We start from the raw sequence: 57,671 nt of genomic DNA on the forward strand, positions 1-57,671 counted from the left end.
ATTTTATTGGCACATTGGGTATTCATTTTTTCGGCCATCCAAATAATCATCACTTTATGGCCGCCTTCATAGGCTTTCAATGACAGCTTTTTCATTATATCGGCTGCTTCATCAACCTTAATAGTCCCTTGTTTCTTTTCAATTCCTAATTTTTGAAGCCATTGAAACAGTGATCCGTAAGGATTTTCTTTCATAAACTCCCGCCATTCTTCACTAAAATTATCGGAAACTGGATGTTTTTTTACCTTGTCATTGGTGTTAACCGGATACACAAAATGCAGGTCTGGATGTGCTAGCTTTGCTATCTGTTGGGAACATTTGTTATAAGCAGCTGAATCTTGTTCATAATTGGTGCATAAAATTGCGCCAGCATACGCTATTGCTGCAGGTAAGACACCCGTTCCAGCCTTGCCTATAAAGAGCTGAGCGTGTGGAATACGCCCATTTTCAATCGTGGTAAGCAAGTGGGATTGCAGGTGTTTTTGACCAATAAGTTCTGAAAAATCCATACGCAAAGCTACATATTTTTTCTTCGGAAATTTTAAACAAAATAACCACAGAAGTATGCCCTGTTAATCGTTTCAGCATTGCCGTTTAAAAAACTATATTTGCAACTGTAAAATTTCAAGTATGAAAACAGTAAAAGATGTAAACTTTAAAGGAAAAAGGGTATTAATTCGTGTAGATTTTAATGTACCGTTAAATGATGACCACGAAGTAACAGATATTACCCGGATTGAAGCTGCAAAACCAACTATAATTAACGTTTTGGAAGATGAAGGAAGTTGTATTTTAATGTCGCATTTAGGTCGCCCGAAAAACAAAGAAGCAGAATTTTCTTTACAGCACGTGGTAGATGCCGCGACTAATACTCTAGGAGTAACCGTAAAGTTTGTAAATGACTGTATTGGAGAAACAGTAGAACAAGCTGTTGAGAATTTAAAATCTGGTGAAATTTTATTGCTTGAAAACCTTCGGTATCACGATGAAGAAAAACAAGGGGATCGTACTTTTGCTGAAAAATTAGCCAAATTAGGCGACTATTACGTAAATGATGCCTTTGGAACTGCGCACCGAGCTCATGCTTCAACTGCTGTGATAGCTGAGTTTTTTCCGGAAAATAAATGTTTTGGATTACTGTTAGCTTCAGAAATCGAAAATGTAAATAAAGTATTGACTGACGGAAAACCTCCTGTGACTGCCATAATCGGTGGGGCTAAAGTTTCTTCAAAGATTACTGTAATTGAAAACATTTTAGATAAAATTGATCATCTAATTATAGGTGGTGGCATGGCATTTACTTTTGTAAAAGCCCAAGGCGGAAAGGTGGGTGCTTCCTTAGTGGAAGAAGACAAACAAGAATTGGCACTTGAAATCCTGAAAAAAGCAAAAGATAAAGGTGTAGCTATACATTTACCGTCCGATGCTATTATTGCCGATAGTTTTTCTGAAATGGCAACGACCGATGTTAGTGACATCGATACGATTCCTGAAGGATGGATGGGCTTAGATGCTGGTCCTAAATCGAATGAATTATTTGCTTCCGTTATTTCAGAGTCTAAAACCATACTTTGGAACGGTCCCGCCGGTGTTTTTGAAATGGAACCTTTTGCTAAAGGAACCATTAATCTAGGTAACGCTATTGCCGAAGCTACCAAAAATGGTGCATTTTCACTTGTAGGTGGAGGTGATTCGGTAGCTGCAGTAAAAAAGTTTAACTTCTCTGATAAGGTAAGCTATGTATCTACCGGAGGTGGTGCTATGCTTGAAATGCTAGAAGGAAAAACCCTTCCCGGAATTAAAGCCATTAGAGAATAAAACTCTATCAAAATCGTTAAAACAAAGGAATAAATATTAAAATTAGTTGTCCATTTTTTCCTTTTGTGTATTTTTAATAATATTTTAAGCTTAACCCCAGGCTATTAAGACTATGAAAAAACTCCTTTTTGTTTCAAGCATATTAGTATTCGGATTATGTACTTCGTATGCTCAAGATAAACCAATCGATTCTCTCAAGAAAAAAAATCTACAAGTAATAGATTCTATAACCGTACAAAAAATAACTGGAGATTTACCTAAAACTGTCGTTGCCACTCAAGTGAAAGATACGATGGTTTTTTCATTAGAAGATATGGCAAATGCCAGAAAAGTGGATAGTCTTTGGTTGCAAGAGTTATTTTCCACTGGTCGTTTTGAAGAAATGTATGGTACGGTCCAAAACCAAACCTACGATCCGCTTCCTTATAAGGAGGTTCCTACCGAAGTTTTAAAACAACGTTTGGCCGAATTAAATGCCCGTACTCCTTTTAATGTAGAATATAATACATCCTTAGAAAGGGTGATAAACGGCTACTTAAAAAATCGCCGAAACAGCCTATCCAGACTGATGTCGTTAAGTGATTATTACTTTCCTATGTTTGAGGAACAGTTGGACCGGTATGGTTTGCCTTTAGAAATGAAATACCTCGCTATAGTAGAATCTGCTTTAGATCCTCGAGCGGTTTCTCGGGTAGGAGCAACAGGTCTTTGGCAATTTATGTTTAGCACGGGTAAAATGTTCGGTTTAGACGTAAACTCTTATGTGGATGAGCGTTCAGACCCTACTATGGCTACTGAAGCAGCTAGCAAATATCTTTTCAGTTTATATAATAGTTTAGAAGATTGGGATCTTGCATTAGCGGCTTATAATTCAGGTCCCGGAAATGTAGCAAAAGCGATTCGTCGTTCTGGAGGCAAGAGAAACTACTGGAATATTCGCAGTTATCTTCCACGTGAAACGGCGGGGTATGTACCAGCTTTCTTAGCAACCATGTATATTTTTGAATATGCTGATGAACTTGGTTTAAAAAGTTCTGGTCCACAGGTTCCCTTTATTGCTACTGATACTGTTAAGGTAAAGAAGATGATAACTTTTGATCAAATTGCTGAAATTACATCTATTCCAAAGGAAGAAATTGAGTATTTAAATCCATCGTATAAATTAGGAATTATCCCTGTTATTAAAGATGAAAACTATGTGCTACGCCTTCCTATTGATCAAATAGGAAAATTTGTAACTCATGAAGAGGCGATTTATGCGTACGCTGAAAAAAAATTAAACGAACGTGAAAAGCCTTTAGACGATGTAAAGGACCACCCAGAACGTATTCGATATCGAGTACGAAGCGGTGATTATCTAGGTAAAATTGCTGAACGATACGGTGTGGGCGTGAGTCAAATAAAACGATGGAACGGCCTTAGAAGCAACAGGTTGCGAGTGGGGCAACGTTTAACAATTCACCCCCGAAAACCAGTAGGCGGATCTTCAAAAACAACTGCTTCAACTAATAATGTGAAGCTATATACGGTTAGAAATGGAGACTCATTATGGAGCATATCTCAAAAATTTCCTGGAGTTACCGTTGAAAAAATTAAAAATTGGAACGATATTAGTGGTACTAACTTAAAGCCAGGAATGAAATTAAAAATTCAAAAAGGCTAAAGAACCAACAAAAACACTATTATGAAAACAATGTACATCGCTTTTCTAGCGGTTTTTATACTATTCTCTTGCAACGACTCAGGGAAAAAGGACACTTCGTATCGCCCTAATTCCGTTGGAAACATTAATAACTTACAAGTTGTTATCGACAACGATTTATGGAATGGTCCTGTTGGGGAAGAAATAAGAACGTATTTTGCAGCTCCAACCGACGGTTTACCTCAAGACGAGCCTTTGTTTACGATGAACCAAATGCCGGTTTCAACTTTTACCGATTTTGCTCGAACCAATCGTATTTTTCTTCACGTGAGTTTAGGAAAGGAAAGCAAAGTGAAAATTGCCAAAAATGAATATGCTAGACCACAAGTAGGTGCTATTATCACTGCTACTTCAGAAGAAGAATTAATCAAATTAATTGAGCAAAAACACGAACAAATAATTGAAGCCTTTCACGCTTCAGAAATAAAAGAACGCCAACGCCGTACCAAGGTATCAATGATGGACACTGATTCACTTAAAGAGCGATTCGGAGTTAGTTTAAAAGTTCCTTCTGCCTATCGCCTTGCCAATTCAAGCGATGATTTTTATTGGTTGCGGAAAAACTTAAAATCTGGAACAACAAATATTTTAATCTACACAGTGCCATTGAATACTATAACTAATGATAGTATGGCAGTAAGCCAGATTATTAAAATGCGCGACTCGATTGGCGGTGGCTATTTACCTGTCGAAGATGAAGGCCGTTTTATAACTGAAGATGCCTACGCTCCCTATCTTTTTAAATCTGAAATAGATGGCCATTTTGCTTACGAGACGAAAGGTACTTGGGAAGTGAAAGGTGCCTTTATGGGAGGTCCTTTTGTAAATTTTGCTATAAAAGATGAAGAACGCGACCGGTATTTAATACTGGAAGGATTTACATACGCACCGTCCGTAGAAAAAAGGGATTTACAGTTTGAGTTGGAGTCTATTTTACGATCTGCGAAGCTTACTAACTAAGTTAAAAGAGACATTAACTAAAAACCCGCTACTTTCATAAAAAGCAGCGGGTTTTTAATTTTTTAATACTAGAGAAGGATTAATTTTTGTCCTCTACGTGTTTAGTTTCTTCATTTTCGTCTTTAGAAGCGTCCTTAAATTCTTTAATTCCGCTACCCAGACCTCGCATTAATTCTGGTATTTTACGTCCGCCAAACAATAGCAAAACGACCAATACTATTAAAACAATTTGCCAAGGGCCTATAGCAAGGGGTAAAAAGAGTGCAATCATCATATAAAATTTTATAAGGCAAAGGTAACAAGAATTCCTTACATAAAACGTTTTCAGTATAAGTTTAGTGCAGGAGGGCGCAAGATTGTTTTATATTTGTACTAGCAAGTTGATACCATGGCTAAAAAAGAAAAAAGAACAAAAAAGATAAAAAAGAAGCTGTTGCACAAATACCGGTTGGTTGTGCTTAATGAGGACACATTTGAAGAACGCTTCTCCTTTAAGTTAAACCGGTTAAATGTATTTGTATTTAGTGTTATTTCTGCTTTACTTTTAATTGCCGGAACCACCGTATTAATTGCTTTTACACCCCTTCGGGAATACATTCCAGGCTATTCTTCAACCAAATTGAAGCAACGTGCCACTCGTTTAACCTACAAAACAGACTCTATACAGCGCGAACTAGACATAAATAACCAATACCTTGCTTCGATACGAAAAGTCCTCACAGGTGACGTTAAAACGGTTCATTTTAATAAAGATTCTATTCTCAATGCCGCTAGTGTGGATGCTTCGGAAGTAGATTTATCTGCCTCAAAAGAAGATTCATTATTACGAGAAAAAGTGTCGCAAGAAGATAAATACAATCCATTGTTGAGTGATTCGGGGATAAACTACGTACTGTTTGCCCCTGTGAAAGGGAGAATTTCTCAAGTTTACAATCCAGCTGAAAAACATTATGCCGTTGATATTGTTACGGTTAAAAACGCTCCAGTAAAGGCCATTGCAGATGGAACGGTAATTTTTGCCGAATGGACTGCCGAAACGGGCTATGTTATGCTCATTAAACACCGCAACGATTTGCTCTCCGTTTACAAACACAATGCCTCTTTGACCAAAGAACAAGGAGAATTTGTAAAAGCGGGGGAGGTAATATCTACAGTAGGCAGCACAGGAGAACTCACTACAGGTCCGCACCTCCATTTCGAGCTATGGCGTGACGGTTACCCTATCAACCCAACAAATTTTATAGATTTTGAATAGCAAATTATGTTTATAAAATCCTTAGCAGCTAAAATTTTCGCAAAAATTGTTGTTTCCAAAATTAGAAAATGGTCACAAAATCCGGTAAAGACCCAGCAAAAAGTATTTAAAACCCTTATTTCTGAAGCAAAAAACACCGCCTTTGGAAAAGATCATAATTTTGATGCTATTCAATCCCCTGCCGATTATGCACAAAAAGTTCCCATTCGGGATTACGAAGAACTAAAACCGTATGTAGATCGGGTTGTGTTAGGTGAAGAAAATATTTTATGGCCCGGCAAACCACTCTATTTCGCTAAAACCTCCGGAACTACTAGCGGAGCGAAATACATCCCTATAACCAAAGAATCAATGCCACATCACGTGGAAGCCGCCCGGAACGCTATCCTTAGCTACATACACGAAACCGGAAACGCCGATTTTGTAGATGGAAAAATGATTTTTTTACAAGGAAGCCCCGAAATGACAGAAAAAAATGGGATTAAACTAGGAAGGCTTTCTGGTATTGTGGCGCATTATGTTCCTGCATACCTTCAAAAAAACCGCATGCCAAGCTGGGAGACCAATTGTATAGACGATTGGGAAACTAAAGTCGATGCCATTGTAGAAGAAACCAAAGCAGAGAATATGACTGTGATAAGTGGTATTCCGTCTTGGGTACAGATGTATTTTGAGCGATTACGAGCAAATACCGGAAAAGACGTGGGCGATCTTTTTAAAAACTTTCAATTGTTTATTTACGGCGGTGTAAATTACGAGCCGTACCGAGCCAAATTTGAATCATTGATAGGGCGAAAAGTAGATAGTATTGAACTTTTTCCTGCTTCGGAAGGGTTTTTTGCCTTTCAAGATAAGCAAGATGCCAATGGGATGTTGTTACTACTCGATTCAGGTATTTTTTATGAATTTATTGAAGCCGAACACTTTTTCGATGAAAACCCCGATCGGCTTACTATTGGTGATGTGAAAATAGGTGTTAATTATGTAATGGTTGTTTCAACCAACGCAGGGTTATGGGCCTATAACGTGGGTGATACTATTCAGTTTACTTCCACAAAACCGTATCGGGTAATTGTTTCAGGAAGGATTAAACATTTTATTTCGGCATTTGGAGAACATGTGATTGGGAAAGAAGTAGAACAAGCTATGCAAGAAGCGATAAAGCAACATGGGTTTTCCATTTCAGAATTTACAGTCGCTCCGCAAACCAATCCAGAAGAAGGGTTACCGTATCACGAATGGTTTATCGAGTTTGAAAGCGAGCCTGAATCACTTCAGAAAATAGAAAATACCATAAATAAAGCGATGCAACAACAAAATTCGTATTATCTTGATTTAATTGAAGGGAAAATATTGCAACCTCTTCAAATTCGTCAACTTAAAAAAGATAGTTTCACTCAGTATATGAAATCGCAAGGAAAATTAGGAGGCCAAAATAAATTGCCGAGGCTTGCTAACGACCGAAAAATCGCTGAACAACTCATTTCTTTACAAGATTGAAATTAATGTATATTTGCAGCAATGAGAAAATTGAAGCCACATAATAGAACTCGCGCCCAAGAAAGCACTAGCGCTATAGAACGATTGTATATAACGATGCGCCACTTATTTAATCGAGGGTTCTATAAACCTATGGGAGTTTCTGGTGAAACTTTGCGAGAATCATTGTTAACGCTCCGTCCAGAAATTTACGGTTCTATTTCCGAAGATAAAATAGAATTACAAGGTCTGTTATACGTAATAGATAGGCTTCCCACAGGAATTGAAGAATGTCGATTCATTAATTTGACCAGTGATGAAGGCTATAAAAACTCGCATTTTAAAACCATTATCCCTTCAAAAAGACGCAGAAACTGTTATCGTATTGATGAAGAGCAAATGAATATAGAAGTAACGCGGGGACGATCAGAAATCTATGATGTACTCACACACCTTACTTTTCTATATGTTGAATCTCACAAGATTATGAAACATATCATGATCGATGAAAAAGGGAAAGTAATTCGTGATTGGACAAAACTTGAGCAAGCTATTCAGAAAAAAGATGAATTAACTAAAGAAGAAAAGGAAATAGCGTTAACACATACCGCAAACTTTTTGGGTAGAACTTTTGAAGAAGTAAATGATGTATATCCACAGTTTGCGACAAAAGAAGATCCACATCGATTTTTAAACATCATCTATTATTTAGGAAAATTAGCCCTTGATGAGGTGGTTAATAACAATAAACGTATTATTACCTTCAGTCCTGTATTGCGGGAACGGTTGGGGCATCATATTCATGGAGAAAAATGGGCCTTAAAAATTAAGCAAGCTCTTGAGGGTAAAGATCTATTGAAAAGACCACTACACGTTATAAGTGCGAATATGCACAGTGTTATGAATACGTTGTATGCAAACTCCGCTTTAACTTCAGAAGCAAAAAAGAAGCAACCTTTACAACTTTTTGAATCTTTAAGTAACCCAGCCAACGGGAAATTACGTGATAAAGTGACCAAAATGGCCTTAAAAAACGGAATGACGTTTATTGATGATGATAGTGGGGCCAACATTGATGTACAGGTGTTTGATTCGGATAAATTTCCGGATTCATTATATAATGCTAAAGAAGTTGAAACAAAGGATAAACCTGTTATTATCGTAATGGACTATGCCTTTGGTGAACAAGCTTATGAAACAATGGATGAGTTGCTGAAACCTTACCAAGACAGTACAGGTAATTCACATTTTTTAAATGTAGCTTCGGTTTCGATTATGGGGAAAGCAGGTATTTTAGAAGGAGGAAAAGGTGATATTATGATTCCTTCAGCTCACGTATTTGAAGGGACAGCAGATAATTATCCATTTGATAACCAACTGAATATATCAGATTTTAGAGAGGAAAATGTAAACGTATGTACTGGAGCGATGATAACAGTTTTAGGGACATCGCTTCAAAACAGAGATGTGTTGCGTTTTTTCCACGAATCTACCTGGAATGTAATAGGGCTAGAAATGGAAGGAGCACATTATCAAAAAGCCATCCAGGCGGCAGCTAAAATAAGGGGAAGCATTAGCTCGAAAGTACAAGTGCGATATGCGTATTACGCATCGGACAACCCTTTAGAAACAGGAAGCACATTAGCTTCCGGTGGATTAGGCACTAGTGGTGTAAAACCGACCTATTTAATTACTGAAAAAATTATAAAACAAATTTTAGACCAATAATACGCTATAGATTATGAGCAATCAAACCACCAATTCTTCCGAAGAAATAGATTTATTTTATCTCTTTAGTTTAGTAGGCAATTTTTTTAAAAAATGCTTTATTGCTGCCTATCGTTTTATCATTTTTTTACTCAAAAACTGGATTATTCTATTAGCGCTTATTATCGTAGGGGTTTTAGCGGGATACTTTTTACAGAAGGATGTTGAAAACTCTAAAGAGGCAAATGCCTTAATTCGTATTAACTTTAATACAGGGAGTTACGTGTATGACGCTATCGATTTGTTAAATGATAAGATTAAAAATAACGATTCATTGTTCCTTGAAAAATCAGGCCTATGGAAGGAAAAATCGTTACTTAAAAAAGTAGAAATTAAACCGGTTGTAAATTTTAATGACTTAACTGAGATATATGGTACTGACAACAGAACGTTAGGACTATTAATTGAGAGTTATGAATTTGAAGGAGAAAATAATTTAAGCGAGTCCTTTAATAAAGACTACTTATATCATAATTTGGAAATTGATTTATCTTCAAAAGCTACACACGAAGCTATAGATAATGTTATAAGCTACATTAATGATAATAAGCTTCTTACATCACTTAAAAAGGAAGCGGTAGCCATTATTATCAATAAAATTGAGACCAATGAAGAAACCATCTCTCAAATAAATGCTATATTAAATGCATATGGAGCTCAGCAAGTCTCTGGTGTTAGTTCAAATCAAGTAATACTTGATAAAGATTTAACAGGAGTAATTGAAAAGAAAAATCAATTATTACTTACCAATGAAGAACTTAGGGAGAATTTGGTGCTCTCTAACGATATTACAGTGTTGGTAAACAAATCAAATCTTATTGAAAAATACTCTGGAATATTAGGTAATAAAATGATTGTATATCCTATTCTGTTAATACTCCTTTTCTTATTGTTTGCATTGCTAATAAGAGCTTTTAACTATGCTAAAAAATTAGCCCAAAAAGAAGATGCTGAAAAACAAAATATATAGCGGATATAATAAAGAAAACCTTGTTAAAAATCATTTAGATTAATCTAAAAAAATATTTTGAATAACGATAATATACTGATTACCGGAGGGGCAGGTTTTATTGGGTCTATTTTTACCCAGTATTACCTTAACAACACAAGTAACGAAGTTTTTGTGCTTGACAAGCTTACCTATGCTGGTAATTTAAAAAATTTAGAGACTGTTTCGCAGCTTCCAAACTATCATTTTATCGAAGGGGATATTTGCGATAAAAAGTTTTTGAAAACACTTTTTGAAAAACACCAATTTCAAAAAGTGATTCATTTTGCGGCAGAATCGCATGTAGATAATTCCATTACCGGCCCGGCAGCTTTTATTGAAACTAATATAAATGGAACCTTTAACTTATTACACCAAGCTTATACCACCTGGATGGAAGGACCAAACCGGTTAAAAGAATCCTTTAAAAAGGCTCGCTTTCTTCACGTTTCCACCGATGAGGTATATGGAACCTTAGGAAAAACAGGGTTGTTTACCGAGCAAACACCTTATGCTCCTAATAGTCCGTATAGTGCATCAAAAGCATCCTCAGATTTTATTGTAAGAAGTTATTTCCACACCTATGGCATGCCAGTTGTAACTACAAATTGCTCTAATAACTATGGACCCAACCAACATAAAGAGAAATTAATTCCTACAATCATTAGGAAAGCCATTTCAGGCGAACCCATCCCAATTTATGGCGACGGTAAAAACGTACGTGATTGGTTATATGTAGAAGATCATTGCAAAGGCATTGAATTAGCTTTAGAAAAAGGCAAACTTGGGGAAACCTATAACATTGGCGGTCGGAATGAACGAGAAAATCTATACATCGCACATACTATTTGTGATATTTTAGATAATTTGAAACCAAATGATGTTTCCTATAAAAAACAAATCACTTTTGTGACCGATAGACCGGGACACGATTTTAGATATGCCATAGATGCTTCAAAAATTGAAAATGAATTGGGTTGGAAAGCAGAAGAAAATTTTGAAAGCGGTATAAAAAAGACCATTGAATGGTATTTAAAAAATACAGATAGATTATGAAAGGAATCATATTGGCGGGAGGTTCAGGAACACGCTTACACCCATTAACGCTTGCTGTAAGCAAACAGTTGATGCCGGTTTATGATAAACCCATGATTTACTATCCTTTGTCAACCCTTATGCACGCAGGAATACGTGAAATATTAATTATTTCGACACCTGAAGATTTGCCATTGTTTGAAAAGCTATTGGGTGATGGTTCAAAATACGGCTGTGATTTCCAATATGCAGTACAAGATGAGCCCAATGGCCTTGCCGAAGCATTTATAATAGGAAAAGAGTTTATAGGTAAAGAAAAAGTAGCTTTAATATTAGGCGATAATATTTTCTACGGAAGCGGATTAAAAGAACTATTACAATCCAATAATAACCCTGATGGTGGTATTATTTACGCCTATCACGTGCACGATCCCGAACGGTATGGCGTGGTAGAATTCGATAAAAACGGAACAGCACTTTCTATTGAAGAGAAACCAAAACAAGCAAAATCTAATTACGCGGTACCGGGTATTTATTTTTATGATAACAGCGTTGTTGAGATAGCAGCAAGCATAAAACCTAGCGATCGAGGTGAACTAGAAATCACTGATGTGAACAACGCTTACCTAAATCAAGGAAAATTAAGTGTTAGCATATTAGATAAAGGGACGGCTTGGCTAGACACTGGTACATTTGCCTCTTTAATGCAAGCCGCTCAATTTGTGGAAGTGATCGAAGAACGGCAAGGGTTAAAAATTGGCGCTATTGAAGAAGCTGCTTACGAGATGGGCTACATTGATAAAGATCAATTAATAAAACTTGCCCAACCATTACTAAAAAGCGGATACGGGAATCACTTAATGCAACTTGATTAATTTGGAACTACAACAAACAATACTAAAAGACTGTTTTATCTTAAAGCCCCATATTTTTGAAGATGAAAGGGGTTTTTTTTCTGAAACTTATAATAAACAAACCTTTAAAGAAGCAACGAGCCTGAATATCGATTTTGTTCAGGACAATCAATCTGTTTCTACGTATGGTGTTTTGAGAGGCTTACATTTTCAACGAGGGCCTATGGCACAAAGCAAATTGGTTCGTGTGGTAAAAGGGAAAGTTCTGGATATTATTGTTGATATCAGAAAAGATTCTGAAACTTTCGGAAAACACATCAGCGTAATTCTTGACGATGTAGAACAAAAACAATTATTTGTTCCTAGAGGTTTTGCACATGGTTTTATCACACTTTCTGAAACTTCTGTTTTTGCCTATAAATGTGATAATTTTTATGATAAAACTTCAGAAGGAGGAATTATCTATAATGACGCAACCTTAGCGCTAGACTGGCATCTGCCTAAAGAGGATTTAATCATTTCAGAAAAAGATAAACAACTTCCCGCATTTAAGGAAGCGATTTTATGATAAGCGTATTAGTAACAGGTGCAAACGGACAATTGGGAAGGTGTTTACAAGATGCCTCAGAGAAATATCCACAACTAAATTTTTTCTTTGCTTCGCGAAACCAACTTGATATTGAAGATCAAGCTGCGGTTACCGCTCTTTTTTCAGAAAAGAAATTTGATTACTGCATCAATACCGCAGCCTATACAAATGTTGAAAAAGCTGAAAGCGAAGAAAAAAAAGCGTTTAACAGCAATGCAGAAACTGTAAAAAATTTAGCATTGACCTGTAAAGCCTCCAAAGCCACATTAATCCACATTTCGACAGATTATGTTTTTGACGGAAAGAAAACAACCCCGTATATAGAAAGCGATGCCACGAATCCGATTAATGTATATGGTGCTTCAAAATGGAAAGGAGAACAATACATTCAAGAGACTTGCATCAAGTATTTCATATTTAGAACCTCGTGGTTATATTCTACCTACGGACATAATTTTTTAAACTCCATTCTTAAGTTCGCCAAGGAGCGGAAAGCAATTAGTATCACGACCGAGCAAACAGGAGCTCCTACCAATGCCAATGATTTGGCAAGTGTATTATTGCAAGTTATTGCTTCAGAAAACAAAAAATACGGTTTATATCATTATAGCAATACTGGGGAAGCTACTTGGTACGATTTTGCCAAAGCCATTATTGACTATTCCAATCAAAATCATGCGATAAAACTTGCCAAAACAGACCATTATCCTACTTTTGCAGCACGGCCCAAGTACAGTGTGCTGAATACTGAAAAAACAGTAAAAAATATAAACGTGCAAAAAAAGCATTGGAAAGAAAGCCTCAAAACTATTTTGAAAAACTGATTATGAAGAAAAAAAACCTAATTGTATTTGGAACACGTCCTGAAGCTATAAAAATGGCTCCTTTAGTGTTGGAGTTTTTAAGTACTTCGGAGTTTGAAACTAAAGTATGCGTAACGGCTCAGCACCGTGAAATGCTAGACCAGGTGTTAGATTTTTTCGAAATTACCCCCGATTACGATCTTGATGTGATGAAACCGAACCAAAATCTCTACAGCTTGACCGCTACCATTATTGAAGGGATGAAACCTGTTTTGGAAGATTTTCAGCCTGATTATGTATATGTGCACGGCGATACCACCACGTCTATGGCAGTCGGTATTGCAGGTTTTTACAGCGGTGCAAAAGTGTGTCACGTAGAAGCAGGTTTACGAACCTTTGATAGACAATATCCTTTCCCAGAAGAGTTTAATAGACAATTAACGGGAAAAATAGCCAACTATCACTTTGCTCCTACAAATCTTTCCAAAGAAAATTTATTGACTGAAAATACTTCAGAAAAAAATATTTTAGTCACGGGAAACACAGTTATTGACGCTTTGCTATACGGAATCGACAAAGTAAATGCAGCAAATTTCAAGGATGACGAAATTGAAATGCTGAAAGAGAAATTAAATCTTGAAAAAAAGATAATTTTAGTAACGGGGCATCGCCGGGAAAATCATGGAGAGGGCTTGTTGAATATATGCAAAGCGCTGAAAGAAATAGCTCTAGCAAATAAAGACGTTCAAATAATTTATCCAGTTCATTTAAATCCAAATGTAAAAGGTCCCGTCCATGAGTTATTAGCTGGAGTGGACAACATTATTTTGGTACAACCGTTAGCCTACCCTGCTTTTATATGGCTAATGGAAAAATCATATTTAATCATTACCGATAGCGGCGGTATACAAGAAGAAGCCCCTAGTTTAGGTAAACCGGTATTAGTAACTAGAACTACCACCGAGCGACCCGAAGCAGTAGAAGAAGGTACGGTATTTCTTGTTGGTACCGATTCAGATAAAATAACTACTGAAACACATAAATTACTAAACGATCAAGAATATTATAATGGAATGAGCTTGCGTCACAATCCTTACGGGGATGGAAAATCAACGCAACGCATAATTTCATATATAAAAGAACTATAAAACATGGAACATAAACCAAGCGTAGTGATGATGGGGTTGGGATACATAGGCCTTCCCACAGCCGCTTTGATAGCGAGTAGAGGTCTAAAAGTAACTGGCGTTGACATTCGCGAAGATGTGGTTAAAACTATAAATCAAGGAAAAATACATATTGTAGAGCCCGATTTGGATGGGCTTGTGCATCACGTGGTAAAAGAAAACCATTTAAAAGCAGCCACAAAACCAGTGGAAGCAGATGTGTATTTAATAGCTGTTCCCACGCCTTTTAAAGACAATCACGTACCTGATTTAAGCTATGTGCTCTCTGCAACTAAAAACTTAATTCCTACTTTAAAAAAAGGTGCATTGGTGATATTGGAGTCTACTAGTCCAGTTGGAACCACTGAGAAGGTACAAAAACTCATTTTTGAAGAACGTCCCGACCTAAAAGGACACATTCACATAGCGTATTGTCCGGAACGTGTATTGCCTGGTAATGTGCTGCACGAATTAAAACATAACGATCGTGCCATTGGAGGTATTAATAAAGATGCTACGGAAAAAGCCATTGCTTTTTATAAACATTTTGTAGTAGGCGAGCTTCACGCAACCAATGCCAAAACTGCCGAAATGGTAAAACTGGTGGAAAATGCTTCTCGTGACAACCAAATTGCCTTCGCCAACGAACTTTCAGTAATTTGTGACAAAGCGGGTATCAACGTTTGGGAGATGATTAATTTGGCCAATAAACACCCGCGAGTTAATATTTTAAAGCCTGGTACAGGTGTGGGGGGACATTGTATTGCGGTAGATCCTTGGTTTATTGTTTCGGAATTTCCAGAAGAAAGTGGCCTGATTAAAAAATCGCGTGAAACCAACAATTACAAAACCGAGTGGGTACTCGAAAAGATAAAGAATAAAGCATTGGCTTTTAAGATTGAAAATGATCGCGACGCCAAAATTGCCTGTATGGGCCTTGCTTTTAAACCTGATATTGACGATTTACGGGAATCTCCAGCACTATACGTAGCTGAAACTCTAAGGAAAGAAGCTTTTTCAACCTTAGATGTAGAGCCTAACCTAAAAGAAGGTGATACACGCGATTTAACGACTGTTTCTGATGCGATAAATCAAGCTGATATTATTGTGTTTTTAGTAGCGCATACAGCATTTAAAACGCTTGATATAGATGCTTCAAAAGAGGTGTTGGATTTTTGTGGGGTGAGGCAAAAACAAAATTGATTGTATAATTAAATTACGCAAGCTTGCTTTTTAACTCCATTGATTTTGCTATATTTTTTCCGCTATTCTTCTTACTCTATTGGATAGTAGCAAAAAAATTAACGTTACGGAATATCTTTCTTCTTGCCGCTAGTTATTTATTCTATGGGTGGTGGGATTGGCGTTTTTTGTTTTTAATTATCTTCAGTTCTATGGTAGATTATACCATAGGTAAGCTTATTTATAAAGCTTCAAAAAAATCGATTAAAAAAACTTTTTTATTCATCAGTCTTGGTGTAAACCTTGGCTTGTTGGCCTATTTTAAGTATACCAACTTTTTTATTGATTCGTTTGTCAACTCATTTCGCTTTTTTGGCGGAAGTTTAGAATCATTTAGCTTGAATATTATATTGCCCGTAGGGATTAGCTTTTATACATTTCAGACCTTAAGTTATACCATTGATATTTACAGGGAAAAAATAAAACCCACCAATGATGCGCTTTCCTTTTTTACGTTTGTAGCATTTTTTCCTCAATTAGTGGCAGGACCAATTGAAAGGGCATCTCATTTATTACCTCAATTTCATAAAACATATTCTTTTAATTATAAAGCTGTTAAAAGTGGATTGTTGTTGATGGCTTTAGGTTTGTTTAAAAAAATGGTTATTGCTGATAGGTTGGCTATTTTAGTTAATGAGGTTTATAATAATCCTACAGGGCACAGTGGTCAGGATTTAATTATTGCAACTATCTTTTTCGCATTTCAAATTTATTGTGATTTTTCAGGATATAGCGATATTGCCATTGGTATTTCTAGGACAATAGGATTTGATTTAATGAAAAACTTTGATACGCCCTATTTTGCAAAATCGATTACCGATTTTTGGCGACGCTGGCACATATCATTATCAACATGGTTTAGGGACTATGTGTATATTCCTTTAGGAGGAAGTAGAAATGGGGAGTACAGAACCTATCTAAACCTATTTTTAGTATTTGTTATCAGCGGCCTTTGGCATGGAGCTGCCATTACATTTATTATTTGGGGCGCGATACACGGGATTATCATTGTAATGGAGAAAGCTTTTGGATACTATAAGTTGAAAATTAAAAGAGACCATTTTATACCAGCATTCTTTTTTACAATAAGTACGTTTGTTATTGTTTGTGTTGCGTGGATATTTTTTAGGGCTAACAGTTTTGCCGATAGTGTTTATATTATAAAGAACCTTTTAAACGTTAACTTAAAACAATTTGATAGCACCAATTTGGGACTACCAAAAGACGAATTTATTTTAGCAATTGTAGTTATTGTATTACTCTTAATTTTTGATGCATTACACAGAAAATATGGAGCTTTAAAATTATTGAACAAATCCAATTTTATTCTGAGATATGCTACTTATACTGTTATTATTTTTAGCATTATAATATTTGGTGTGTATGGTAATGATAGTGTTTCAGAATTTATTTACTTTCAGTTTTAAATATGAAAAAAAGAATAGTTCAAATACTAGTTTTTGTTGTTTTCTTGGTGGTGGGATTTATTTATTTGAATAAAGTATTTAGTACGCACCATATTTATAATAATACTTTTAATGATTTTAGGAAGGTATCTAAAAAGGACGATATAGATATTCTATTTTTAGGTAGCTCACATGTCTATACTGCTTATAACCCTCTTATAATTAACAACGAGACTAAACTTGTAACATATAATTTGGGTTCCGACGGACAACGGTTGCCAATCACAAATTTGGTGTTTGAAAAAGTAATAAAACATTCGAAACCAAAATTAGCAATTGTAGAAATTTATGAACCCTCATTAAAATACCCAAAGGAGAATAAAGTTCAAGGATTTCAATTAAGAGCATTAGATCACATTTCAAATTTTTCAATTAAGAAATTGAAAAAAACGATAAAAACGTATGACAAAAAAGAATTTTTAGGAGTGTATTCTCCACTAATTAGGAATCACAGAAGTTGGAATAAACTCAATTTTTTACAATTAAATAGGGAAGACTCTTTGAACAATCCACACTATTCTTATTACAATGGGTTTTTCGGAAGAGATTATGTTTTGAGTGAGAATAATGAAAAGTTCAAAACTTTTAAAAATATCGAAATAGACACAAACTTATCAAAAAAACTAATTTCAAAAATAGACAGAAAAACCATTAAAGAGTTCGTTAATATAGCAAATGAAAATGGAATTAAGGTATTAGTTATAACCTCTCCATATTTGAGAGCAAGATATGAAGATTATCCTTTTTTTGATGCTTTAAATAGAGTGTGCTCTCAATTAAATGTACCCTATTTGAACCTTAATAACTACTACAATGAAATGAATTTGGAGTTTTATGATTTTAGTGATCCTCTTCATCTTAATTCATATGGTGCTTATAAAGCAAGTCATTTTATAGCGGACTACATAGCTAAAAATTACATTCTTCAAAACCCTAACTATAAAACGTCCGAAATTGAAAAAATAAAATTAAATGAGTTTAATTCAAAATATTCCCCCAATTCTATTAAAACTTTTTCTTTGCCTTATAAAGCCAATTTAAAAGATAACATAGTGATTAATGAACTGAAAATAAAAAAAATAAACGAAACTTATTTTGGTACAATTTTATTTAAAGATTATTATGAAATAAGAGAAGTATTAAACAAATATAAAGTTGGTGTACATATTCGGCCAAGAGTTTCCGATACAATGTTACTAAAGAGTATCAGTAAAGAAAATGGTAGAAACTTTGATCTTGCCGATTTTTATTTAAAAGATCAAGGAAAAAACAGTGTTACCTTTCGGTTTGATAGTGAGATTAATAATATAGAAGAGTTGAAGTTTTTCTTGTATGATGCAGATGGTTATAAAGGAGTGGTAGGAGACCCACTTATAATTAACGATATATCTTTTTAGTAGAGAGAAAATAATATATTGAAAGAAAAAAATGATACAACTTAAAAACCTTGCAAAAAAACACAGTTCCTTCCTTGTCATTGTTATAGGAGCTTTTGCGGTGTTTGCAGCAAATATATTGCTTAAAAATATCTTGAGTCCTAAAGCGTATGGAGAGTACTCTATTTTAATCACCTTTTTTCAAGTTATTAGCTCCTTTGGGCTATTGGGTTTTGAGCAGGTTTTTTTACGTATTTCTGAAGTTAAAAAACAAGGGGTTATTCAAACCGATAAAACCTTATGTGGATTATTATTTTTTGTTTGGCTGTTATTTGGTATTGTAGGCTCTTATTTTTTTCAAACTACATTTTCGGACATAAACCTCCCATACGCTTATTTTCTCTTTGCAACAATTAGCATCACACTTTCCATGTTTTTATTTAACGTGTATAGGTTGAATACTAACTTTACAACCTCTCAACTTTTTTTAAATAGTTGGAAAATTTTATTGTTTATACTATGTATTATCTTTTTATGGAAACACATAAACAATATAGAACTATTTGTAAAAATATTGACATACAGTTTGATAGGGGTATTTATATTTCAAATATTCTATACATTTAAAACGATTTCTTTTAACTTTTTAAATAAACAAAGTCCTCTAAAGTTATATTTATTTGGCTTTCATTTTTTCATTTCGTTATTAACAATCACTTTTATTGGCTATAGCGATCGGTTTATTGTTAAAAGTCAGTTTGGTGCCGAATTGTTGGGGGAATATTTTTTTTTAGCAACATTATTTTTATTTCCTTATTCATTGATACAAGGTTATGTAGGATTTAAAGAATTAGTGGCTTTTAAAAAAGAGGGCTCTCTAAAGCAATTAAATAAAAAATTGACACAAATTAATATTTTAGGACTTATTTTAGGAGTCTTAATCATTTTGGGTGCGATATTGGTAAATAAAATAGGCGTATTACCTTACATTAATATTAATGACAACGTATATTTAATTATAATTTTTCTAGCAACTGGAATTGTTAAATTAAACTATAGTTTGTTTTCGGCCTTGTTTGGTGCAAGGGCAGATATTAAAACCATAAAGAATGCCAATTTACAATCCCTGATTTTTATAGCAATCATAGGAGCTCTTTTTTATAGAATGTTTACATCAATAGAGCTAGTGGCGTTGGCCTTTTTACTCTTTTGGATTTCACGTACCGGAATATTCATTTATAATTTAAAAAAGCAATTTAAATAAGTGTTATATGAAACCTGAACCCAAATTGGCCGTCTATGTGTTTCTAAATATTACTTAAAAAAAACTGAATGTGTTTTAAATAATGACCTCCTTATAAAAATCGCTGCTAGCAGGTAACTCAGCTTAGGTAATCCTTAAATTATAAACCATGACAACACTTTTAAAAAAAGTAGCTACTGAAAAACACTTGCAAATCACCCTTGTATTAGTACTTTTCTTTTTATCGGAAGCCGTAACGAAGATTGTTTATCACGCTGGTTTACCGTTTCATAATTACAGTGCTTTAGTAAAAGGTGCTTTTATTGTGCTTGCCGTTGTGTTTGCCTTTCTTAATCTTACCAAGAACAGGAAACAGTTACTATTATTTTTAATAGGGATGTCTCTCTTTTTTATAGTAGGTCAATACACGTTTAACAACAACCAATTTGGAATACATTTTTTTGGCAACCTGATATTTTTTAGTAGATATGTCTTTGTTTTTATAATCAGCTTGTTTTTTATTAAAGGCTTTAAAGCCCCCCCGGACAGTCTTTTTTTTAAAGTCTATGAAAAAATAGTACTCTTAAATAGCCTACTTATTATTATGGGCATTGTATTCAACATTTCGCTTTTTCAAACCTATTCGTTTCGGTTTGGGTATAACGGGCTGTTTATGGTACCCAGTATTTCAACTTTTTTCTATGCCTTAGCGCTCACCTATTTTACCAATCAGTTTTTGAAAGACAAAACGAAATTGGCAGAACTAATACTAGTGAGTATAATATGTTTTTTAACGGGCACAAAGGCGTTGATGTTGTTTTTTGTGCTTACAGCGGCACATGTTTTTATCGTTAAAAAAATGTATAAAAATAAGTGGTTTTATATAGCATGCTCTGGTATCTTGCTAGTTATTTTTCTTATCAGAAAGTATATCTTCAACGCTCTTTCAAGTGTTTTTCAAACTATTTTTTCAGTATATAAAGAAGACGGCTTGATTACTGCTTTAACGTCGTACAGAAACGAGAAATTGCGAGACAACTTTGTGCCGCTTATTGAAGAGAAATGGAGTTGGGCCAATTACCTATTTGGTGGAACCGATTTTGTACCCTATCGTGTAGAATTTGAATTGTTTGATGTATTTCTTTTTTTTGGAATTATAGGAACTATAATTTATCTGTTCTTTTATTTTAAACATATTATAAATTTTAAATACTTGATACCCTTTGGAAGGCTACAAATAGTATTTTTACTGATTATTGCCATGCTTTCAGGAACTTTTTTTAACAATGCACCCATAGCATTATATTTATTGATAGTTTTGGGGAGTCTTAGGTTAAAACCAACGCATGGAAACTAAAATTTACATTGTTTTATCGGCACTTTACTTTGTATTAGGTATAATTTCGGTATGCAACTTTACATTTAAGGATTTTGGTTTAAAATCCTTTATTCTTCTTACTGTATTATTGCCTATAACAAAGTTTACAACAAATTTTCATATTATATTTCAAGTATCTATCTATTACTATTTTTTTATTGGAGTTTGCATTATTTTTCTTTTAAAAGCAGCCAAAAATAATATTAACAAGAAAGTATTACAAGGAACTACTATTGTCTTTTCCATGTTATTTTTTTACTGTATCCATTTTTTATTATTTGTAGATAAAAACTCTGTAGAAGCAATCAATGTTTTAAAAGATATTAAGCCATTTATACTTATAATCTTAGCCTATTTTTTCATTGAACATTACAAAGAACGACTTTCAAAAATACTGACAAGAAAATTTTGTAATTGGGTCTTGATTTTAAATTTTATTGTTTGCTCTGTTTTCTTTTACTTAATGGTAAGGTATCAAATACATCTTTCTTTAACCGATGATCCTTATTATAAATTTGAAGAAACTAGACTAGAAACCTTAGGGGCTTACTTTGGCTTATTTTACCTACTATTCCTAATTTTAAATAGAATAAAACCAAAAATAAAAGAAGTGGTCTTTTCAATTATACCACTATTATACACAGGAAACAGAACATTAATATTCGCAGCATTATTGGTTGTGGTAATATACTTTCTACTAAGGGCTTCTATAAAAAGAATTATTTTGTTTTTTTCAATAGTTACAGTGTTTCTTTCTGGATTGATTTATATGGTTTTAAGGGCTGCTGAAGAGTCGCCTTTGTTTAGATTTAAAAAATTATTGGAGCCTGAGTATATTGAATATGCTTTGTTAAATAGATTTTCACCTTTTATAGATGCGGCGAAATCCTTCAATTTTTCTGAGTTTATTGTGGGAAAAGGATTAGGTTTTGTCTTTTTTATACCTTGGTTTGAGTGGCGAGAAAATATTAAAAACTTCAATATTTATATTGATAACCTCTACTTGACACTCTACGCTAAATTTGGTGTTTTTTCAATATTGTTTTTCTTTATTCTTTTTATGTTTTTAAACAATTATCTAAAATCTAAAACAGCTTTATTTTATTTTATTTTTATTTTATTTATTTCAATTACAAATGCATTTATATATCAATATAACTTTCTATGGATTTTATTAATGTTTGTAATTCCTTTTAATCCTTTGTTGTCAAAACAAAAGTAATTTATTGACTTACAGATTAAGGAATTCTCTTTTATTGGGAATTACTTAAACTTAGAAAAAATTTCTTCTACTGATATATTTTAAGCGATACTTTTTTCTGCAAAAAATGAATTGAGACACATTCCAAACCGAGCCAGTGTATTACTAGTTTTTGATAAACTTTTTTACAATTTTTTTTCCATCAATTAATATTGAAGCAAGATAAAGACCAGGTGAAAGTAAAGAAACATCTATTTGGGTTTTTCTTGTTTCATATAATGACTGTCCATGTAAAGTGTAGATTTTTATTTGGTCTATTGGAGATTCATAATTTACATATAAAATATTTTTAACAGGGTTGGGATAAATGTTTACTTCGATATTCTTTAATTCAGTTATACCTAAAATACATTCATCATTGCTGTTTTCATTGTATCCAGTCCATTCATCTTTACACCAACCAAGTTCAGAAGTTTGTGAACAATTTTGATTATAAGCGTAGGTAAGGTTATCTACAGTGATACATGATAAATTAGTATTATATCTAGAATTCATAAGATATAAATCTTGATTATTCCCATTTCTAATATTTAAACTGGTTAATAAGTTATTAGAACAATTTATATATTGAACATTATAGTTTTGTGATAGGTCTAGACTAGTTAATTGGTTAGAATTACAATAAATATTTCTAAGACTATGGCTTTGTGTTAGATTTAAACTGGTTAATTGGTTAGAATAACAATTTAATCTCTCAAGATTTGGATTTTGTGATAAATCTAAATTTGTCAATTCATTATTATTACAATATAAACTTTCAAGATTTGGGTTTTGCGATAGATATAAATTCGTTAATTGATTATTGCTGCAATCTAAATCTTCAAGGTTCGGGTTTTGTGATAGATCTAAATTCGTTAATTGGTTTGTCCAGCAAGATAAATCTTCAAGATTTGGGTTTTGTGTTACGTCTAGACTACTTAATTGGTTATCACCGCAATTTAAATACTCAAGATCGGGGTTTTGTGATAAGTTTAAACTAGATAAAAGGTTGTCAGCACAATATAAATCTATAAGATTTGGGTTTTGCGATAAATCTAAATTCGTTAGTTGGTTGCCAATGCAATTTAAAACTTCAAGATTCGGGTTTTGACTTATATTTAAATTGCTTAATTGATTATATGCACATCTTAAATCTTTAAGGTTCGGGTTTTGGCTTATATCTAAATAACTTAATTGAGTATTATTACAAGATAAATTTTCGAGATTCGGGTTCTGACTTATGTCTAAATTTGTTAATGGGTTTCTATAGCACGAAAGTCGTTTCAGATTTGAGTATTGACTTATATCCAAACTAGTTAATTGGTTACTGCCTATATACAGTATTTCAATATTTGGGTTTAGATTTTGATTTAAGCTGGTTAACAGGTTATCACGACAGCGTAAATCCATAATATTCGTAAAGCTTTGTATTCCCTCCAAAGAAGAAATATTCTGCCAATCAACATTTAGCCTTATTACAGCTTCGGCTTCACTTTCTTGTATTTCGCCATCATTATTCGTATCTGCATCTATATCTCCAGCTCCATTTCCATTTGTATCTACACAATTTGTATTTACTAATGCATTTTTAAAGTTTGCGTCAGGAATATTTACAATTTGTGCTTGAACAACATTTACTGAGAATAATAGAATTGTAAAAAAATAAAAATTTTTCATTGTTATGTTTTAATGACGAATAGCGTATTTGTCTAAGATTATTTAATAACTAATTTTTTAGAAACAACACTATTTTCAGATTCTAATTTTACCACATATAGTCCTGAGGCAAATCGTGAAACATCAAAGTGTTGGGTGTTTTTAAAGGTGTGTATCTTTTCTCCTAAAACATTGTATAGTTCCACTTTGGTAATCTTATGTTTAGATTCAATCTCGAAGTACTTTTTTGTAGGATTAGGGTATATTTTAATTGTATTACCACCTGTAATGTCTTCAACCCCTAAACTTCCTACATTAAACTTTGATATTAAGAGATTACTTGGATAATAATAAGTTCGCCCAGCAGCTAGAAAAGCGTCAGTTCCTTGATGAAAGGCCAATGAGAAATATGTATAATAGAAATCAAAAACATTTCTATAATTTAAAGTTCCGTCTTCATTAACTCTAAAAATTTTTGTACGTTTAATTTGACCAAAATTTAAATCGGTAGTTCCCGATAGGATTAGTTTTCCATTTTCTTGAATTAAGAAATCATTCCCTCCACCTAAACTACCACTACCGTCTAAATATATTATACCATCACCATAACTTCCAAAAGAAGTTTCCAAGTCCCCGTTTTCTGCATTTAATTTGCTAATAGAGAGCCACGAAGAACCCTCAGAACTACTTCCTTGACCAATGATATACAAGCTATTTTCGAATATTTTAATTGAATTGGCCCAATTATTATCCCCAGATACATTTATAAAAACGTTTCCATTATCTCCAAAATTACTATCCAACTCTCCTTGGGCATTTATTTTTGTAATTAGAAACCCATGATGTTCATAACCCGGTCTATAACCACATGAGTATACATTATTATTAGCATCTATTGTAAAATCTGATACATTATCTGGGCTATAATTAGAGGGTATTATAAATTTTCCGTTATTACCATAAGCAGTGTCTAAGGTGCCATTAGGTAATAACTTAATAAATATTGAGCCATTAAAAAGCTCTCTACAAGCAATTAAATACCCATTTTCATATTCAAACAATTCTAATACTTTTGAGTAATCTGAACTATCCACAATAATTTCAGAAAAAGTGCCGTTAATTCCAAATGTATTATTAATAGAACCATCACTATTGAGCATGGTTACAGTTGCAAAATAATCTCCATTTAGGGAATTCCTGCCAAGCACCAATATTTTACCAGTACTTAACGTAAGGGTCTTCTTAATTATATGGTCAAAAAATACTGATCCATTATTACCAAAATTTGTGTCAACTTCGCCATTTGGCGTAAGTTTGAGCACAGCGTACTCATCAGATTCTGTAACAGCAGTACAGATAATATTCTCTTGCGGATCTGTAGTGATATGAATGGCTTCTTTAAAAGTATTTAACTCAAATATGCCATTATCGGCAAAACTAGTGTCTAAATCACCAGGTTGAGAGAACGCTTGTATAGAAATGAGCAATAGGGTAACTAGTATTTTTTTCATAAAAATTTAAGTTTAAAAAGTATGTTGATATTTTCATATATGGAGCATACTCCATTATGAATATACAAAAAAATACCAATTCCGTCAAGTCGCACCAGATACTACTGCGTTTGAATTAGGCACTACTGCATTAGTTTTGACCATCAAGGCAGCTTTAAATTGGAATTTAATGATACTATCATGGTTTTATGGAATGAAGCCTATTATTCAAAAGCAGCAATCAAAAGTGTGCTTTCTGTTTATAAAAACTCATCTACTCAATACATTTTAGATCATAAAGCATACAATAAATAGTATCGTGATATAGGACCGGTAACTGTTAAAAACGTAGAGATTAGAACGTGTAACCAATGTTAATTTTAGTCTGCAATAATACGTTACTAGGTATTTAGCTCTTTATTGTTTAAAGATGAGTAGTTTATAAAAATACAAATTAAAAAAACAAACATGACAATTCCGTTATGTCGTACTAGATAAGACTCCGTTTGAAATAGGAAAAAAGTTAGTACCATTATGGTATAGCCAATAAAAAATGACTGTTTATAAAACGCTCTACAATAAAACAAAAAGATAAGCAATAGTAAAACTACCCCAACCAAGCCCAAACTTACATACGTTTGTATAAATTGGTTGTGAGCGTTATATTCCCGTTCTGCAAATGTTTTTTTGCTAAAATCAATGTAAGATTTAAAAATAGACGCATCAGCATCTCCAATGCCATTTCCAAAAACTATATTTTTATTAGCATGTATGGCGGCTTCCCACTGTATTAATTTATTTTCTCCATCATCTTGATGTAATCCATTATAATAAGTAAATCCAAACAATTGTTGAAACCGATAGCGTGTCGTTCTAACATTATAGACTGTAATACTGGTCACAATGTATAGCAGTAGTAATAGTGCAATCCCTTTCCCTGTTTTTTTCTGTTTAAAAAAGTAATACAGGATGGAAAAGTTAAAGAATAGAAATAAAACTGCAATTGGGGTTCGTGTGGATAAATGAAATATAAAAAAAGATAAATAGAGTAACAGTAAAAAATAAAGCGACCTATATAAAGTTCTTTTTTCCTGAAATAAAAAATACACCAAAAAAACAATGGCAATCAATACATAATAGGCATAATACGTGGTATGTAGGCCAATAGTGTCATTTGCCAAGCTCATATACGAATAATGATTGTTGAATAGATTAAATAAGATGTCATTATTTTCAAATAGCTTATACAGCACCATACTGTGAGAGTATAAACAAACGAGGGTCATCCACAGGATAAAACTTTTTAAAACAACTACAAGTTGTTTTTTTGAAACAGAAAGGATAGAAAAAACAAAAGGAAAGATTAAAAAGGGCAATAACCTCACTACCAAATCTATTGCATATCCTTTATCTTCAGAATAAAAAATACTTAATAACGACAGTATAAAAAACAAAATGAGTGGTAGTAATTTAATAAAAAGAGATTTTTTAAACTGTTTAGTTTGTAAAAACACAATTAGGCTGTAAACCCCCAACAAAATAATACTGATGCTATTAAGGTTGTTTTTTAAAGGTATCGTTAACACAAACACCAATAAAAGTAAAAGGGATATTGTATCTTTTTTTAAATGTAGAAATCTTTCCATAGCCTTCATAAATAATTAACTTTGCCAAAAGTATTAAACTAAACGAACATATTTTTTAAATATGGTACTATTACTTTCTTTTAACTTTAACTTGACAAGGTGAGGGTATTACATATTTTATATCAATCACTACCACAAGTCTCTGGATCAAGTATTAGAAGTAGGGATATACTTTTCTCTCAAAAGTCTATAGGCATAGTTGTTTCAGCGATTACATCTCCTTTTCAGCACTCTATTTCAGGCGAAAAAGAAGATGTTATAGATGGTATTAGGTATATCCGCACTTCTAGAAAAAAGGTTTCTTCTATTTCTGATGAAAAAAAAAGTGTGTTTCATCAACTTGCAAAGTTATTTTCAATACTAACCTTTAGCTTTTCGCTTTACAAAACAGTAAAAAAGGAAAAACCTGACATACTTCATGCCCACGCCATGTTCTTTTGTGGTATTCCAACCTTGATAATTGGAAAGCTTACAGGACTGCCGGTTGTATATGAATTTAGATCGCTATGGATGTTTCAGAAAAAATTTGGCAAAAAAACGCGGTTGGAAACCACTATTGAAACCTTTTTGCTAAAAGCAGAAATCTTTACGCTTAAAAGAGCTGATCACGCTGTATTTTTAAATGAAAAATTAAAAGAATATTTTATTTCACTAGGCCATTCATTTGCTAATAGTAGTATTGTTAATAATGCTGTAAACACACAATTAATTAAGGAAAAGAGAATACCCATTCCAGTTGAAAGAGAAACTCCCGTATTTGGATATATTGGAACCCTTACAGCATATGAAGGAATAGAGTTTTTAATTGAAAGCTTTCAAGAGTTGGCAGATGAAGGTTTTTATAACAAACTTATTATTTACGGAACAGGGATTAGCGAGAAAAACATAGTTGAAACTATTAAAAAACGGCCAGATTTAAAAAATATACAATTTAAAGGAAGTATTCATCCAAGTGAAGTAAATAAAGCTTTTTCAAAAATAGACGTTATTATAAATCCTAGGTTGAGTAATGATGTAACCAACGCAGTAACTCCTTTAAAGCCATTAGAAGCGATGGCGTACCATAAAATTGTGATTGGGAGCGATGTTGGTGGGATTTTAGAGTTATTGACTAACAATAAAAATGGTTTTATCTTTAAAGCGGAAGATAAAAATAGTCTAAAAGAAACAATTATAAAAGTTGCTCATTTAAAAGAGAATGAGAAAAAAAATATAATTAATACAGCTTTAACGTATGTTGTTGAAAACAAGAGTTGGATACATAATGCCCACCAATACGAGAATGCATATAGTAGTTTATTAGAAAATAATCAGGGATAGAAATACAATGAGTAATCAAATACCAAAAATAAATATACTTAATACCGAGATTGTAGATCTGTCCATGGCAGAAACAATATCGCTTGTAAAAGAAACCATAGAAACCCATAAAAGTATAAATCTTACCGATATTAACGCTGGGAAGATAATCCAAATTAAAGGCGACCCCAACATGCAAAAATACGTCGCCGATAGCGATGTGATACAAGCAGATGGGCAGGCTATTATTTGGGCCTCCAATTTTTTAAATAAACCTTTAAAAGAACGTGTTGCTGGGATAGATTTAGTTCATAACTTGGCTGAAATGGCTCATAAAAATGGATTTAAAATCTTTTTATTTGGAGCAAAAGAAGAAGTTGTAAAAAAGGTTAAAGAAAAGTTTTCAAATGAATTTAATTCAACATTAATTGCTGGTTACAGAAATGGGTATTTTAAACTAGAAGATGAACCAGAAATCGCAGAACAAATATCTAAAAGCGGTGCCAATATCCTTTTTGTTGGCATAACCTCTCCCATTCAAGAGCGATTTTTATATCAAAATAAAGAAATTTTAAAAGGTGTAAATTTTAAAATGGGTGTAGGTGGCAGTTTCGATGTCATTTCCGGAAAAACAAAACGGGCTCCTCAATGGATGCAAAAATCTGGTTTAGAGTGGTTTTACCGATTTTTACAAGAACCCAAACGAATGTGGAAAAGGTATTTAGTAGGAAATACTAAGTTTATAATGCTGGTGTTTAGAGAAAAGTTTTTCAGTAATAAATAGACCCGGTCTGACAGAGCCGAAAGACTCCATAGTCACGCCAAGGATACTCCATAGATAAGCCATAGATAGTTCATTGATTTGTAAGAATCCATTTATTTTTCTTACAAAAAAATTGTAGGTGTTTTATTAAACTGAGGTAAGAATTAGTTATTTTGTAAGTGCGAGTGAATTTGTGACCCCATTGAGGACACAAATTAGTATCGAGAACAGGGTTATTGTATTTTTGTTTTTTATCTTTCGTCTTTTAATTTGAATAGTTTATAGGTATATGAAAATTCTACTTTCTGCAATTTATCCGTACATATATTTATTGCTATTTGTAACTATTCCTTTTGAAGATTATGTACGGGCATTGCCCAATATCTTGTTAGGTATTTTGGTTATTGTATTTCCTATTATAGTTAAAAAAGAAGATTTCAAAAAAATTGACCGTTCCCTTATTCTTGTTTTACTTCTCTTTTTTGGTTATTTAATGGTAAATGCTTTTTTATCAGGAACGTTGGGAGAAGATTTTAGCATCATAAAAAAAGTACTAATTGCGGTCGGGTTAGTTTTACTTTACATCCCTGTAAATGATTTTGATAAAATAAAAAAAGCAATCATCTTTTCCTCGATGGCCGCTATTATTTTTTCGGTAATCAATATTATAATATTAACAAATACATTAAATGATTTTCATTTTGGTAACTCGCCGATGATTATCGAAGCATTATTGGTAGATAGGCTATACTTAGGCCTTTTAGCCGTTTTGAGTATCTTGGTGTCGTATAGCTTAATGCGACCTAAATTCCACCCTAAAAACAGGTACTATTTGGCTAATATCATTATCAACATGCTGTTCGTGTTCTTAATAGGTACAAAAGTCGCCTTATTATTGTTGGTTTTCTTGCTTTTACTACGCCAACTGTACGGTACAAAAAAGCAGGTTCGTATTCCAATTCTAGTGCTTTTTGTAGCAATTTTAGGAACTCTTTTTTATGTTGGGTTCACCCATAAAGATGATAAAGAACCATCCATGTTGACCAGTTTAGTAACTAATACAATGACTTGGGAGCTCCGCTCAGAAACTTGGGAATGTGGGTGGAAAATAGCCAAAAAAGAAGGGGTTAACTTGACAGGAATTGGCTTTTATAATGCCAAAGATCAGTTAATTCTTTGTTATGAAAATATAGTAAACTCGGAAAAAAGACAAAATTTTACAACCAAAAGATATAATACACACAACCAATTTTTAGATTTTTATATTAGTGCTGGATTAATTGGGGTTTTATTGTTCAGTGCTCTCATAATTGCTCTTTTTATAAAAAATAGAAATAATTATTTCCCCATTGCTTCATTACTTTCGTTGGTAGCCTATTGTATGTTTGAAAACGTGTTTCATAGACAAATTGGAGCGTATTATATTGGGTTTATACTTATTGTGTTGTTGTCCAATAAAATGGTTGCGCAAAACAAAACCATAAATGAGGGTTAAAATGCTAGTAAATCGTATTTTTGCACTCTTAAAATTAAGACATTAAATTATGAAAATAACAGTTGTAGGAACTGGGTATGTAGGTCTCGTTACAGGAACTTGCCTCGCCGAAACTGGAAATGAAGTAGTTTGTGTAGACATTGACAAAGAAAAGGTCGATACTATGCGTAATGGTACAGTCCCTATTTACGAACCACATCTTGATGTGCTTTTTGAACGTAATATAGAAGCAAATCGTCTTCAATTTACAACTTCCCTAGACGAAGGGTTAGAACACGGCCAGATCGTATTTTTAGCATTACCCACCCCCGAAGATGAAGACGGATCTGCCGATCTTTCCTATGTTTTGAATGTTGCTGAAGAAATAGGGCAGAAAATAAAAACCTATAAAGTAATTGTCGATAAAAGCACGGTGCCTGTTGGAACAGCTGAAAAAGTAAAAGCGGTAATTGCCGAAAATGCTAGCTGCGATTTTGATGTAGTTTCAAACCCTGAATTTTTAAGAGAAGGTTTTGCGGTAGATGACTTTTTAAAGCCTGAACGGATCGTAATTGGATCCAGTAGTGAAAAAGCAACTCAGTTAATGCAAAAACTATATGCTCCATTTGTGCGTTCTGGAAACCCCATTATTGTAATGGACGAAAAGTCTGCCGAACTAACCAAATATGCAGCTAATTCATTTTTGGCAACCAAAATTACATTTATGAACGAAATAGCTAACTATTGCGAAAAAGTGGGAGCTGATGTTGATAAAGTACGCGCAGGGATGGGTACCGACTCCCGTATTGGCAAACGTTTTTTATTCCCGGGTATTGGCTATGGTGGGTCTTGTTTCCCAAAAGATGTGAAAGCACTTCAGAAAGCTGGAAAGAATGAAAACTATGACTTTAAGATTTTGAATTCGGTTATTGAAGTAAATAAAAACCAAAAAACAATTCTGCTTCCAAAAATTGAAGATTATTTCAAAGGTGATTTACAAGGAAAGCAAATCGCTATTTGGGGCTTAGCATTCAAACCCGAAACAGATGATGTTCGCGAAGCACCAGCCATCGATATGATGAATGGACTGCTTGGAAAAGGCGCCAAGCTAACTGTTTTTGATCCTGAAGCAATGCCAAACATTCAAAAACAATTTGGAGATAAACTAAACTATGCAGATTCGATGTACGAAGCTTTAGAAGGAGCCGAAATATTATTAATTTGCACCGAATGGAGTATTTTCAGAACGCCAGATTTCAGTAGAATAAAGCATGAGTTGAAGAACCCAACCATTTTTGATGGAAGAAACCTTTACAATGTTGATGATCTAAAGAAAGAAGGGTTTAAATATATTTCAATAGGAAGAAATTAAAAAATGAAAAAAAAGATATTAATTACCGGTGCCGCAGGTTTTTTGGGCTCTCATCTATGCGATCGATTTATTGCAGAAGGATTTGAAGTAATAGGCATGGACAATCTCATTACTGGTGATTTAAAAAATATTGAACATCTTTTTCAAAATAAAAACTTTCATTTTTATCACCATGATGTTACTAAGTTTGTACACGTTCCGGGAAAAATAGATTACATTTTACATTTTGCGTCTCCGGCTAGTCCAATAGATTATTTAAAAATTCCAATTCAAACTTTAAAAGTGGGATCATTGGGTACACATAACCTACTTGGTTTAGCTAAAGAAAAAAATGCCCGCATTTTAATAGCCTCCACTTCCGAAGTATATGGCGATCCGTTAGTACACCCTCAAAATGAGGAATACTACGGTAATGTAAATACCATTGGCCCTAGGGGTGTTTATGATGAAGCAAAACGCTTTCAGGAATCCATTACCATGGCGTATCATCGGTTTCATGGTCTAGAAACTAGAATTGCCCGCATTTTTAATACCTACGGTCCCAGAATGAGATTAAACGATGGTCGTGTTATTCCAGCATTTTTAGGGCAAGCGCTGCGCGGTGAAGATTTAACTGTATTTGGTGATGGTTCGCAAACTCGTTCTTTTTGTTATGTTGATGATCAGGTAGAAGGGCTTTTTAAATTATTAATGAGTGATTATTCGTTGCCCGTTAATATTGGTAACCCGCATGAAATAAGTATTTTAGACTTTGCCGAAGAAATTATAAAATTGACCGGAACCCAACAGAAAATTGTGTTCAAATCCTTGCCAAAAGATGATCCAATGCAACGGCAACCAGATATTACAAAAGCAAAAGACATATTGGGTTGGGAACCCAAAATATCTAGAGAAGAAGGACTTAAAACCACCTATGAATATTTTAAGGAGTTTTCAAAAGAAGAATTGTTGAAAAGTGAACATAAAGATTTTTCAGAACACATTAGAAAATAATGATGATTTTTAAAAGTGGAAGATATTCGGGCTATTTAAGGCCAATAACCTATGTGATTGATCTGTTGATCATTCATCTATGGGCGTTTTATTTCTTTTCTGAAACTTATGATATCATTAACTTTATTGCGTTTGTAACTATGGGGTGGATCATCCTTTCGTTAAAGTCTAGTTTTTACGAAATATATCGCTTCACTCATGTTTCGAAAATTATGTCACTGATAGGGAAACAGCTCATCGTTTTCTTCTTGATTGTGTTTGCTTATTTTGGTATTTTCAACACCGAAAATAAAAGTGCTGTTGCCGTGGTAAATTATGTGCTTTTGGTGATGGCATGTATAACAGTTGTAAAATTTACAATTTATTTTTTACTTAAAAGGTATAGATTGTTAACCGGTGGAAACAGAAGGAAAGTAGTAATCATAGGTTTGAATAAAAAGACTGATCAGTTACGTAAATTTTTTTCAGACAACCCGGAGTATGGGTATCACCTTGATAAAACATTCAATCTAAAAGGACCGCAAAAAACAACAGTTGAAGATTGCATTGAATATATTAACGAAAATAATATTGACGAAATATATTCTTCAGTAGCCGAAGTGAATAATACAGATCTTATTCAGTTAATTGATTATGTAGATAATAATCTTAAAACACTGAAGTTTTTACCTGATAATAAAGAAATATATAGTAAAAAACTAGATTTTAGTTATTATGGAGTCTTGCCCATTTTATCCCTGCGTAAAATACCTATGGACGAGCCCTTTAACCAATTTATAAAAAGAAGTTTCGATATTATTTTATCTCTACTTGTAATAGTTGGTGTTCTTTCTTGGTTAACACCTATATTAGCTATACTCATAAAACTAGAATCAAAAGGTCCTGTCTTTTTCAAACAAAAAAGAAATGGGCTAGATTACAAAGAATTTTTCTGTTATAAGTTTAGGTCTATGAAACCCAATCCAATGGCAAACCTGCATCAAATAAGTAAAGGTGATGCAAGAGTAACCAGTGTTGGTAGGATTATTCGTAAAACTAGTATAGACGAACTTCCTCAATTTATAAACGTATTAAAAGGCGATATGTCCGTTGCAGGTCCAAGACCGCACATGGTAAGCCATACGCATATGTATGCTGGGAGGATTGATAAGTTTATGGTACGCCATTTTATTAAACCTGGTATTACAGGTTTAGCTCAGGTAAGTGGTTACCGGGGGGAAGTAGAAACCGAAAATGATATCATTAACCGTGTTAAGTACGATATTTTCTATCTAGAGAACTGGTCATTGTTTTTAGATATTAAAATTGTATTCCAGACTATCTACAACGCCATTAAAGGAGATAAAAAAGCATATTAAAGTTCGCTTACTGCTTTTGTAAGCTTATCAAACTGTTTCTGAAAATTAAATGCGTCAATTGCTTTTTCTTGTACCTTTTCTTTACCAAAACGCTCTAATTCTAGTATAGATAATTCAGAAATAAATTTCTGAAAAGCATTAAAATCTGAAACGGGTATGTTCCAACCTAGTCTGTGGGTTTCTACCAAGGTCCCTCCTTCACCACCAGCAAAATAAGCTACAGGAAGTCCCAACCGGGTATATTCAAATAATTTTGAAGGCACCGAGCCATAAATCCTATTGGTAAGTGGTATAAAAGCTATATCATATTGCTGCAGTGTTTTATGCAGTTCGGCTCTTTCTATTTCACCGTGATAACAAATGTTCTTTTTGTTGATTTTTGAAATTATCTCTTCCTCTGGTCCGGCACCATACATATGGAGCTCAACAAATTTGGGTAGTTCTATTTTTTTACAAACTTCAGCCAATCCTTGTGCTACACCTAATAGACCTGCATAAACGAGTGTAATAGGTTTTTCAACAGAGGTTTCAGTAATAGCGGGAGGGTTGAAGTCCGGGATATTTCGGTATAAAAAAAGAGGAGTATTACATTTTGTATTTACGTGCGTAAGAATTTCTTCAGATTGTCCAATAATCAAATGGGATTTTTTGTAGCAAAACCGCTCCATCCATTCCAAAATGGTATAATACAACCCTTTTTTCAATAAACCCATTTCCAAACCTGCCAAAGGCCAAAGATCTGAAACATTTAAAATTCGTTTTTTACCGAACAACCATGACCAAAAAACAGCGGTAAACCCAACAAAAACAGGAGAGTATTGTATAAATACTTTTTTCGGACTTCTTTTAAACAGAAAAAATAAAGTAAGGCTCACCGAAAAGGAAATCATAGAAAGCAAGCGTACAAATTTGTTTTCCGAGTTGCTGGGCCACAACCACAATCGGTGAATGGTCCCCACGGTTTCTGAATCTTTTTTATAAACACTACCTTCAAAACCTTTAAAAATAGCTCCTTTAGGATAATTGGGCATTGGGCAGACCACATGGACATTATAGTTGGCTTTTGTTAAGTTACTAGCCAAGGTATGCATTCGGTTGGGAGCTGCTCCTTTTTCAGGCGGAAAGTAATTGGTAATTAATAGAATATCACGGCTCATTTCTCACATCTATTTTAGAAATAAACTGCTTCAATTTTCCACGTTTGTTTCTATCTAGTACTCCTACCCGTTCATAATGTATATTGAGGTCGGCTCCAACGTATTTAGAAAGCGCTATTTCAATCTTTTTTAGGTCTTTTGTAGAAAGCGCTACTTCTGAAACATACACGATAGTGAACGTATCTAAAGCGGTCTGCTCTACAATAAACTCTTTTACGTTTCCGTCTTCTTCTACAATACTTTTTGTAACATAATAAAATGTATGACCGGGCACGGTTTTTCCTCCTTTTAAAACAGCAGTATCGTTAGACCGACCTATTAACTTTTTTAAAACAGGCTTTTTAAAAGTAGAATTTTCATCAAGAATTCCTAAATCCCCAACATCATATCGTATAAACGGATGGGTTCTATTGTATAACGAGGTAACAACAATGCGACCGGGATTTCCATTCTCGACAGTTTGGTCGTTTTCATCTAAAATTTCAATAAAAAGTGTTTCATTGTTCACCTGAAATTCACCTTCAGCATTAGTAAAAGCCAATAAATCAAGCTCACTTGCGCCATATTCGTTTACAACAGGGACACCAAGTTGCTTTTCCAATAACTTTTTGTCGGTATCATAGAGCATTTCGCTGGTCACGATACAGGTTTTTAACGTGGGGCAAACAGATTTTAATATCAAGTTTTTTTTCTGAAGATATTTCGAAAACAAGACAATGGAGCTAGTATGCCCATTAATGTAATCAAACTTTTTTTTTCGGAAAACAGATAAAAATTCTTCTAGCTTTTCTTCAGAAAGATCAAAAATTGGGAACCGGTATCGATTGCTCAACCTGTCTTTTAATCGTTCTTTTTGATAACCTTTAAAATCTAACGGAATACCATAAAAACGTGCTTGAAAAGAAGCGTCCAAATCAATTCCATGCCATCCAAAACGGTTGATAATTACCGCCCAAGTCATAGCGTGGCAAAATTTATCCTTTGCAAAAAATAATGGTGTTCCACTAGAACCAGACGTTTTACCTATATAAGTATTTTTTTTAGTAAAACCTGTCGAAAGTCTTTTCTCTATAGGAATTTGCACATCCCGTTTAGTCAAAATTGGAATATCTTCCCACTTTTTAATTGCTATATCACCAATAAAGGATTGATAAAACAAATTTTCCCGCAGGTGATATTCAAACATCTTTTGCCGGGTATCTTGTACATAGATTTTATAATCGGTTTCTGAAATCCTCTGAATTTCCTGTAACCGCCTTTTTGCTTTCTGAATGGGAAAACCTTTTAACCGTAATGTAGTTTCAAATAAATTCAACCTAAAAAATTAGGGCTTCAAGTTACAAACAATTATTTTTGAAGTCGAAAAAAATCTTTCCTATGAACATCTTAATATTAGGCTCTGGTGGCCGCGAACATACATTTGCGTATCAACTTAAAAAAAGTGAATTGTGCGATGCATTGTTTGTAGCGCCCGGAAATGCCGGAACCGAAGCGATTGCTACCAATCTAAGTCTTAAGGTTACCGATTTTAAAGCGATTGAAAATGCGGTTGTAAACCATAATATTGAGATGGTTGTCGTGGGGCCAGAAGACCCGTTGGTACAAGGAATAGCAGATTATTTTTCTGCTTCTGAAACCTTAAAAGACGTAATGCTCATAGGTCCTTCAAAGCGAGGAGCCTTATTGGAAGGCAGTAAAGAACGTGCAAAAGAGTTTATGGCGATGCACAACATCCCGACCGCAGCGTATGAAAGCTTTACAAAAAAATCGTTACAAGCCGGAAAAGCGTTTTTGGATACGTTACAACCACCGTATGTGTTAAAAGCGGATGGACTTGCCGCTGGAAAAGGGGTTTTGATATTGGAAGATATTGAAGAAGCAAAAACCGAATTGGAAAATATGTTGAGCGGAAAATTTGGCTCTGCTAGTGAAACAGTCGTTATAGAAGAATTTCTAGATGGAATCGAGCTGAGCGTTTTTGTGTTAACCGATGGTAAAAACTATAAAGTACTGCCAACAGCTAAAGATTATAAACGTATTGGCGAAGGCGACAAAGGTCTGAATACCGGTGGGATGGGTGCTATTTCGCCCGTTCCTTTTGTGGACGAAGTTTTAATGCAAAAAATTGAGGAGCGAATTGTAAAACCTACGGTTGAAGGACTTCAGAAAGAAGAGATTGATTATAAAGGATTTGTTTTTATTGGATTGATTAAGGTGAATGACGAACCGTATGTTATAGAATACAATGTGCGTATGGGTGATCCCGAAACCGAAGTTGTGTTGCCAAGAATTAAAACAGATTTAGGGAAATTATTACAAGCAACTTTTCAGCAAAAATTAAATACGATAGACTTAGAAATAGACAATCGTGCCGCTACGACAGTTATGACGGTTTCTGGAGGGTATCCTGAAGCGTATGAAAAAGGAAAGGAAATAAAAGGAATTGATGCAGTACACGACGCTATAGTTTTTCACGCAGGAACGACAACAAAAGATGGAAAAACACTTACTAATGGCGGAAGAGTGTTAGCAGTTACTTCACTAGACGAAGATTACAAAAAGGCACTAAAAAAATCCTACCAAAACATAGAAAAACTATCTTTTGACAGGATGTACTTTCGAACCGATATTGGTTTCGATTTAAGCTAAACCTTTATCCTAAGTAAGAATGTGAAGTAGATGAACGATCTTCTTCGTCATTATTATTAAATATTTTAAGTTGCTTCATCCAATAGAAAAAGGCAACAAAACCAATAATAATAAATATCCAGCTCATTGCATTAGCTAACCACCAGCTATCCAATTCTAAGCTGCGTAGTGCATCATATGGTATAAAAAGTACATTTTCAAATAAATCTGCAATACCGTAAAACAAATCTTTCAATTCCATATCTGTATATTTATACCGCAAAAATAGATAATACCCGCTATGCTTACAAGTTTTTTTGGAAAATCTAAGCCTATTAATTTCGTGATCTTCGGAATGGTCATTTTTTTGGGCTATGTTTTCGGGGCTTTGGTACAGGTTAAAAACCCACTAGATCTTTCACAACTGCTTATTAGTTTCTTTTTTATTGGCTGGGCTGTCTTTGCTATTTTCTTACTAGATTTTATTGTTCGAAAAAACGATCTTACCTATAAAAACACCTATACAGTACTACTGTTTACGTGTTTTTTGATAACGCTGCCCGTCATTTTTCTGGATCGAAACATACTCCTTGCTAACGTGTTTTTGTTAATGGCATTTAGGAGGTTAGCAAGCCTTTCTTCGGAAAAAAACACGGAACGGAAAATACTAGATGCCTCGCTTTGGATAACCGTTGCAGCCATGTTTTATTTTTGGAGTATTTTGTTTTTTGTACCATTGTTTTTTTCAATTCTACAAAAACCAGAAACCAATCATAGATTGTTCATTATCCCATTTATTGGTTTTATTGCTATATTTATATTGTCAACATCGTTTCATTTAATGGTTGACGATTCATTTTTATGGATAGTTGAATGGATTCCCGCTGTAAGTTTAGATTTTTCTGCTTACAACAACATTAAAATATTACTCCCTGCGGCTATTATGGCCACATTTTTAATCTGGGCGCTGCCTTTTAGGCTAATTAAAATCGCTTCCCTGTCAAAAAAAGAAAAACCGAATGCCGTATTGTTACTTTTAACATTGGTTGTTTGTATGGTGATAGCGCTGTTTAGTCCTCAAAAAACTGGGGCCGAATTGTTTTTCATCATCGCGCCGTTATCGGTTATTGTAACCAATTATATTGAAAACGTTCAGGAAGCTCGTTTTAAAGAAGGATTACTTTGGCTAGTCGTACTGGTACCGATTGTATTATTGTTTATATGAAATCGCTTCACCTAAAAATTTTGGAAACCGAATTGCAAAAACGCCTGCAATACCCGTATGTATGGGGTCGGAAACAAAACAACCTTTGGGATAGTTACACAAACTTTATTTATACCTCGAAAACTTGGGAAGCATTGATGCCGCAAATGGCCAAAATAGTTGAAAAACACAAGTTGAATAAACACGACCTTTTTAATTACACCATAAACCGTTGGTATAACTTTTGGAGCGCAATAGCAGTTGAACACATATTCACAAGCTTGCCCGGAGTAATCCCTTCAAAAAATTCAAAAAATCGTGTGGTCGACTTTACAATGCATAATATTCCATTTGATCATAAAACCACTGTTTTTCCCAAACAGTTTAAAAAGTCTTTAGCGTATGCGAAAAACCATGAAAAAGAACTAATTACCTGGTTGTACGATAATCAAAGTACCCAACAGCGACATCACTTAAAAAATAGACTTTTTATTGTAGTTTTTGATGAACATGGAGGACACTGGAAACTAAAAGCTAATCTTTTTCTGCTTAAAACTGAAATAGAAAAATATGTTTTAAATTTTAACCCTAACAAGCTGCATTCCCTTACTTTTGCAGACAATTCACAAGCGTTGAGCGCAATTATTTGGGTAACAAAATGAACTACATAGGCTCCAAACACAAACTATCTTCCTTTATTTTTGATACAGTTACCGCAGTCTGCGGAAACGATTTGTCGCAAAAAGTATTCTGCGATCTCTTCGCTGGTACCGGAATTGTAGGTAGAACTTTTAAAACCCACGTAAAACAAGTAATCGCCAACGATGTGGAGTTTTACAGTTATGTGTTGAATAGGAATTATATAGGAAACCATACTGAATTAAGCTCTGAAGCAGCAATCGCGACTTTAAATAACCTAAAAGGGCAAAAAGGATTTATATTTCAGAATTATTCCGAAGGGGGAAAAGCCGGACGGCTGTATTTTACTTCAGAAAATGGACAGAAAATAGACGCCGCTCGTCACCAAATTGAAACTTGGCGAGGAACTTCAGAAATAGATGATAACCAATATTATTTTTTATTGGCTTCATTATTGGAAAGTGCCGATAAAGTGGCTAATACGGCTTCAGTTTATGGTGCATTCTTAAAAAAAATAAAGACTTCCGCAGCAAAAATTATGGTAATTAAACCGGCAACGTTTCAGAAAACGGAAGGTCCACATCAAGTTTTTCAAAAAGACAGCAACAAATTGATTAAGGAAATTGAAGGTGATATTTTATATCTAGATCCGCCTTACAATGCCCGACAATACGGTGCAAACTATCACCTACTCAATACTATTGCAAAATATGATACCTTTGTGCCTAAAGGAAAAACGGGGCTACGGGAGTATTACAAAAGTAATTATTGTAAAAAAGGAGAAGTGCTACAATCGTTTACCAATTTGATTGAAAATGCACAATTTAAATACATCTTTTTAAGTTACAATAACGAAGGATTAATGAGCCGAGAAGATGTGGAAACAATTATGAAACGGTTCGGAAAATATAACTTAGAAACTAAAGCATATCAGCGCTTTAAAGCAGATAAAACCGAAAATAGAAACCATAAAGCCAGTGCGACGGTTGAGTATTTGCATATTTTGGAAAAAAATAAAAATAGTGTCTGAGCGGTGTTCACTAAGCATAGTCGGGGTGAGCCGATGACACAAAAATGAAATCGCCTGCAGTTATTAAAGTAGGTGAATGTACTAATTGCCTTAGCATTTTGTAAATTTGTACCAAAACCACCGATTTAAAAAATATAAACCTATGTTCAGCGACAAAGCCAACAAAATATTTCAAGAAGTAATCAATAAATACCACGAAATAGATACGGTGGACCAACCGTTTACCAATCCCTATGATAAAGATTCGGATTTAATTGAACATTTATTATACAGAAAATGTTGGATTGATACAGTGCAGTGGCATTACGAAGATATTATTCGTGATCCTAATATTGACCCTGCAGGAGCGCTATTATTAAAGCGTAAAATTGATGCTTCTAACCAAGATCGTACCGACACGGTAGAATATATTGATAGTTATTTTCTAGAAAAATTTAAAGATGTAACTGTAAAAGATAATGCGAACATCAACACCGAGAGTCCAGCTTGGGGTATTGACCGTTTATCCATATTAGCATTGAAAGTATACCATATGAATGAAGAAGCCAATCGAGAAGACGCTTCTCAAAAGCATCAAATGGCTTGTAAAGCAAAGCTGAATGTACTATTAGAACAGCGAGTAGACTTAAGTACGGCCATCAATCAGTTATTAGACGATATTGCCAATGGCGATAAGTATATGAAAGTATATAAGCAAATGAAAATGTACAATGACGATGAGCTGAACCCAGTACTTCGAGGTGAAAAATAATTTGAATTAAAAGGATTCAAAGTGCCAAACCTAAGGTGGCTGAGTGATTTAATTCCTTGATTTGCAACATCAAGGAATTAAATTATATCGAAGCCCCAGTGCCAAATTAAAAACCCACATGCCCAAACCCTCTCACATTCTCGTTATTCGCCTATCTGCAATGGGGGACGTGGCTATGACTATTCCGGTGTTGCAGGTTTTTGCCAAAACATACCCAGAAGTAAAACTTACGGTTGTTTCAAAAAAGCATTTTAAGCCTTTTTTTAATAGCATGCCAACTGTAGAATTTTTAGAAGCTGATGTTTATGGAAAGCACAAGGGCTTTGGGCTTTTGAAATTGGCTAATAAGGCAAAATCTCAAGGAATAGATGCGGTAGCCGATTTGCATAATGTAATCCGTTCAAAAATAATCTCTAATTATTTACGGATACAAGGAATAAAAGCAGCAACAATCGATAAGGGCAGAGAAGAAAAAAGGCGACTAACAGCTTCAGAAAACAAAGAGTTTTCTCAGTTAAAAACAACGCACCAACGCTATGCTGATGTTTTTGAAAAATTAGGTTTCCCGATAGACCTTTCCAAGCATACGTTTCCAGAAAGGCAACAGCTTAATAAGAGGTTGCATAATTTAATAGGGCAACACACCAAAAAAGCGATTGGGATTGCTCCTTTTGCGGCTCATGAAAGTAAAATGTACCCGATAGAATTAATGAAACAGGTGATTTCAGAATTGCATAAAACTGAAAAGTTTAAAATTTTCCTATTTGGTGGAGGTAAAAAAGAGGAGGAGCTTTTAAATGAGTTGGCTTCAGATTTTACACAAGTAACCAATGTCGCCGGACAATTGACTTTTGAAGAAGAACTAGCGTTAATTTCGAACTTGGACGGTATGCTCTCCATGGACAGTGGAAACGGTCATTTAGCGGCGATGTATGGTATTCCGGTCATAACGCTTTGGGGTGTAACACATCCGTTTGCAGGTTTTGTGCCTTTTAATCAGCCCACTGTAAATCAGTTGACAGCAGACAGAGAGCAATTTCTATTAATTCCTACTTCAATCTATGGAAACAAATTTCCCGAAGGATATGAAAATGCAATAAAAACCATCTCACCAAAAACAGTTGTAGAAGCTATTTTTAAGCTTTTTTAACTCCGTAGAATTAATATTAAAATTTTGCTAGAACTGAGTGGAGCCGAAGGTTCGGTAGCTGAGCGAAGCCGAAATTACACATCATCATAATCCACAGACAATGTTTCGGTGGTAGGATGCGCTTGACACGTTAAAATCAATCCGTCGGCTATTTCATCATCCGTTAAAATTTGATTTTTGCGCATTTCAGCTTTTCCTTCTGTAATTCGAGCAATACAGGTGCTACAAATTCCACCTTGGCAGGAATAAGGCGGATCTAAATCGTGATCCAATGCCGCTTCGAGAACTGATTTTTTCTGTGGCATAGAAAAGGTTTCCACCTCGTCATCAAGAGTAATAGTTACTTTGGTATCGCCATCGTGTTTTTTGGTCAGCAGTCCTTTTTCTGCTGTATTGAAAAGTTCAAAAAGTATTTGCTTTTCATTGATGCCGTTTTCTTTCAAAGTTGAAGAAACTTCATCAATCATTGGTTCGGGCCCGCACAGATAAAAAGAGTTGAAGGTTCGATCTTTAAATTTATTTTTAAGCAATAAATTAATAGTTGAACGTTCTATACGACCAAATAGCGCGTCATTTTCCAGCTTGCGGCTATATATAAATTCAACAAATAAACGGTCTTTATATTTTTTTTGAAGTTCTAATATTTCAGAATGAAACATTGTTTCAGGAAGCGATTGATTTCCGTAGACCAATAAAAAGGTACTGTCTGGCACTTCATTTAAAACAGTTTTCACAATGGAAAGTACAGGGGTAATTCCACTTCCCGCTACAAAAGCAGCGTAATGATTTGAAATTTCACCAGTTTCTTCATCCTTGGGGTCAAAAACAAACTTCCCTTCTGGTGGAAATACCTCCAGCGTATCGCCTACCTTTAATTTGGTATTGGCAAAAACGGAGAACAGCCCTTTCTCCACTTTTTTAACGCCCACCTTCAGCTTACCGCTGTCTGGTGTACAACAAATGGAGTACGCTCGGCGCAACTCAGTTCCATCAATTGTATGTTTTATAGTTATATACTGCCCCGCTTTAAAAGAAAACGTCTCTTTTAAATCTTCGGGTATAGTAAAAGTAATCGATACAGCGTTAGGGGTTTCCTTGTTTACTTCGGAAACGGGTAGCGAATAGAAGCCACTCATAGATTTCAATTTTTTGCAAATTTACAAAGGAAAATATTTTAAAGAATAGAAATAAGCCAATTACAACCAATTTTTAACGTTATAAGCCTACAGAAACCAAAAAGAACCTTATTTTTACAGCTTATTTCTTGCTTTTACATACTAAAAGCAACGCTTTTAAGTTACAGTATTATAATAAATTGACATAATTTTGAAAGGCATATATAAAACTACTCTCTTCTTGTTGGCTGTATTTGTTTTAGCAGCTTGTTCACGAAAAAAGAACACATTTTTAAGTCGTAATTTTCATGCGGTAACAGCAGAATACAACACCTTGTACAATGGAAATCTAGCTTTTGAAGATGGCAAAGAGGAATTGGCCACAGGCTACCGTGATAACTATTGGGAAATTCTACCTGTTGAGCGCTTAGATCTTGATGAAAATTCAACTTTACCTGGAGAATCTAAAAATCCAAACTTTAACCGTGCTGAAGAAAAAGCTGCGAAAGCCATACAAAAGCATTCGGTGTATGTAAACAACAAGGAACACAACCCACAAACAGACGAAGCATATATGTTGTTGGGCAAGTCCCGTTATTTTGATGGAAGGTTTATCCCTTCTTTAGATGCTTTTAACTTTATACTAGATCGTTATCCAACTAGTAATAATATTACCAATGCTAATGTGTGGAAAGCAAAAGCAAATATTAGGTTAGACAATGAAGAAGTAGCATTAGAGAGTTTGCAAGAATTATTGGAAGATGTTGAGCGTGAAAAAATTGAAATGGATGAAGAGGAATTAGCAGACGTTGCTGCTATTATGTCTGAAGCTTACGTAAAAATGGACTCGATTGCTGAAGCGTTGCCGTATATGAAAATAGCTTCAGAAAACGTACAGAAAAACGAGCTAAAAGGACGTTACAATTATATTAAAGGACAACTTTATAATCGTTTAGGCGAGCGTGATAGCGCCAATATGGCCTTTGACCAAGTGATTGAACTTAATAGGAAATCGCCACGAGTGTATATGATTAACGCTTACATAGCCAAAGCGAGGAATTTCGATTATGATAACGAAGACAAAACAGCTTTTTTAGAATTATTGAATGAATTAGCTGAAAATCGTGAGAATCGTCCTTTTTTAGATAAAATCTATAACCAAATTGGAGAATATTATTATAATTTAGACAGTATTCAAACCGCTATTGGATATTACAATAAATCTATCAAGGAAAACTCACCAGATAAAATCCTTCAGTCTAAAAATTACGAAACGCTGGCGATTATCAATTTTGACGCGACTAATTATAAAACAGCCGGTGCGTATTATGACAGTACGTTAACCAACCTTGAGGTTAATACAAAAAAACACCGTCGTATTACAAAAAAGCGTGAAAACTTAGACGATGTAATAAAGTATGAAGATATAGCTACAACGAATGATAGTATTATTCGCTTTGCAAATATGAGTGAAGCCGAACAATTAGCTTACTTTACAGATTACACCACAAAGTTGAAAGAAAAGGCGGTTGCAGATTCCATTGCTAGAGTAAAAGAACAGCAAAGCATCGCTAATAACGAGTTTTATACTAAAAATGCTGGTCCTGGTGGTCCTAATGAGAACAACAGTACCTTTTATTTTTACAATTCAACCACAGTTGCCTATGGAAAACAGCAGTTTCAAAAAGTTTGGGGGGATCGAGAACTGGAAGACAACTGGAGACGTTCTGAAAAACAAACGTCATTAATAACCGAAGAAGAAATTAAACCAGTTGAAGTTATTACGGGGAACAAACGTTTTGATCCACAAACTTATATTGCAGAAATTCCAACCGATCAAAAAGTGATAGATAGCTTGGTTGGAGATAGAGACTTTGCTTATTATCAATTAGGACTCATTTATAAAGAAAAATTCAAAGAAAACGGTCTTGCAATCGAACGGCTTGAAAAACTACTAACCTTCAATCCAGAAGAACGATTAATTCTTCCATCTAAATATAATTTGTATAAAATTTATAACGAGCAGGAAAACGAGTCGTTAGCAAGCAAATATAAAAATGACATTATAACCAATCACCCAGATTCGCGTTATGCTGAAATATTACGCAATCCCAATACTGCATTGGCAACCGATGAGTCTAGTCCAGAATTTAAATACAAGCAATTGTATAAAGATTTTGAAGCTTCAAAATATGAATATGTAATTGAACAAAGTGATGATTATATTTCGCAATACACAGGAACCGAGATTGTTCCTAAATTTGAGCTGTTAAAAGCTACAGCGATTGGTCGCCAACAAGGATTTGAAGCTTATAAAAAAGCATTGAATTTTATAGCATTAAATTATCCAAATTCCGAAGAAGGCCAACAAGCTGAATTTATTTACGGAAAAACCTTGCGTACTATAGAATCCAGCGACTTTGTACCCGATGAAGAAGCTAAAAAATGGAAGCTGATTTATAAATTTGATAGTACCGAAGCTGAAGCTGCACAAGCATTAAAAGATAAGTTAGTTGAAGCCATTGATGCCTATCGATATACTAATATGAATGCGTCACTGGATTATTATACACCAGAAACCAAATTGGTTGTACTCCATGGGTTAAATACCAAAACAGGCGCACGTAATTTTGCAGAAGTTTTAAAGGAAAACAAAGATTTTAAAATAGCGAAACCTTCTTTTGAAATTTCAACGGCTAACTATAAAATTATTCAGATTCATAAAAATTTAGATGCTTATTTAAATAATGAAGATGAGCCAGTAGAATAGCAAAGACAAACCTAAAAACCCAGACCCATGTTTTCAGAAAAAAAAGAAAGAACCGGACAAGAGCCCAGTAGCGGACAAAACCGAATCAATGAAGGCACAACACTAGAAGGTGATGTGATTTCAAAAGGCTTTTTTAGAATAGACGGAACTGTTAAAGGCACTATTAAAACCCCTTCAAAAGTGGTGTTGGGTAAAAGTGGTTATATAAAAGGAACCCTTACTTGTGAAAATGCCGATATTGAAGGAAAGTTTGAAGGTAATTTAGATGTTTCAGGAACATTGTCATTAAAGTCTACTGCGACTATTGAAGGTGAGGTAGTCGTAGGGAAATTAGCTGTGGAGCCAGGAGCTACTTTTAATGCTTCATGTGTAATGAAAGGTTCCAAAAAAGACAGCCAACCTAAACCTGAATCAAAGCTCAAAGAAGATCCAGCATCAAAGCCGAGTCCTTACGACAGGCAACAGCGTGCTAAAAAGTCTTCGGAACCCCTTAAATAATCGTGGGCGATAATAAAAATAATGGCTTAAGACGGTGGGCAGTGCTTAGTGCTATCGCTATTGAAATGGGCGTGGTAATCTATCTTTTTGTTCAGGGAGGGTTATGGCTCGATACCGAATATAACGATGGCAACAAGCTATATGTGATTATTGGAACACTCTTAGGGGTAGGTCTGTCTCTTTATTTAGTGGTACAACAAACGAATAGGTTGAATAAATAAAAATGGCCAAGAGTTTTAAATTTTTAGCTGTTCTAGCAGGTATATTAATAATAGTATTTGCAATACATGTGGCAATACTATACTACTGCAACCTCCCTCTTTTTGAAAATCTTATAATACTTTCTTACATAGTTAATTTTATCCTCGCTGGGATCATTTTATTTGTAGTACAGCGTGCGTTAGATAAGAAATCTTCACAAGCTGGTTTTATTTTTATGGCAGGTAGTGGCTTAAAATTTCTTTTTTTCTTTCTTATTTTCTACCCAACATATAGAGCAGACGGAACTATGCAGACCATTGAATTTGTTACTTTTTTTGTCCCTTACGCTGTCTGTTTAGCCTTAGAAGTAATGTATCTTTCCAAACAGCTTAATAATCAAGTATATTGACGGCTTTATAACTTTAAAAAAAGACTTAAAATTGTTTTTACAATAAAATATATAACTGTATTTTTGCACCGATTTTAAGGACATCACTATTTGTGTATTATGCAAAAGCCATTTATAGTTAAGATTTTATTTGTAGTAGTAGTTTTATTAGGTTTTACTACAGCCTATGCTCAAGATGTTGAAGAAAACCTTCAAACCCACGAGCTTACCGAGCAAGAAGACAGCGATAAAAAGTCTAAGATACAGGAGTATATTAATCATCACCTGTTAGATTCTTATGATTTTACGTTCTTCTCTGACGAAGAAGCAGGAAAGTATTATGGTTTTCCATTGCCTGTTATTCTTTTTGATGATGGGTTAAAAGTATTCTCTTCTTCAAAATTTAACCACGGTGAAACATTGGCTGAGGTTGATGGTAATCACTACAAGTTGTATCACTCAAAAATATATAAAACCAATGCTGCGGGTGATATAAATTATGACGAGGAAGGTCATGCTACGAATGACAAACCACTAGATTTTTCTATTACCAAAAACGTAGTAACTATGTTATTGGTTTCAATACTTATGTTTTTCTTGTTTCGTACGCTTGCAAAATCGTATAAGAAAAATAGAAGCATTCCAAAAGGGGTGGGTCGTTTCCTTGAGCCACTTGTTCTTTTTGTTAGAGACGAAATAGCCATACCTAATATAGGAGAGAAGAAGTATAAAAAGTATATGAGCTTTTTGTTAACTATATTCTTCTTTATATGGTTTTTAAACTTATTAGGGATGACTCCATTAGGAGTGAATGTTACTGGTAATATTGCTGTAACCTTTGGGCTGGCTTTAATTACTTTTTTAATCACAACATTTACAGCAAATAAAAATTACTGGGCGCACATTTTTTGGATGCCTGGTGTACCTAAACTAATGCGAATTGTATTGGCACCAATCGAATTACTTGGAATGTTTATTAAACCATTTTCATTAATGATTCGTTTGTATGCAAACATGACTGCAGGACACGTAGTGTTAATGAGTATCATCGCATTGATGTTTATATTTAAAAGCTGGTTAGGAAGTTCACTTTCTTTCGGATTAGCATTTGGTTTAGCAATATTAGAATTATTAGTAGCAGCCTTACAGGCTTATATATTTACTATGTTGTCGGCGCTATACTTTGGTATGGCAAACGAGGAATCACATTAATTTGAACGTTTAATTTTTAATTATATATATTATGGAAATCCCAACAATTGTAGGAGCAGGTTTAATTGTAATCGGAGCAGGTCTTGGTATCGGTAGAATCGGTGGTCAAGCTATGGAAGCGATTGCACGTCAACCAGAAGCTTCTGGTAAAATTCAAACAGCAATGCTTATTGCAGCGGCGCTTATTGAAGGTATCGGATTCGCTGCTTTATTCGCAGCATAAATTACATACACAGTGGCTGTAACGGTTGGTTACAGCGACTGTGTTATTAAAAATTAAAAATTATTTTTTTTGAAATTTTAGATAATGGAAAAATTATTAGAACAATTTTCATTTGGACTGTTTTTTTGGCAAATACTTATTTTTGTTGCTTTAATACTGTTGCTTCGAAAGTTTGCTTGGGGACCAATTTTAAACGCAGTTAATGATCGTGAAGAAGGCATTAAAAATGCATTGGATTCTGCTGAAAAAGCAAAGCTTGAAATGGCGAACCTTAAAGCAGATAACGAAAAACTGCTTCAAGAAGCCAGAAATGAGCGAGATAGCATGATGAAAGAAGCACGCGAGATCAAAACAAAAATGATTTCAGATGCTAAGGAAGAAGCTCAAGCTGAAGCCAATAAAATGATTACACAAGCACAAACAGCTATTGAAAGCGAAAAGAAATCAGCTATGGCCGAATTGAAAAGCCATGTAGCAGAACTTTCAGTTCAAATTGCTGAAAAAGTTGTGAAAAAAGAGTTGTCTTCCAAAAATGAGCAATTAGAATTGGTTGACGAAATGTTAAGTGACGCTACTTTAAACTAGTAATAAGATGAGCAGAGCAGCCATACGATACGCCAAAGCAGCCTTGCAGCATGCAAGTGAAACTAAAACAGAAAACGTTTTGTTTGGTGACATGCAATCCGTTCAAGCTACTATTGAAGGAAGTGAAGAGCTTCGTAATATGCTAACGAGTCCGGTAATAAAAGCAGAGGATAAAAAGCAAGTATTGCTAAAGATTTTTAGCAATCAAACAGATGTTACCAAGAACTTAGTTAGTGTCTTGATAGCTAATCAACGTATCGCTTTATTGGGCGATGTTGCCAAAAGCTATGTGAAACTATATAATGAAGAACAAGGTATACAAGTTGCCAAAGTAACAACGGCAGTGGCATTGTCTTCAGAGTTGGAAGCAAAAGTATTGGCTAAAGTAAAAGAAATGACCGGTAGCGATAAAGTTACGGTTGAAAATATAATTGATGAGTCGATCATTGGTGGGTTTATCCTTCGCGTGGGCGATCTTCAATACAACGCGAGTATCGCAAACAAATTAAATAGATTAAAAAGAGAGTTTACATTAAATTAAGGGTTGAGAAAATTTCTCAAGCTAAAATCTAAATAAGATGGCAGAAGTAAAACCAGCTGAAGTTTCAGCAATTTTAAAGGAACAACTTTCAGGTTTTGAAGCATCAGCTTCACTTGACGAAGTAGGAACTGTTTTAACCGTAGGTGATGGTATTGCACGTGTATATGGGCTTGCTAACGCAGAATACGGTGAATTGGTAGAGTTTGAAGACGGTCTAGAAGGAATCGTTTTGAACCTTGAAGAAGATAACGTTGGTGTTGTATTATTAGGACCTTCTAAAGAAATTAGCGAAGGATCTACTGTAAAACGTACACAGCGTATTGCATCTATCAACGTTGGTGAAGGTATTGTTGGCCGTGTGGTTAACACACTTGGTCAGCCAATTGATGGAAAAGGACCTATTGAAGGTGAAACTTACGAAATGCCATTGGAGCGTAAAGCACCAGGTGTAATTTATCGTGAACCGGTAACTGAGCCATTACAAACAGGTATTAAATCTATTGATGCGATGATCCCGGTAGGTCGTGGACAGCGTGAATTGGTAATTGGTGACCGTCAAACTGGTAAATCTACAGTTACTATTGATACCATCTTAAACCAAAAAGAATTTTATGATGCTGGTGAGCCAGTTTACTGTATCTATGTTGCTATAGGACAGAAAGCTTCTACCGTAGCAAACATTGCTCAAGTATTAGAAGATGCTGGAGCTTTAGCATATACAACTATTGTTGCAGCAAATGCATCAGATCCTGCGCCAATGCAGGTTTATGCTCCTTTCGCAGGTGCTGCAATTGGTGAGTACTTCCGTGATACGGGTCGTCCAGCCTTAATTGTTTTTGATGATTTATCAAAACAAGCGGTTGCTTACCGTGAAGTATCTTTATTACTTCGTCGTCCACCAGGACGTGAAGCATACCCAGGGGATGTATTCTTCTTACACTCAAGATTATTAGAGCGTGCAGCAAAAGTTATCAATGATGATAAAATTGCTAGCGAAATGAATGACCTTCCAGATACCTTGAAACCAATGGTAAAAGGTGGTGGATCATTAACAGCATTGCCAATTATTGAAACACAAGCGGGTGATGTTTCTGCATATATCCCAACCAACGTAATTTCGATTACCGATGGTCAAATTTTCTTAGATGGTGATTTATTTAACTCTGGTGTTCGTCCTGCAATTAACGTAGGTATCTCTGTATCTCGTGTGGGTGGTAACGCTCAAATTAAATCAATGAAGAAAGTATCAGGTACACTTAAACTGGATCAAGCTGCTTTCCGTGAATTGGAAGCGTTTGCTAAGTTCGGTTCAGACCTTGATGCGGCTACCAAAAATGTAATTGAAAAAGGAAAGCGTAACGTTGAGATCTTAAAACAACCAGAAAACACACCATTTACAGTTGAAGATCAAATTGCAATTATTTATGCAGGTTCTAAAAACTTGTTACGTGATGTTCCTGTAGAAAAAGTAAAAGAATTTGAAAGAGACTATCTTGAATTGCTTAATGCAAAGCATAGAGATGCGTTAGACACGTTAAAGTCAGGTAAGTTAACTGATGAAGTAACAGATACCTTAACGGCTGTAGCAAAAGATCTTTCAGCAAAGTATAAAAAGTAGTTAGATTTTAGTATTGAGTATTGAGAAATCTGATTTCAATACTCAATACTCAATAATTCTATAAAAGAATGGCAAATCTTAAGGAAATAAGAAGTAGAATCACCTCTGTTGGGTCAACCATGCAGATTACGAGCGCCATGAAAATGGTATCGGCTGCAAAGTTGAAAAAAGCACAGGATGCCATCACTGCGATGCGTCCTTATGCTGATAAACTAACCGAGTTGCTTCAAAATTTAAGTGCAACACTAGATGCTGATAGTGGAAGTAAGTTTTCAGATCAGCGCGAAGTAAACAAAGTGTTAGTGGTAGCGATTACTTCTAACCGTGGTTTGGCAGGTGCATTTAATAGTAATATTATCAAAGGTTCAAAACGTATTGCTTCAGATAACTATGCTGGAAAACAAGTAGATTACGTAACAATTGGTAAAAAAGGAAACGATATCTTAAAGAAGACGGAAACTGTTATCTCAAATAACAATGAAATCTTTGATGATCTTTCGTTTGAAAATGTTTCTGAAATTGCTGAAATGTTAATGCAAAAATTTGCTGATGGACAATACGATAAAATCGTATTGGTTTACAACAAGTTTAAGAATGCAGCTACGCAGATTGTGATGAATGAGCAATTTTTGCCTATTCTTCCTCCTAAAATGGATGAAGCAGAAGCACAAAAAGCAACGCCTAACTATATTTTTGAGCCAAACAAAGAAGATATCGTTGAAGAATTAATTCCGAAGAGTTTAAAAACACAATTGTTTAAAGCGATTCGCGATAGTGTAGCTAGTGAGCATGGTGCCCGAATGACAGCGATGCACAAAGCAACAGACAATGCGAAAGACCTTCGTGATGACCTTAAATTACAATACAACAAAGCGCGACAAGCTTCAATTACCAACGAAATTTTAGAAATCGTTGGTGGAGCGGAGGCTCTTGCTGGATAGATTAGCTGTAAAGCAAATTTATCGAAAGCTGAGGCCTTAGCGGGATAAAATATAATACCTACTTAGTGCAGAAAAGTCTTCCGTTTATTTCGGAAGGCTTTTTTTGTTGTAGTCATTTCTTGGTAATGGAATACTATTTGATAGTTTTGAGTAAACAACTAAACCAATTTGTATGAAATCTCAAAAACTGCTTTTTAGTCTCTTGCTTTTAATTTCTTTTACTTCAGGGTATTCACAATATGAAAAAGGAGATATTTCCCTTTCCATTCAAGGAGCTCCTTTTATAACTCAAGATGGCCCTGATGATCTAGGATTGATGGCATTGACTACAGCCGAGTTTTTTATCATCCCTAAACTTTCCGCAGGGATTAGTTTTTTTACAACTAATAATACTGTTTTAGAAAATAAGAGTGGAACAACTATCCATTCCTACGGTGTAATTCCATCTTTGCAGTATTATGCGTTCAATAAAAATAAGTTCAATGTGTTTGCACAAATTGGTTACGGCTATGGATTTGAAGATTTAACGCGTGGATATATTGAAAACAGCGCGTTGACCGTCTTCAACATAGGTATTGGAGGTAACTACAATTTTTCTGAAAATTGGATGCTAAAACTTACCATTCCTTATTTTAAAGCCCAAAATGTGACAATAGATGCAAAAGCTGCAGACGGAGCAACAGCGTTTATTGGTATAGGGTATAAACTATAATTTTCCTATCTTCACATTAAAAATAAGCTTATGCGGCCATTTAAAAATATAATTGCTCTTTGCACTGTTTCCTTAGTATTATTTAGTTTTTCAAACTGTGGAAGCAGCCAAACAACTTCTTATAAACTTACGCAAGATGCTCCATTTACCATTGATGATGTGTATTATCAAGATTGGGTAGCCGGCGTGCAAGATGGTGGTTCGGGCACTAATGTCCATATCACTTTTAAAGAATTTACAGAAGATGTACGTATTGATAGTATTTATTTCAGAAATAAAACTGAAAAAGCTAAAAGCGCACCACAAGCCAGAAAGCAATATATTGGATATTTTAAAAAGAGAACAAACCGTGATATTGTTATGGACAGTGACTCCAAAAAAGAAGCTCAAAATACCCCACCAAAATCGTTTCCGTTCGAGTTGGCAGATAACGATGCTGTTGTGAGCTATGTAAAAAATGGCACAACCCATTATTATAAAATAGCCAATATGCGCCAAAAAGAAATGCTTGCCTATCCACAGAGCAATGCCCCGTCAGATAATTAAGGAATCGTTGCTTGATTAATTGATAGCGGCAATAATTTCAATACTTTTACGCTTCAAAACAGAACAGATTGAGCGTTTTCAAAAAACTATTTAAGCAAACTTTTGTGTATGGTCTTGCCACCGCCCTTCCTAGGGCGTTGGCGATCGTTTTGGTGCCCTTGTATGTTACGGTGCTAGGCACGAAACAATACGGCGTCTATGCCTCTTTAATGGCGTTTTTAATCTTAGGAAACGTCTTGCTTTCCTACGGTATGGAAACCGCTTTTTTTAGGTTCGTTAATAAACACGTTGAGCAGAAAAAGCTAGTTCAGTCCACTGCATTGACTTCGCTTACCGTTTCCACTGTTCTATTTTTGACGATTACCTTGCTTGTTAATGATTCATTGGCGAATTTTCTTGAGTTTAAAGCAGAATATGTTACGTATGGATTGCTCATTCTGGCTTTAGATGCTTTAGCGGTTTTGCCTTTTGTATGGTATCGTGCAAACGAAAAACCCATGAAATATGCGGTAATTAAAATTTTTAATGTCTGCGTAAATTTGGGGCTTAACCTCTTTTTCTTTTTGGTACTTCCCGGTTGGGCAGAAAACACACCTGATTCTTTTTGGACTACAATTTATTCCGAAGAAAATAAAGTTGCCTATGTGTTTATTGCAAACTTAATCGCCAGTGCCATTACGTTGGTCGTGTTGTTTCCATTATACATTAAAATTGGATTTGGTTTTAGTAAAATCATTTGGAAAGGAATGTTTAAATACGCCTTCCCGGTATTAATTGCGGGGATTGCTTTTTCAATAAACGAAGCGTTTGATAAAATTTTGCTGAAATATCTATTACCAGAAAATATTGCAGAAGCTGAAGTTGGTGTGTATGCCGCTTGTTATAAATTAGGTGTATTTATGACGCTTTTCGCTACTGCGTTTCGACTGGGGATCGAGCCGTTTTTCTTTAACCACGCCGAAAGTAAAAATGCAAAACAGACTTACGCCACTATCACAAAGTATTTCACCATTTTCGGAAGTATCATTCTACTGTTTGTAATTGTGTATGTTGATGTTTTTAAGCGAATTTTAATCCCGGAGTCCGAATATTGGGGAGCACTTTCCATCGTTCCTCTTATTTTATTGGCAAACTTATTTTTGGGTATTTACCATAACCTTTCCGTCTGGTACAAAGTGACGGATCGTACCAAGTTTGGTGCTTATATTTCAGTTTTTGGTGCTATTGTTACCTTAGGGTTGAACTTTCTATTAATACCATTAATCAGTTATCAAGGTTCAGCTATAGCGACATTAGCTGCTTACGGAAGTATGATGTTACTTTCATATTTTTTCGGACAACGAAATTACGCCGTGCCTTACGATATAAAGCGAATAGGTGGATATTTATTGCTCGCCTCCGGATTTTCAGTCCTTTCATTTTACGTATTTGAACGTGATTTAATTATAGGTAATGTCTTATTATTGGTATTTTTGCTATTAGTTTTCTTTTCTGAAAAGAAAGAATTCGGCAGCATCCTAAAGCGGTAGTTGCGAAGTATAAAACTGAATTTTTCATAATAGAGTAAACTCACTACTCTTAATTCATAACTTGAATATGTATCCACTACGAAGAAACCGAAGATTACGAACTACCGAAACCCTTAGAAACTTAGTAAGGGAAACCACGCTTTCTCCAAACGATTTTTTAGTCCCTCTTTTTGTAGTTGAAGGAAAAGGAGTGAAAGAAGAAATCGCTTCCATGCCAAATTACTACCGATACAGTTTAGATTTACTGGCTAAAGAGGTGAAGGAACTATGGAGCTTAGGATTAAAATCGGTTTTACTGTTTGTGAAAGTACCCGAAAACTTAAAAGATAATAGCGGAACAGAAGCCTTGAACGCTGAAGGATTAATGCAACGCGCCATTAAAACCGTAAAAGACTCGGTGCCAGAAATGTTGGTGATGACCGACGTTGCTTTAGACCCCTATTCAATTTTTGGACACGATGGAATTGTTTCAGAAGGGAAAATATTAAATGACGATTCCTCAGCTATTTTAGCCGAAATGGCTTTATCTCATGCCAAATCAGGAGCCGATTTTGTTGCACCCAGCGACATGATGGACGGACGTATTTTTGAAATGCGAACACTATTGGAGGATGAAGGGTTTCACGATACCGGAATTATGAGTTACAGTGCTAAATACGCTTCTGCTTTTTATGGTCCATTCCGTGATGCGTTAGATTCTGCGCCAGTAGATAAAAAAGATGTCCCAAAAAATAAGAGCAGTTATCAAATGGATTATGCCAACCGGGAAGAAGCCATTAAAGAAACCTTGATGGATATTGAAGAAGGAGCCGATATTGTAATGGTAAAACCAGGACTGTGTTATTTAGACATTGTACGTGACATTCGTAATACTGTAAATGTTCCCGTTGCTGTTTATCAAGTAAGTGGTGAATATGCGATGATAAAAGCTGCCGCTGAAAAAGGCTGGCTAGATCACGATGCGGTTGTATTAGAACAGATTACAGCTATAAAAAGGGCTGGAGCTCAGATTATTGCTAGTTATTTTGCCAAAGATGTTGTGAAGCTACTGTCTTAATAACTAGTAATTTTAATACAATTTTGGCACCTCCAATTCAATTTCTATATACCTTTGCTTAGTGAAACCATTTAAAGCACATATAAGCTATTTCTTTTTACTCGTAAGTCTGTTATTGATTTCGGGTAATGCTTTTGCGGTTTCAAGTGCATCTCATACTTCTTTAGTCTCAAAAGAAACGAGGTTCAGTGCCGATTCATTCTCGAAACAACTTTATTTTCATGAAGTATCGGTTATAGAGGTATCCTATCAACAAACGGATGAACCTGTAAATCCGTTTATTTTATTTTATCAGCCGTTAGAACTTACAGAGGCTACTAATTACAACACTTCTAATACGCTCAATTATTTTCCGCAACGGAATCTTAAAAAGCGAATTCAAGAACAGTTATACCCTTTCCATTTTTTTTGGTGAACGTTTCCTTTTTTTGAAACAGTAAACAGCCGGACTAAACATAGTTAGTCTAGGCAAACACGTGTTTTATACTTAACAAAACACTTCTTATTTCACTTAAAAACAGTAGTGTCCAATTAAACGATTAATGCAAGAGTTGTCTTGCATCCTAGTGGGACACAATTTTAATAACTTTAAAATTTAAAAAAGAATGGAAACAAGTTCCACCCTTATTGGGCTCTTCATATTATTAATATTTATGGTGCCTATCGTATTCGTAATTATAAAAAGCAGTTCAACTGAAAAAAAACTTAAAAAGAGTTTACAAAATTTATCATCCCAAAACGGAGTAACAATAAATACATCCGAA

Annotated in this window: 54 protein-coding genes and 1 pseudogene (1 of these 55 running past the window's edge); 46 read left to right on the plus strand and 9 right to left on the minus strand. The window is 34.5% G+C overall.

From position 1 onward, the window contains the following. A pseudogene (locus AACZ92_RS02040) lies at window positions 1-509 on the minus strand (DNA polymerase III subunit delta'); the annotation flags it as partial. 121 nt (window positions 510-630) lie between these two features. Between AACZ92_RS02040 and AACZ92_RS02045 the strand changes: the two are divergent. From AACZ92_RS02045 to AACZ92_RS02055, 3 genes are all read left to right on the plus strand, one after another. Beyond that, complete coding sequence (locus AACZ92_RS02045) at window positions 631-1,818, plus strand: phosphoglycerate kinase (RefSeq protein WP_339696485.1); 1,188 nt, start codon at window positions 631-633, stop codon at window positions 1,816-1,818. A 112-nt stretch (window positions 1,819-1,930) separates the two neighbouring features. Next, window positions 1,931-3,481, plus strand: coding sequence for a LysM peptidoglycan-binding domain-containing protein (locus tag AACZ92_RS02050; RefSeq protein ID WP_339696488.1), 1,551 nt, complete (start codon window positions 1,931-1,933; stop codon window positions 3,479-3,481). 21 nt (window positions 3,482-3,502) lie between these two features. Next, window positions 3,503-4,480 (plus strand): DUF4837 family protein, encoded by a 978-nt coding sequence (locus tag AACZ92_RS02055; protein WP_339696491.1) that lies wholly within the window; start codon window positions 3,503-3,505, stop codon window positions 4,478-4,480. 79 nt (window positions 4,481-4,559) lie between these two features. Here the strand turns inward: AACZ92_RS02055 and tatA are convergent, their stop codons facing one another. Next, a complete protein-coding gene (gene tatA / locus AACZ92_RS02060; protein ID WP_339696494.1) occupies window positions 4,560-4,751 on the minus strand; it encodes a twin-arginine translocase TatA/TatE family subunit in 192 nt (63 codons plus the stop codon). 117 nt (window positions 4,752-4,868) lie between these two features. Here tatA and AACZ92_RS02065 point away from each other — a divergent pair, with 117 nt between their 5' ends. The 15 genes from AACZ92_RS02065 (at window position 4,869) to AACZ92_RS02135 (ending at window position 22,343) form a co-directional block, all read left to right on the plus strand. Further along, a complete protein-coding gene (locus tag AACZ92_RS02065; protein ID WP_339696497.1) occupies window positions 4,869-5,735 on the plus strand; it encodes a M23 family metallopeptidase in 867 nt (288 codons plus the stop codon). Window positions 5,736-5,741: 6 nt separating this feature from the next. Next, window positions 5,742-7,235 carry a GH3 auxin-responsive promoter family protein gene (locus AACZ92_RS02070; protein WP_339696499.1) on the plus strand — a complete coding sequence of 498 codons (1,494 nt, stop codon included), beginning with the start codon at window positions 5,742-5,744 and terminating at the stop codon, window positions 7,233-7,235. A gap of 21 nt (window positions 7,236-7,256) precedes the next feature. Then, entirely contained in the window at window positions 7,257-8,942 is a 1,686-nt protein-coding gene (locus AACZ92_RS02075) for a hypothetical protein (RefSeq protein ID WP_339696502.1), read from the plus strand. Between the two features lie 13 nt (window positions 8,943-8,955). Next, window positions 8,956-9,951, plus strand: coding sequence for a hypothetical protein (locus AACZ92_RS02080; protein ID WP_339696505.1), 996 nt, complete (start codon window positions 8,956-8,958; stop codon window positions 9,949-9,951). Between the two features lie 57 nt (window positions 9,952-10,008). Continuing rightward, window positions 10,009-11,025, plus strand: coding sequence for a dTDP-glucose 4,6-dehydratase (rfbB, locus tag AACZ92_RS02085; protein WP_339696508.1), 1,017 nt, complete (start codon window positions 10,009-10,011; stop codon window positions 11,023-11,025). Further along, the gene (gene rfbA / locus AACZ92_RS02090; protein ID WP_339696511.1) at window positions 11,022-11,879 is read left to right on the plus strand and encodes a glucose-1-phosphate thymidylyltransferase RfbA; all 858 of its coding nucleotides are present in this window, start codon (window positions 11,022-11,024) and stop codon (window positions 11,877-11,879) included. The genes rfbB and rfbA overlap by 4 nt, the downstream gene beginning before the upstream one ends. Before the next feature lies 1 nt (window position 11,880). Continuing rightward, window positions 11,881-12,426 carry a dTDP-4-dehydrorhamnose 3,5-epimerase gene (rfbC, locus tag AACZ92_RS02095; protein ID WP_339696514.1) on the plus strand — a complete coding sequence of 182 codons (546 nt, stop codon included), beginning with the start codon at window positions 11,881-11,883 and terminating at the stop codon, window positions 12,424-12,426. Next, window positions 12,423-13,271, plus strand: coding sequence for a dTDP-4-dehydrorhamnose reductase (gene rfbD, locus AACZ92_RS02100; RefSeq protein ID WP_339696517.1), 849 nt, complete (start codon window positions 12,423-12,425; stop codon window positions 13,269-13,271). Before rfbC ends, rfbD begins: the two co-directional genes overlap by 4 nt. A gap of 2 nt (window positions 13,272-13,273) precedes the next feature. Further along, window positions 13,274-14,398, plus strand: a complete 1,125-nt coding sequence (wecB, locus tag AACZ92_RS02105; RefSeq protein ID WP_339696520.1) for a UDP-N-acetylglucosamine 2-epimerase (non-hydrolyzing) — start codon at window positions 13,274-13,276, stop codon at window positions 14,396-14,398. 3 nt (window positions 14,399-14,401) lie between these two features. Continuing rightward, window positions 14,402-15,619: a UDP-N-acetyl-D-mannosamine dehydrogenase gene (gene wecC / locus AACZ92_RS02110; protein WP_339696523.1), complete on the plus strand. Its 1,218-nt coding sequence runs from the start codon at window positions 14,402-14,404 to the stop codon at window positions 15,617-15,619. A 23-nt stretch (window positions 15,620-15,642) separates the two neighbouring features. Then, window positions 15,643-17,085 carry an MBOAT family O-acyltransferase gene (locus tag AACZ92_RS02115; protein ID WP_339696526.1) on the plus strand — a complete coding sequence of 481 codons (1,443 nt, stop codon included), beginning with the start codon at window positions 15,643-15,645 and terminating at the stop codon, window positions 17,083-17,085. Between the two features lie 2 nt (window positions 17,086-17,087). After that, on the plus strand, window positions 17,088-18,521 hold the full coding sequence (locus tag AACZ92_RS02120) for a hypothetical protein (protein WP_339696529.1): 1,434 nt from the start codon (window positions 17,088-17,090) through the stop codon (window positions 18,519-18,521). A gap of 31 nt (window positions 18,522-18,552) precedes the next feature. Continuing rightward, a complete protein-coding gene (locus tag AACZ92_RS02125; RefSeq protein WP_339696532.1) occupies window positions 18,553-19,764 on the plus strand; it encodes an oligosaccharide flippase family protein in 1,212 nt (403 codons plus the stop codon). A gap of 148 nt (window positions 19,765-19,912) precedes the next feature. Further along, window positions 19,913-21,100, plus strand: a complete 1,188-nt coding sequence (locus AACZ92_RS02130) for a hypothetical protein (RefSeq protein ID WP_339696535.1) — start codon at window positions 19,913-19,915, stop codon at window positions 21,098-21,100. After that, window positions 21,090-22,343 carry a DUF6369 family protein gene (locus AACZ92_RS02135; protein WP_339696538.1) on the plus strand — a complete coding sequence of 418 codons (1,254 nt, stop codon included), beginning with the start codon at window positions 21,090-21,092 and terminating at the stop codon, window positions 22,341-22,343. Before AACZ92_RS02130 ends, AACZ92_RS02135 begins: the two co-directional genes overlap by 11 nt. Before the next feature lie 144 nt (window positions 22,344-22,487). On the opposite strand, the gene AACZ92_RS02140 is transcribed toward AACZ92_RS02135, so the two are convergent. The 3 genes from AACZ92_RS02140 to AACZ92_RS02150 all read right to left on the minus strand — a co-directional run bounded on the left by AACZ92_RS02140 (window position 22,488) and on the right by AACZ92_RS02150 (window position 27,153). Then, the gene (locus AACZ92_RS02140) at window positions 22,488-24,038 is read right to left on the minus strand and encodes a T9SS type A sorting domain-containing protein (RefSeq protein WP_339696541.1); all 1,551 of its coding nucleotides are present in this window, start codon (window positions 24,036-24,038) and stop codon (window positions 22,488-22,490) included. A 38-nt stretch (window positions 24,039-24,076) separates the two neighbouring features. Then, a complete protein-coding gene (locus AACZ92_RS02145; RefSeq protein WP_339696544.1) occupies window positions 24,077-25,528 on the minus strand; it encodes a T9SS type A sorting domain-containing protein in 1,452 nt (483 codons plus the stop codon). Window positions 25,529-25,908: 380 nt separating this feature from the next. After that, window positions 25,909-27,153 carry an O-antigen ligase family protein gene (locus AACZ92_RS02150; protein ID WP_339696547.1) on the minus strand — a complete coding sequence of 415 codons (1,245 nt, stop codon included), beginning with the start codon at window positions 27,151-27,153 and terminating at the stop codon, window positions 25,909-25,911. A gap of 99 nt (window positions 27,154-27,252) precedes the next feature. On the opposite strand from AACZ92_RS02150, the gene AACZ92_RS02155 reads away from it, so the two are divergent. The 6 genes from AACZ92_RS02155 (at window position 27,253) to AACZ92_RS02180 (ending at window position 34,412) form a co-directional block, all read left to right on the plus strand. Beyond that, the gene (locus AACZ92_RS02155) at window positions 27,253-28,473 is read left to right on the plus strand and encodes a glycosyltransferase family 4 protein (protein ID WP_339696550.1); all 1,221 of its coding nucleotides are present in this window, start codon (window positions 27,253-27,255) and stop codon (window positions 28,471-28,473) included. Window positions 28,474-28,480: 7 nt separating this feature from the next. Then, window positions 28,481-29,236, plus strand: a complete 756-nt coding sequence (locus tag AACZ92_RS02160; RefSeq protein ID WP_339696554.1) for a WecB/TagA/CpsF family glycosyltransferase — start codon at window positions 28,481-28,483, stop codon at window positions 29,234-29,236. A 268-nt stretch (window positions 29,237-29,504) separates the two neighbouring features. Beyond that, window positions 29,505-30,710 (plus strand): O-antigen ligase family protein, encoded by a 1,206-nt coding sequence (locus AACZ92_RS02165; RefSeq protein ID WP_339696557.1) that lies wholly within the window; start codon window positions 29,505-29,507, stop codon window positions 30,708-30,710. A 49-nt stretch (window positions 30,711-30,759) separates the two neighbouring features. Next, window positions 30,760-32,061, plus strand: coding sequence for a UDP-glucose/GDP-mannose dehydrogenase family protein (locus AACZ92_RS02170; RefSeq protein ID WP_339696560.1), 1,302 nt, complete (start codon window positions 30,760-30,762; stop codon window positions 32,059-32,061). Between the two features lie 3 nt (window positions 32,062-32,064). Next, a complete protein-coding gene (locus AACZ92_RS02175) occupies window positions 32,065-33,054 on the plus strand; it encodes a UDP-glucuronic acid decarboxylase family protein (protein ID WP_339696563.1) in 990 nt (329 codons plus the stop codon). A 2-nt stretch (window positions 33,055-33,056) separates the two neighbouring features. Then, complete coding sequence (locus AACZ92_RS02180) at window positions 33,057-34,412, plus strand: exopolysaccharide biosynthesis polyprenyl glycosylphosphotransferase (RefSeq protein ID WP_339696737.1); 1,356 nt, start codon at window positions 33,057-33,059, stop codon at window positions 34,410-34,412. Here AACZ92_RS02180 and AACZ92_RS02185 read toward each other — a convergent pair. Further along, window positions 34,409-35,569 (minus strand): glycosyltransferase family 4 protein, encoded by a 1,161-nt coding sequence (locus tag AACZ92_RS02185; RefSeq protein ID WP_339696566.1) that lies wholly within the window; start codon window positions 35,567-35,569, stop codon window positions 34,409-34,411. The two genes, AACZ92_RS02180 and AACZ92_RS02185, sit on opposite strands and share 4 nt — an antisense overlap. Next, the gene (locus tag AACZ92_RS02190) at window positions 35,559-36,884 is read right to left on the minus strand and encodes a phenylacetate--CoA ligase family protein (RefSeq protein ID WP_339696568.1); all 1,326 of its coding nucleotides are present in this window, start codon (window positions 36,882-36,884) and stop codon (window positions 35,559-35,561) included. Before AACZ92_RS02190 ends, AACZ92_RS02185 begins: the two co-directional genes overlap by 11 nt. A 62-nt stretch (window positions 36,885-36,946) precedes the next feature. Between AACZ92_RS02190 and purD the strand changes: the two genes are divergently transcribed. After that, window positions 36,947-38,218 (plus strand): phosphoribosylamine--glycine ligase, encoded by a 1,272-nt coding sequence (gene purD, locus AACZ92_RS02195; protein WP_339696570.1) that lies wholly within the window; start codon window positions 36,947-36,949, stop codon window positions 38,216-38,218. Between the two features lie 4 nt (window positions 38,219-38,222). Here purD and AACZ92_RS02200 read toward each other — a convergent pair whose 3' ends face one another. Next, window positions 38,223-38,453 carry a uracil phosphoribosyltransferase gene (locus AACZ92_RS02200; protein WP_117159501.1) on the minus strand — a complete coding sequence of 77 codons (231 nt, stop codon included), beginning with the start codon at window positions 38,451-38,453 and terminating at the stop codon, window positions 38,223-38,225. Between the two features lie 45 nt (window positions 38,454-38,498). Between AACZ92_RS02200 and AACZ92_RS02205 the strand changes: the two genes are divergently transcribed. The 5 genes from AACZ92_RS02205 to AACZ92_RS02225 all read left to right on the plus strand — a co-directional run bounded on the left by AACZ92_RS02205 (window position 38,499) and on the right by AACZ92_RS02225 (window position 42,971). After that, on the plus strand, window positions 38,499-39,422 hold the full coding sequence (locus AACZ92_RS02205; protein ID WP_339696572.1) for a DUF6427 family protein: 924 nt from the start codon (window positions 38,499-38,501) through the stop codon (window positions 39,420-39,422). After that, complete coding sequence (locus tag AACZ92_RS02210) at window positions 39,419-40,063, plus strand: hypothetical protein (RefSeq protein ID WP_339696575.1); 645 nt, start codon at window positions 39,419-39,421, stop codon at window positions 40,061-40,063. The genes AACZ92_RS02205 and AACZ92_RS02210 overlap by 4 nt, the downstream gene beginning before the upstream one ends. Further along, window positions 40,060-41,070, plus strand: coding sequence for a DNA adenine methylase (locus AACZ92_RS02215; protein WP_339696578.1), 1,011 nt, complete (start codon window positions 40,060-40,062; stop codon window positions 41,068-41,070). The genes AACZ92_RS02210 and AACZ92_RS02215 overlap by 4 nt, the downstream gene beginning before the upstream one ends. Before the next feature lie 142 nt (window positions 41,071-41,212). Further along, complete coding sequence (locus AACZ92_RS02220; protein WP_339696581.1) at window positions 41,213-41,821, plus strand: DUF4254 domain-containing protein; 609 nt, start codon at window positions 41,213-41,215, stop codon at window positions 41,819-41,821. A gap of 118 nt (window positions 41,822-41,939) precedes the next feature. Then, window positions 41,940-42,971 (plus strand): glycosyltransferase family 9 protein, encoded by a 1,032-nt coding sequence (locus AACZ92_RS02225; RefSeq protein ID WP_339696584.1) that lies wholly within the window; start codon window positions 41,940-41,942, stop codon window positions 42,969-42,971. A 74-nt stretch (window positions 42,972-43,045) separates the two neighbouring features. Here AACZ92_RS02225 and AACZ92_RS02230 read toward each other — a convergent pair whose 3' ends face one another. Beyond that, window positions 43,046-44,107, minus strand: a complete 1,062-nt coding sequence (locus AACZ92_RS02230) for a ferredoxin--NADP reductase (protein ID WP_339696587.1) — start codon at window positions 44,105-44,107, stop codon at window positions 43,046-43,048. Window positions 44,108-44,297: 190 nt separating this feature from the next. Between AACZ92_RS02230 and AACZ92_RS02235 the strand changes: the two genes are divergently transcribed. The 16 genes from AACZ92_RS02235 to AACZ92_RS02310 all read left to right on the plus strand — a co-directional run. Continuing rightward, window positions 44,298-46,856 carry a hypothetical protein gene (locus AACZ92_RS02235; RefSeq protein ID WP_339696589.1) on the plus strand — a complete coding sequence of 853 codons (2,559 nt, stop codon included), beginning with the start codon at window positions 44,298-44,300 and terminating at the stop codon, window positions 46,854-46,856. Between the two features lie 27 nt (window positions 46,857-46,883). Further along, on the plus strand, window positions 46,884-47,354 hold the full coding sequence (locus AACZ92_RS02240; protein WP_339696592.1) for a polymer-forming cytoskeletal protein: 471 nt from the start codon (window positions 46,884-46,886) through the stop codon (window positions 47,352-47,354). Window positions 47,355-47,356: 2 nt separating this feature from the next. Further along, complete coding sequence (locus AACZ92_RS02245) at window positions 47,357-47,575, plus strand: AtpZ/AtpI family protein (protein ID WP_339696595.1); 219 nt, start codon at window positions 47,357-47,359, stop codon at window positions 47,573-47,575. A gap of 2 nt (window positions 47,576-47,577) precedes the next feature. Next, a complete protein-coding gene (locus tag AACZ92_RS02250; RefSeq protein WP_339696597.1) occupies window positions 47,578-47,964 on the plus strand; it encodes a DUF6168 family protein in 387 nt (128 codons plus the stop codon). Window positions 47,965-48,063: 99 nt separating this feature from the next. Next, entirely contained in the window at window positions 48,064-49,155 is a 1,092-nt protein-coding gene (atpB, locus tag AACZ92_RS02255; protein ID WP_339696600.1) for a F0F1 ATP synthase subunit A, read from the plus strand. Between the two features lie 31 nt (window positions 49,156-49,186). Then, the gene (atpE, locus tag AACZ92_RS02260) at window positions 49,187-49,378 is read left to right on the plus strand and encodes an ATP synthase F0 subunit C (protein WP_117158138.1); all 192 of its coding nucleotides are present in this window, start codon (window positions 49,187-49,189) and stop codon (window positions 49,376-49,378) included. 84 nt (window positions 49,379-49,462) lie between these two features. Then, window positions 49,463-49,963 (plus strand): F0F1 ATP synthase subunit B, encoded by a 501-nt coding sequence (locus AACZ92_RS02265; RefSeq protein ID WP_339696604.1) that lies wholly within the window; start codon window positions 49,463-49,465, stop codon window positions 49,961-49,963. Between the two features lie 7 nt (window positions 49,964-49,970). Next, complete coding sequence (gene atpH, locus AACZ92_RS02270) at window positions 49,971-50,504, plus strand: ATP synthase F1 subunit delta (protein WP_339696607.1); 534 nt, start codon at window positions 49,971-49,973, stop codon at window positions 50,502-50,504. Between the two features lie 37 nt (window positions 50,505-50,541). Beyond that, entirely contained in the window at window positions 50,542-52,122 is a 1,581-nt protein-coding gene (gene atpA, locus AACZ92_RS02275; protein WP_339696610.1) for a F0F1 ATP synthase subunit alpha, read from the plus strand. A gap of 68 nt (window positions 52,123-52,190) precedes the next feature. After that, complete coding sequence (gene atpG, locus AACZ92_RS02280; RefSeq protein WP_339696613.1) at window positions 52,191-53,063, plus strand: ATP synthase F1 subunit gamma; 873 nt, start codon at window positions 52,191-52,193, stop codon at window positions 53,061-53,063. 172 nt (window positions 53,064-53,235) lie between these two features. Next, a complete protein-coding gene (locus tag AACZ92_RS02285) occupies window positions 53,236-53,775 on the plus strand; it encodes a hypothetical protein (protein WP_339696616.1) in 540 nt (179 codons plus the stop codon). 30 nt (window positions 53,776-53,805) lie between these two features. Then, the gene (locus AACZ92_RS02290; protein WP_339696619.1) at window positions 53,806-54,321 is read left to right on the plus strand and encodes a hypothetical protein; all 516 of its coding nucleotides are present in this window, start codon (window positions 53,806-53,808) and stop codon (window positions 54,319-54,321) included. A 68-nt stretch (window positions 54,322-54,389) separates the two neighbouring features. Next, window positions 54,390-55,850: an oligosaccharide flippase family protein gene (locus AACZ92_RS02295; protein ID WP_339696622.1), complete on the plus strand. Its 1,461-nt coding sequence runs from the start codon at window positions 54,390-54,392 to the stop codon at window positions 55,848-55,850. Between the two features lie 67 nt (window positions 55,851-55,917). After that, the gene (hemB, locus tag AACZ92_RS02300; RefSeq protein ID WP_339696625.1) at window positions 55,918-56,907 is read left to right on the plus strand and encodes a porphobilinogen synthase; all 990 of its coding nucleotides are present in this window, start codon (window positions 55,918-55,920) and stop codon (window positions 56,905-56,907) included. Between the two features lie 61 nt (window positions 56,908-56,968). Further along, window positions 56,969-57,322, plus strand: a complete 354-nt coding sequence (locus AACZ92_RS02305) for a hypothetical protein (protein WP_339696628.1) — start codon at window positions 56,969-56,971, stop codon at window positions 57,320-57,322. A 190-nt stretch (window positions 57,323-57,512) separates the two neighbouring features. Next, window positions 57,513-57,671 carry the beginning of a hypothetical protein gene (locus AACZ92_RS02310; RefSeq protein ID WP_339696631.1) on the plus strand. The gene runs 303 nt beyond the window's last position, so only the first 159 of its 462 coding nucleotides appear in the window; its start codon is at window positions 57,513-57,515; its stop codon lies beyond the right edge, outside the window.

This window comes from uncultured Marixanthomonas sp. (genome assembly GCF_963974425.1).
Lineage (GTDB): Bacteria > Bacteroidota > Bacteroidia > Flavobacteriales > Flavobacteriaceae > Marixanthomonas.

What these genes read in the sequence shown, in the direction of transcription:
- AACZ92_RS02290 (WP_339696619.1), top strand. Translation starts at nt 53,806, where the DNA reads ATGCGGCCATTTAAAAATATAATTGCTCTTTGCACTGTTTCCTTAGTA.
- AACZ92_RS02185 (WP_339696566.1), bottom strand. Translation starts at nt 35,569, where the DNA reads ATGAGCCGTGATATTCTATTAATTACCAATTACTTTCCGCCTGAAAAA.
- AACZ92_RS02125 (WP_339696532.1), top strand. Translation starts at nt 18,553, where the DNA reads ATGATACAACTTAAAAACCTTGCAAAAAAACACAGTTCCTTCCTTGTC.
- AACZ92_RS02220 (WP_339696581.1), top strand. Translation starts at nt 41,213, where the DNA reads ATGTTCAGCGACAAAGCCAACAAAATATTTCAAGAAGTAATCAATAAA.
- AACZ92_RS02170 (WP_339696560.1), top strand. Translation starts at nt 30,760, where the DNA reads ATGAAAATAACAGTTGTAGGAACTGGGTATGTAGGTCTCGTTACAGGA.
- atpE (WP_117158138.1), top strand. Translation starts at nt 49,187, where the DNA reads ATGGAAATCCCAACAATTGTAGGAGCAGGTTTAATTGTAATCGGAGCA.
- AACZ92_RS02285 (WP_339696616.1), top strand. Translation starts at nt 53,236, where the DNA reads ATGAAATCTCAAAAACTGCTTTTTAGTCTCTTGCTTTTAATTTCTTTT.
- AACZ92_RS02045 (WP_339696485.1), top strand. Translation starts at nt 631, where the DNA reads ATGAAAACAGTAAAAGATGTAAACTTTAAAGGAAAAAGGGTATTAATT.
- atpG (WP_339696613.1), top strand. Translation starts at nt 52,191, where the DNA reads ATGGCAAATCTTAAGGAAATAAGAAGTAGAATCACCTCTGTTGGGTCA.
- purD (WP_339696570.1), top strand. Translation starts at nt 36,947, where the DNA reads ATGAACATCTTAATATTAGGCTCTGGTGGCCGCGAACATACATTTGCG.
- AACZ92_RS02265 (WP_339696604.1), top strand. Translation starts at nt 49,463, where the DNA reads ATGGAAAAATTATTAGAACAATTTTCATTTGGACTGTTTTTTTGGCAA.
- AACZ92_RS02055 (WP_339696491.1), top strand. Translation starts at nt 3,503, where the DNA reads ATGAAAACAATGTACATCGCTTTTCTAGCGGTTTTTATACTATTCTCT.
- rfbA (WP_339696511.1), top strand. Translation starts at nt 11,022, where the DNA reads ATGAAAGGAATCATATTGGCGGGAGGTTCAGGAACACGCTTACACCCA.
- AACZ92_RS02205 (WP_339696572.1), top strand. Translation starts at nt 38,499, where the DNA reads ATGCTTACAAGTTTTTTTGGAAAATCTAAGCCTATTAATTTCGTGATC.
- tatA (WP_339696494.1), bottom strand. Translation starts at nt 4,751, where the DNA reads ATGATTGCACTCTTTTTACCCCTTGCTATAGGCCCTTGGCAAATTGTT.
- wecB (WP_339696520.1), top strand. Translation starts at nt 13,274, where the DNA reads ATGAAGAAAAAAAACCTAATTGTATTTGGAACACGTCCTGAAGCTATA.
- AACZ92_RS02180 (WP_339696737.1), top strand. Translation starts at nt 33,057, where the DNA reads ATGATTTTTAAAAGTGGAAGATATTCGGGCTATTTAAGGCCAATAACC.
- AACZ92_RS02145 (WP_339696544.1), bottom strand. Translation starts at nt 25,528, where the DNA reads ATGAAAAAAATACTAGTTACCCTATTGCTCATTTCTATACAAGCGTTC.
- atpA (WP_339696610.1), top strand. Translation starts at nt 50,542, where the DNA reads ATGGCAGAAGTAAAACCAGCTGAAGTTTCAGCAATTTTAAAGGAACAA.
- AACZ92_RS02215 (WP_339696578.1), top strand. Translation starts at nt 40,060, where the DNA reads ATGAACTACATAGGCTCCAAACACAAACTATCTTCCTTTATTTTTGAT.
- AACZ92_RS02230 (WP_339696587.1), bottom strand. Translation starts at nt 44,107, where the DNA reads ATGAGTGGCTTCTATTCGCTACCCGTTTCCGAAGTAAACAAGGAAACC.
- AACZ92_RS02210 (WP_339696575.1), top strand. Translation starts at nt 39,419, where the DNA reads ATGAAATCGCTTCACCTAAAAATTTTGGAAACCGAATTGCAAAAACGC.
- AACZ92_RS02225 (WP_339696584.1), top strand. Translation starts at nt 41,940, where the DNA reads ATGCCCAAACCCTCTCACATTCTCGTTATTCGCCTATCTGCAATGGGG.
- wecC (WP_339696523.1), top strand. Translation starts at nt 14,402, where the DNA reads ATGGAACATAAACCAAGCGTAGTGATGATGGGGTTGGGATACATAGGC.
- AACZ92_RS02175 (WP_339696563.1), top strand. Translation starts at nt 32,065, where the DNA reads ATGAAAAAAAAGATATTAATTACCGGTGCCGCAGGTTTTTTGGGCTCT.
- AACZ92_RS02075 (WP_339696502.1), top strand. Translation starts at nt 7,257, where the DNA reads ATGAGAAAATTGAAGCCACATAATAGAACTCGCGCCCAAGAAAGCACT.
- AACZ92_RS02070 (WP_339696499.1), top strand. Translation starts at nt 5,742, where the DNA reads ATGTTTATAAAATCCTTAGCAGCTAAAATTTTCGCAAAAATTGTTGTT.
- rfbD (WP_339696517.1), top strand. Translation starts at nt 12,423, where the DNA reads ATGATAAGCGTATTAGTAACAGGTGCAAACGGACAATTGGGAAGGTGT.
- AACZ92_RS02050 (WP_339696488.1), top strand. Translation starts at nt 1,931, where the DNA reads ATGAAAAAACTCCTTTTTGTTTCAAGCATATTAGTATTCGGATTATGT.
- AACZ92_RS02080 (WP_339696505.1), top strand. Translation starts at nt 8,956, where the DNA reads ATGAGCAATCAAACCACCAATTCTTCCGAAGAAATAGATTTATTTTAT.
- AACZ92_RS02160 (WP_339696554.1), top strand. Translation starts at nt 28,481, where the DNA reads ATGAGTAATCAAATACCAAAAATAAATATACTTAATACCGAGATTGTA.
- AACZ92_RS02165 (WP_339696557.1), top strand. Translation starts at nt 29,505, where the DNA reads ATGAAAATTCTACTTTCTGCAATTTATCCGTACATATATTTATTGCTA.
- AACZ92_RS02140 (WP_339696541.1), bottom strand. Translation starts at nt 24,038, where the DNA reads ATGAAAAATTTTTATTTTTTTACAATTCTATTATTCTCAGTAAATGTT.
- AACZ92_RS02065 (WP_339696497.1), top strand. Translation starts at nt 4,869, where the DNA reads ATGGCTAAAAAAGAAAAAAGAACAAAAAAGATAAAAAAGAAGCTGTTG.
- AACZ92_RS02135 (WP_339696538.1), top strand. Translation starts at nt 21,090, where the DNA reads ATGGAAACTAAAATTTACATTGTTTTATCGGCACTTTACTTTGTATTA.
- AACZ92_RS02240 (WP_339696592.1), top strand. Translation starts at nt 46,884, where the DNA reads ATGTTTTCAGAAAAAAAAGAAAGAACCGGACAAGAGCCCAGTAGCGGA.
- atpB (WP_339696600.1), top strand. Translation starts at nt 48,064, where the DNA reads ATGCAAAAGCCATTTATAGTTAAGATTTTATTTGTAGTAGTAGTTTTA.
- AACZ92_RS02250 (WP_339696597.1), top strand. Translation starts at nt 47,578, where the DNA reads ATGGCCAAGAGTTTTAAATTTTTAGCTGTTCTAGCAGGTATATTAATA.
- AACZ92_RS02150 (WP_339696547.1), bottom strand. Translation starts at nt 27,153, where the DNA reads ATGGAAAGATTTCTACATTTAAAAAAAGATACAATATCCCTTTTACTT.
- atpH (WP_339696607.1), top strand. Translation starts at nt 49,971, where the DNA reads ATGAGCAGAGCAGCCATACGATACGCCAAAGCAGCCTTGCAGCATGCA.
- hemB (WP_339696625.1), top strand. Translation starts at nt 55,918, where the DNA reads ATGTATCCACTACGAAGAAACCGAAGATTACGAACTACCGAAACCCTT.
- AACZ92_RS02130 (WP_339696535.1), top strand. Translation starts at nt 19,913, where the DNA reads ATGACAACACTTTTAAAAAAAGTAGCTACTGAAAAACACTTGCAAATC.
- AACZ92_RS02120 (WP_339696529.1), top strand. Translation starts at nt 17,088, where the DNA reads ATGAAAAAAAGAATAGTTCAAATACTAGTTTTTGTTGTTTTCTTGGTG.